This window comes from Mesorhizobium sp. M0991, assembly GCF_040318915.1.
In the GTDB taxonomy this organism is placed as follows: Bacteria; Pseudomonadota; Alphaproteobacteria; order Rhizobiales; family Rhizobiaceae; genus Mesorhizobium.
The window spans coordinates 56715-114385 of record NZ_JAMYNE010000014.1 but is presented as its reverse complement, the minus strand read 5'-3'; the positions used below and the strand labels follow the sequence as shown (position 1 = coordinate 114385).

Genomic DNA, 57671 nt, shown 5'->3' with positions numbered 1-57671 from the left:
GAACTCGCTCACTACCGCATCACGCGGACCGAACCGGCCGCGAGCTGAGGAAACACCCATGGACATGATCGCCGGACTGATCCAGACCTCCATTCTCGCCGGCGGCGTGCTGGCGCTGGCGGCGCTGGGCGAGACGCTCTCCGAGCGCGCCGGCGTCGTCAATCTCGGCGTCGAAGGGCTTATGGCGCTCGGTGCAATCACTGGCATCGCGGTCGTCGTCGCCACGCCGCACCCTATGCTCGGCTTCGTCCTTGCGCTTGCCGTCGGTTTCCTCGTCGGCTGCGTCTTCGCTGTTGGAACCGTCGTCGTCAAGGCGAACCAGGTGTTGTGCGGCCTGGCGCTGACGCTGATGGGCACGGGCATGGCCGCAACGATCGGTCGCGCCTATTCCGGCATGCCGGCGCCGGCGACTTTCGCGCCGATCGCTATTCCCTATCTTAGCGACATCCCGCTGCTCGGTCGCGCGATCTTCACGCAGAACATCCTTGTCTACCTGATCTACATCGTCCTGCCGGTTGTGCTGCATTACATCATGTTCCGCACGCGCCACGGGCTGAACATGCGCGCGGTGGGCGAAAACCCCGCGGCAGCCGACGCCGCCGGCATTTCGGTGCAAAGCATCCGCTTCTGGTATGTCGCCGCGGGTTCGGCGCTGGCGGCCGGCGCCGGCGCTTACCTCACGCTTGCCTTCGTTCCCTCCTGGTCGGAAGGCGTCGTGGCCGGCCGCGGCTGGATTGCCGTCTCTCTCGTCATCTTCGCAGGCTACCGGCCCCTCAACGCCGTGCTGGCCGCTCTGCTGTTCGGTCTCATCACCTCGCTCGGCTTCGTCGGCCAAGCACGCAACTGGCCGATAGCGGCGCCGATCCTGTCGATGCTGCCCTATCTCGGCACGATCGCCCTGATCATCGTGCCGGTGCTTGCCTGGCAGCGCATGCGCCGGGTAATGGCCGCGCCGGCTGCTCTCGGCGAACCCTATTTCCGCGACATGCGTTGAGACGATCATGCCCCGCCTGCTTGTCAAGAACATCGATCTGCTCGCCACCTTCGACGATACGCGCCGCGAGATTTCCGACGGCGCCTTGTTGATCGACGGCAACGTCGTCGAGGCGGTCGGCACCACCGCGGAACTCAGTGCCTCCAGCGCCGACGAGGTGCTCGACCTGTCGGGTCATGTCGTCATGCCGGGCATGGTGAACACGCATCACCATATGTACCAGAACCTCACCCGTGTGATGGCTCAGAACGACGAGCTGCTTGTCTGGCTGAAGACGCTCTATCCGATCTGGGCCGAGCTCGACGACGATGCGATAGGCGTCTCTGCGCGCGTAGCGATGGCCGAGCTCATCCATTCGGGCTGCACGACCAGCTCCGATCACCTCTACATCTTGCCCAACAACTGCACGCTCGACGCGACGATCGGTGCGGCCCGCGATATCGGTCTGCGTTTCCACGCTGCGCGTGGAGCCATGTCGCGCGGCGAAAGCCAGGGCGGCCTGCCGCCGGACCGCTGCGTCGAAAAGGAAGAGGATATCCTGAAGGATGCCGAACGGCTGATCGGCAGCTATCACGACGCGTCGCGGCATTCGATGAGCCGCATCATCCTGGCTCCCTGCTCGCCCTTCTCGGTGACTCCGGAGTTGATGCGCGATGCGGCATCGCTGGCGCGCAGCCACAAGGGCGTGAACCTGCATTCGCACCTTGCCGAAGAGCTTTTCGAGGAGAAGTACTGCCTCGAAATCTATGGCAAGCGGCCGGTCGAGTTCGCCGAATCCGTCGGCTGGCTCGGTGACGACGTCTGGTTCGCCCACTCGATCTTCATGACCAGCGACGAGATCGACCGCTTCGCCGAAACCGGCACCGGGGTCGCCCATTGCCCGTCGGCCAACATGCGCTGCGGCCAGGGCATCGCGAAGATCCGCGAGATGCTCGACAAGGGCGTGAAGGTCGGCCTTGGCGTCGACGGCTCGGCCTCGAACGACACGTCGAACCTGTTCATGGAAGCGCGGCTGGCGCTGATGCTTCAGCGTGTCGCGCCGCACCACTATCTCTCCGAAAAGCCCGGCGGCCGCGGCGGTTTCGGCGGCACGCCGACGGCGCTGTCCGCGCGCGAGGCCCTCGAAATGGCGACGCGCGGCGGCGCTGCCCTGCTCGGCCGCAATGACATCGGCCATCTCGCGCCCGGCATGTGCGCCGACTTCATCGCAGTCAAACGCAGTCAGCTCGGCCTTTCCGGCACCGAGCGCGACCCGCTCGCCGCGCTGGTGCTTTGCGGACCCTTCAAGGTCGACTATTCCTACATCAACGGCCGGCAGATTATCGCGAGAGGCGACTTCGCCTCCTTCGATGTCGAGGCGGCGATGGCCGACCACCGGGCCGTGATGGACCGCATCTATCGGCAGTGAGACAGCACAGGAAGGACGCAACAATGACCATGAAGCGAGCTGCGGAGCAGGCGGCCCTCGATCAATGGTATTGCATTGACGCGCTGAACGAGATTCCGGTTGGCACGATGCCGAACCGGCTTTTGGGCATCGATCTGTTGGTAGCCCGCGATACGGCAGGCGCGGTCAATGTGTCGCGCGCCGGCGACGGCAGCCAAGTCCCGGCCAAGGAACGCTACGGCTATCTATGGATCACGCTCGGCATGCCGGCCGGCGATGTGCTGTCGATCCCGGAGGCCTATGAGGACGACCGCCGGCCTGTCGTTTGCGGCGCGATCGCGGTAAAGGCGTCCGGCCTCCGCATCGTCGAGAATTTCCTCGACATGGCGCATTTCCCCTTTGTCCATACCGACATATTGGGCGCCGAGCCGCACACGGAAGTGCGGCATTACACAACCGAAATCCGCCGCGACGTGGACGAGGTGTGGGCGACCAACTGCGAATTCTTCCAGCCACAGGCAGCACTCTCGGCGACCGGCGGCATCATGACCCAATACATGTATCGGGTCGCCAATCCTTTCGCGGTGATGCTTTACAAGACCTGCCCCAACTCGGCTACCCGCTGGGACGTGATCTGCCTGTTCGTGCAGCCCCTTGATCCGGACCGCTGCCGCGCTCACCCCGTCATGTTCCTGATCGACGACGTGTCGACCACGACCGAACTGGTGCAATTCCAGCAGCTCATCTTCCTGCAGGACCGCATCATCCTGGAGAATCAGCGCCCGCTTCTTTTGCCGCTCGAGCCGCGCACGGAAATCCCGACGCGGGCCGACGGCTCGTCCATCGCCTATCGCCGCTGGCTGAAGGAGAAGGGCATCAGCTACGGCACGACGGCGCAAGCCGCATGAGTGGCAGCCCCTCCGATATTGCTATCGGCATCGACGGGCGGGCATTCGCGAACGCGCTCTGGCGCTGCCCGGCCGCAGTGCTTAGCTGTTCTTCGGCGGAGGACAGGTGAGCAACCTGAACGGCAAGACGCTTCTGGCCAGCGGCTTTCACGCGCCGGAGCGCGGGCTCGTGGAAGAGTTGCGCCATGCCCTGATCGCAGTCGATCAATCAGGCATCATCGCCTCGGTGCTGCATCCGCATGATGCCGGCTATGACGAGGGGGTGGAGGCCGCACGCCGGACCGGCGCGCTGGCGACCTTGCCGGCGCAGAGTTATCTGCTGCCCGGCTTCGTCGATCTTCACGTGCACGCGCCGCAATATCCGCAGCTCGGCCGGGCGCTGGACGTGCCGCTCGAGACCTGGCTTCACAAATACACGTTTCCCCTGGAGGCGCGCTACGCCGATCTCGCCTTCGCGCGGCGCAGCTACGGCCTTCTGGTCGACGACCTGATCGCTGACGGCACGACCACAGCGCTCTACTTCGCAACCATCCATCAGGACGCGACAAGGCTGCTCGTCGACATTTGCCTCGAACGCGGACAACGTGCGCTGGTCGGCAAAGTGGCGATGGACAATCCCGACGAGTGCCCGGCCTATTATCGCGATACCTCGGCGGACGCGGCCATCGATGGCACGCGCGCTGTGATCGACTACGTGCATGGGCATCCGGACAATGCCGCGGGACGGGTAAAGCCGGTCATTACTCCGCGCTTCATCCCCTCCTGTACCGACGCCGCCCTCGAAGGCCTTGGAGCGCTCGCACAGGAATGCGGCTGCCATGTGCAGACGCATTGCTCGGAAAGCGACTGGGCGCATGGCTACGTGCTGCAGCGCCACGGGATCAGCGACACGTCGAGCCTTGATCGCTTCGGCCTGCTGCGCGCCGGCAGCGTGCTCGCGCACGCCAACTTCATTACGCCTGCCGACATGGAGACAATCCGTGTGCGCAAGGCGGCCGTGGCGCACTGCGCCGTTTCCAACGCCTACTTCGCAGGCGCCGTGTTCCCGTTGAGGGCGGCCCTCGAGAAGGGTGTCAAGGTCGGGCTCGGCACCGATATTTCCGGGGGACCGAGCGCCTCGATGTTCGATGCGATGCGCGCGACGGTCATGTCGTCGCGCATGCTGGAAACCGGCACCGACCCGGCGCTAGCGGCCGAGGCGCGCGGCACGGCCGGAACAGCACGCGTCGACTTTCGCGAGGCCTTCCACTTGGCGACGGCAGGCGGCGGCGCGGCACTCGGCTTGCCTGTGGGACGATTCTCGCCTGGCTACCATTTCGATGCGATCCTGGTCGACACCGCCGCGCCCAGAGGCACAATTCACCTGTGGGACGAACTCGACGACGGCGACGGCATCCTTCAGAAGATCGTCTACTCCGCTTCCAGGGCCAACATCGCGTCGGTCTGGGTCAGCGGGAGAGCTGTTCTCGCCTAAGCGGACGGAAGGCTGTGCCGAGAACCCGAAATCTTCCCGTGTTATTCCTTACGGTCGGGGCACGTCATGGACTTGATCAGTATTCGCCGACGTCAATGACAGCCTGGGCAAAGGCTTGCGGGGCTTCTTGAGGCAAGTTGTGGCCGATACCGCCGGTGATGATCCGGTGCGTGTATCTGCCCGAGAATTTCTTGGCGTAGGAACTGCTGTCGGGATGGGGTGCGCCATTGGCATCACCCTCAAGGGTAATGGTCGGCACTGTGATCACGGGAGCTTCGGCCAGCCGGTTTTCCAGAACGTCATATTCCGGCTCGCCATGTGCCAGGCCGAGCCTCCAGCGGTAATTGTGAATGACGATGCTGACGTGATCCGGGTTGTCCAAGGCTGCGGCGCTGCGCTGGAAGATGTCATCGTCGAAATTCCACTGCGGCGAAGCGAGTTGCCAGATGAGTTTGGCGAAATCGCGCGTGTATTTCTCGTAGCCGGCGCGGCCGCGATCCGTGGCGAAGTAATACTGATACCACCATTGAAGCTCAGCCTCCGGTGGCAGCGGCACCATGCCGACCTGCTGATTTCCGATGAGATAGCCGCTCACCGAGACGATCGCCTTGCAACGCTCCGGCCAGAGCGCGGCAACGACATTGGCCGTTCGAGCGCCCCAGTCGCAGCCGGCGATCGTGGCCTTCGCGATCCCCAGCGCATCCATCAGGGCAATCGTATCCGCGGCGAGCGCCGACTGCTGGCCGTTGCGCATCGTGTCGTCCGACAGGAAGCGCGTAGTGCCGTAGCCGCGCAGGTAGGGCACAATCACGCGGTACCCCTTTGCGGCAAGCAGGGGAGCGACGTCGGTGTAGGTGTGAATGTCATAAGGCCAGCCATGAAGCAGGATCACAGGGGCACCTTCGGCGGGCCCCAGTTCCGCATGTCCGACGCTCAGCTTTCCGGCATTGACCTGCCTGAGCGAGCCGAACGCGTTCTGCGTGGCTTGCGTCGCAGATGCCCTCGCCTCGACCATCCAAGTGGCTGCCGGCGCGCTCAAGCCGAGTTCGGTGGCGGCGAACGTCATTGCTGTTGCACCAACAATGCGCCGGCGGCGATGATCGACCGTCTCGGGAGCCTTACTCGCACTCATGATGAAGCCTCTATGATGACCAACAAGCGGGAACGACTAGACCGCCGGCCGCATCGGCCGACAGGAAATATTGCGTTTATTTCGACGGTGACTGCGGCGAATCCAGGATTGTAACCACTCTGCCAGGAGGCCGTGCGGCGAGCTCTGACTGAATGTCGGTAAGGTCCAGCGTTTCCTCGATTTCGCTCCGGAGAAATTCGAGACGTAGGCCATCCCGGCGCTTGGAAGCGGCTGGATGTAGCATCCGCAGAAACGGCAGCATGACAATGACTCCTGACCTTCTGTTGGGGCGAGAGAATATGTTGCGTCTGATCTTGTGCTCGGAGCCACCCCCGGCTTTAGACGAGGCCCTCACGATCCATTGCGATGCGCACAGCCGGTCGGGCAGCCATTCGGGCGCGAAGCGCTTGCAAAGGCGCGGGAACAGGGACGTGGAAGCGCGCCGCCCAAAGCAGCATCACGAAAAGATAAAAATCCGCGACGGTGGGTTTGTCGCCGAACAGATAGTCGGTCTCGAGCCCGTCAGCGAAGAACTCGAGTTGGCTCGTAATCGTCACGCTCGCCTTGGCCTTTTCGGTATCGCTGCTTTGGTGCCACATCGGCTTGAAGCTTCGGTGTATTTCAGTTGAGACGTAGGCCAGCGCTTCGAGAAGGCGGGTACGGCCCAACGGCCCCGCCACTCCCAGTGGCGGGTATTGCGACGCAATCCAGTCGAGGACGGCGATATTTTCCGTCAGCGTTTCGCCGCTATCCAGCATGAGGGCTGGAACGTAGCCCTTGCGCGTGACGGTAGTGAAATCATCCCCGGAGCCTGTTCGTTTGGTCTTGAGGTTCACACTTTCGCGCTCGAAGGAAACACCAGCCTCTTCCAGTGCGATGTGGTCCGCCAGGCTGCAGGCGAGAGGGCTGTAGTAGAGTTTCACCGCTTTTCCCTTTTCTGAACCCGATTGAATCGGCGCAATTGGTCGTCGCCGGGCGGAAAACCTGCCACGCAAGACACCGCTCCAAGAATTCGCACTTGGCGGGGACGACGACTACGACACCGACAGCTAGACGTGCCTATGCCGAGGTATGGTCGGGCTGAAGTTCGGGATCGCCGTGCGCAATGCCGGGGCATATCCCAGCTCAGTGGCCAACGGTTATCTGGAGGAATCCAGAGCCTTCCATGATGACATCATCGACAGCCCGACCAGTCCTTCGCTCAGGAAATCCTAAACGAAAGTATTGGACGCACGTGCCGTTGGCACGATGGCTCACACCCGGCCACGGCCGGCATATTCCGCGCGACATAAGCAGACTGGAAAGGCGAAAGCCGTGGCCTGCTTTTGCTCGATTGCCACCAACGCGATGAAGCAGCTTCCAACAATAGGAGTCGCCATCATGGCCGACCTTTCCGAAACCTCCAAAGCCGAGCACACATTGAGCGTCGAAGCGCCCGCCGCGATCGAGGTCGACGTCTCCTCGCTGACGCCGGGAACGTCGCTGATCGTCGACTGGCACGGCAAGCCGGTGGTCGTGCGCAACCGCACCGAAAAAGAGAGGAAGGACGGCCAGGCAGTCAGTCTCGCCGAGCTCAAGGATCCAATTGCCCGCAACGCCAACCTGCCGGCCGATGCGCCGGCAACCGACGCCAACCGAACTATGCCGGGCAAGGAAGCCTGGGTGGTGATGGTCCAGGTCTGCACCCATCTCGGCTGCATCCCGCATGGCCAGGAAGGCGATTTCGGTGGCTGGCTCTGCCCTTGTCACGGTTCTCAATACGACCCCGCCGGCCGCATCCGAAAGGGGCTGGCGCCCGAGAACATGGCGGTACCGGTGTTCCAGTTCGTTTCCGACACCAAGATCCGCATCGGTTAAGGCAGGGGGCATTTCGATGAGCGGCGACAAACACTCGACCTATACGCCCAAAACCAGAATCGAACGTTGGTTCGACGCCCGCCTGCCGCTGCCGCGGCTGGTGCACGACAGCTTCATCGTCTATCCCGTCCCGCGCAACCTGAACTACGCCTATACGTTCGGCGGCATTCTCACGATCATGCTGGTTTCACAGATCCTGACCGGCATCGTGCTGGCGATGCATTACGCTCCGGATACGGGGCTGGCCTTCAATTCGGTCGAGAAGATCATGCGCGACGTGAATTCGGGCTGGCTGCTGCGCTATCTCCATTCCAACGGCGCGTCGTTCTTCTTCATTGCCGTCTACCTCCACATCTGCCGCGGGCTCTACTATGGTTCGTACAAGGCGCCGCGTGAGCTGCTGTGGGTGCTCGGTTGCACCAATCTCCTGCTGATGATGGCGACGGCCTTCATGGGCTACGTGCTGCCTTGGGGACAGATGTCGTTCTGGGGCGCTACTGTCATCACCAACTTCTTCACGGCCGTCCCACTGATCGGCGACTGGCTCCAGCAGCTTTTGCTCGGCGGCTTCGCGGTCGATAATCCGACGCTGAACCGCTTCTTTGCGCTGCATTACCTGCTGCCATTTGTGCTTGCGGGCGTGGTGACCTTGCATATCTGGGCGCTTCACGTCGTCGGCCAGAACAATCCGACCGGCATAGAGGTCAAATCGAAAACCGATGTCGTGGACTTCACGCCCTATGCCACCGTCAAAGATGCCTTCGGCATCCTCGTGTTCCTGTTCTTCTTCGCCTATTTCGTCTTCTACCTGCCGAACTATCTCGGCCATCCCGACAACAACAGCATCGCCAATCCGCTGAAGACGCCGGCCCACATCGTGCCGGAATGGTACTTCCTGCCGTTTTACGCGATCCTGCGGGCCATCACGTTCAATATCGGGCCGATCGATTCCAAGCTCGGCGGCGTGCTCGCGATGTTCGGCTCGATCGCGGTGCTGTTCCTGGTGCCGTGGCTCGACACCTCGACGGTGCGCTCGGCGGTCTATCGCCCCTGGTACAGGGTGCTCTTCTGGCTGTTCGTTGCCAATGCCCTCTTTCTCGGCTGGCTCGGCTCGCGACCGGCGGAAGGCGCATACGTCGTCATGTCCCAACTGGCGACGCTTTACTATTTTGCGTTCTTCATCATCGCCATGCCTGCGCTCGGGCTGATCGAAAAGCCGCGACGGCTGCCTAATTCGATCACCGAAGCAGTTCTCGAAAAAGACAAGGCCAGCGGCAGAGGCCCGATCGCCGGGCCGGAGACCAAACGTTGAACTGGGCATGGCGGTGATCGTTCATGAACTGGTGGAACTCTCCTCTGGTCTACATCGTGTTGCTCGGCCTCGCCGGGATCGTCGTTTGGACCCTCATCCCCAGACGCTTCGCCAATGCGAAGCTGGTCGTCCAACTCGGCTTTTTCCTCGCGATGTCGGCCATGGTTGTCGACCTGCGCGTCATTCCGTACGAGGCAGCAGGGGACAACGAGACAACCGGAGGAGCGGTCCTCACCGGCTCGGTCAAGCTGCTCTGGTGGGTTCACCTTGCCTGGGCGCTAATCGGATTTGTCCGTATCTATCTCGTCTTTGAGCGAAAGCCGCGCGAGGCACGTCTCCTGCAGGACGTCGTGGTCGGTGTCGTCTACGCTGGAATGTTCCTGTCGATCCTGGCGTTTGTCTTTGCAGTGCCGGTCGGAACGCTCATTGCCACGTCGGGCGTCTTTGCCGTCATCCTGGGACTGGCGCTCCAGAATACGCTTGGTGACGTATTTTCGGGGATCGCGCTTAACCTCGGCCGCCCTTACGTGCTTGGAAACTGGATCATTCTGGGCGACGGAACCGAAGGCCGCGTTGTCGAGACCAATTGGCGGTCGACTCAACTCCTGACCCCGACCCACAATGTCGTCGCACTGCCAAACAGCCTTCTCGCCAAGATCGGGGTAACAAATTTAAGCGGTCCGGACGAGAGCCATGGACTTGCCGTGACCGTCAAGGTGGCGCCAACGAAGACGCCGGCGATCATCATAGATCTCATGCGCACTGTCTTGCTGAGCTGTAATTCAATCCTCCAGGACCCTCCGCCTTCGGTTACCATCAGAAGCCTGGATGCCGCAGCTATCGAGATAGAGTTGTCGTTTCGCGTCGCAAGTATTGACCAGCGAAGTGCCGCTCGGAACGACATCTTCGATCTCATTTATCGCCATTCAAAGTCGACCGGCATACTGCTGGCGCAGCCACTTTCGGCTTCGATTGCCATGACCAACCGGCCGAGCGACGAGACGGCAGCGTCGCAAGGCTTCACCCCAATCGAACTCATTAATTCCATACCGGTATTCTCGGCACTGACGGGTACCGAGCAGGAGTCGCTCGCCAAAGCGGCCTCGGTTCGCAGCTACCACAAGGGCGAGATCGTCGCACGACAGGGAGAGATGCTGCCGTCGCTCATGATCGTACGGACGGGAGTCATCGTCCGGCAAATTGGCGAGGACGATGATCAACTGCAGGAGATCGGCCGGCTTGCACCTGGCGATTTCTTCGGCGAGACCGGCTTGCTCGCCGGCATTGGCGAGATGTCAAGTTTGCGGGCAATGACCCCTGTCACGGTTTACGAGATAGACCAGGAAAGCTTTGCGCCGCTGCTGCACGACCGGCCCGAAATGGCCGAAGATCTTGCCGCGATCCTGTCGATGAGGGTTTCGGCTTTTAACGAAAGCGGCATCGCCGGACAGCACCACGCGAGCTCCAAATTCGCGCTCCTCAATGCCATTCAGACGGTCTTTCGCGCCGCTCCGTTCAAGCGCGTTCGAGCACCTGGCTGACAAGGCATGCAGAAGGACAGAGATCCATGACCACCCGCCAAAGCGATATCACAGGCATCGATACACTCATCCAGCCGGCTGTCCGTGATTTTGCCGACGGACTGAAGATAAGGCGTGTATTGCCCTCCTCGAATCGCCTCATGATCGGGCCCTTCATCCTGTTCGACCATTTCGGCCCCGCCATATTCGACGCAGGTCACGGTTTCGATATGGGACCGCATCCGCATATCGGCGTTGCGGCCGTGACCTACCTGATCGATGGCGAGATCGTCCATCGGGACAATTTCGGTAAAGTGCAGACCATCCGTCCTGGCGAGGTCAACTGGATGACGGCCGGGTCGGGCATCGTCCATTCCGAGCGCACGCCACCGGAAGTCCGGGCCTCGGGAAGCAATCTCTTCGGCGCTCAGGCTTGGATCGCCCTCCCCTCCCGCTATGAAGAAATTGCTGCCGATGTCGCACATTTTGGCGCCCCCGAAATACCGAGGATCTGTGCCGACGGCATCGAGTTTGCGTTGATCGCCGGCGAGTCCGACGGGTTGGTCTCGCCGGTAAGGACGTTCTCCGACATGGTCTATGCCGAAATTGTGCTCACGAGCGGTGCCCGATACCAGGTGAAACCCGAACACCGTGAGCGTGCGATCTACATCGTCGCCGGTGAGGTTGGAATTGTCGGCCAGCTCGGTACGTTTCATGAGGCTGAATTGATAGCTCTGGCGCCCGGCGCTGAGATTGTGCTCCGGGCGCCTGCCTTCCATGCGGCGAGACTAATGCTGATAGGAGGTGAGCCCCTGGCCGAGCCACGTCATATCTATTGGAACTTCGTCTCCACTTCAGCCGAACGGATCGAGCAGGCAAAGGCGGATTGGCGCGAGGGCCGCTTCCCAGGCGTGCCGGGAGAGCACGAGCTCATGCCTCTGCCAGATGGCAGCGTGTGAGGGATAAGGCAGCGGATGGTGACCTCTGCGCCGCGACGGCTTTACGCCGGTGGCGCAGGCAGACCACTAGGACATCAAGTAGAGATCGTTCATCGTTTCCTCATCGAGCAAACCGTCGAACCAGACGTCGAAGATTGTCTCGAGCAGGAACTCGTCGTTGCTTGCTTCGGAAAACAGCGTGAGAGACGCGTGCAACTTCTTCGCATCAACCTCACCGAAGGCTGCGCGAGCGCTTAGGCCGGAGAGCCGCTGCAGGGTGCCAACGCATTCCCGATAACGGCCTCCGAGAATCGGAAATGAGAGATAGGCGCTGGCCTCGTCGAGCGATGCGATTGCATATGGCTCAGGCGCAGTACCGCTTCGCCTGGTGGCCAACCTTGGAAAGATGAACTCCATGTAGGGAGTGCACATCATTCCTTGACGGAGAATAGCCAGCGCGTCGTCGTAGACCGGATCCTGTGCGCTGACGAACCTCTGCAAATCATACTCGTCGTGCATTTGGATGGATCCCTGGGAAACCCTCAACATTCGTGCCCTGACTAGCCGTCGACGACATCCGCGTAGTCCGGGTGCTTGGCGAAAAAACGGCTCATGAAGGGACATTTCAAGATCGCTTTACGGCCGGTTTTGCGGAGCAGTTCGAAGGTCCCTTGGGCCAATCGCGACGCGATCCCTTGTCCGGAAAATTCCGACGGGACTTCGGTGTGTATCAGCGCGACCTTCCCGCCTTCGAGCCGATAATAGGCCGCCGCAAACATATCGCCGGCGATCGGCAGCTCGAAACGGTGCTGTTGGACGTTTTCAACGACTTGTGCATCCATCTTTATCTCTCGATTGTATGTCACGTCTGTCACCGGAGGGAGATTGGCCGGCCGCTATCGCACCGCAGGCAACCGCAGAGTGACGGTCGTGCCTGCCCCAAGCGTGCTCTGAATATCGATGCTTCCGCCTGACTGCTCGGCAAAGCGCTTCACCATCGGCAAACCGACGCCGCCGAGGCCTTCGCTTTTGGTGGTGAAGAACGGATCGAAGGCGCAGACCATTGTCTCGCTGGTCATCCCGATACCGTTGTCCGCGACACGGATATCTACCTGACCGGCGGTAGAGCTTTCAGAGGCCAAGCCGGCATCGATCGAGATGAAACCGCCGTCAGGCATTGCATCGCGGGCGTTGAACAGAAGATTCAGAACCGCATTTTGCAATCCAAAGCGATCGCATCTCACCAAAGGCAGGTCGGACCCAACCCGAAGCTCAAGACCGAAATTGGCATCCAAGGCGCTCCGCACGAGGGTTTCGATCTCAGCCAGGCAAGCACCTACGTTTGTGCATTCGATTTCCGCGCGGCTCTCTCGGGCCAGGCTGATGGTTTGCCGGACAAGGCCCCCAGCCCGTTCCAAAGCCGTTTTGGCGCCGGCAATTACAGGCCCAAGCGCCGGAGCCGCTTGGATGCTCGGATCGCGGGCCAGGTGGTTCAACGCCGACGAGGCGACCTGAATGAGATTGCCCAGGTCATGGACAATGCCGGCGGTCGACATTTGCACGGACATACCACTTCCAGGACCATCGGGCGGGCTGTCGAAGACATCCTCTTTTATGTCCGGACGAAACATTTCATTCCCCCGTTGGCTTAGTCGACACCTATTTGCTTCAATACGCTATAATTTACGGCATTTATTGTCTATTATATCTAAGACGACTCCAACACATCCTTATGTATATTCAATCGCGAGACCATGATCTATTGATAGCCGATCCCGCTGATATAGTTGGCAAGCAGCCGTTCCTGCAGTTCCTCTTGTTTGAAGAGCGCCTTCATCGCATCACGGATATCGAGGACGCCTAGTGGTTTCGAGTCAGCCCCGAGCACCGGCACATTCTGCAGGCCTTGCGCGGCCATGGTCTGCCAGACTGAATGAAGATCATCGTCGGGACCACAGGACACGATGGACCGGCTCATCAATGCCGCAATCGGCGCTTCTGTTGGCCCTGAATTCGCCAGATGGCGGACAAGGTCGGACTTGCTCAGCACGCCTGCCGCCTCCCCACTGCCGTGGCACACCACGACCAGGCCTATTGCGGGCCTGGAAAGTGAGAGTGCTGCACTGCGGAGTGGAGCGTCGACATCGATCACCATGAGACGGGCCGATATTACTGGATGCAGACTGTCAATGCGCATGACGCCCTCCTGAGAGCGCCTCGCGGCCGCGGCCGGGAGGCTGGGATCGGTTCCAGGGTTTGGTCGCCGAGGTCGGCGCCCCTGCCTGGCCGTCAGAATGGCGCCCAAACAAGCGCCATTCTGACCCATTCCAAAGATTAGCTTAGTGCTGCTTTGCTCAGGCCAAACTTCGCATCCCCCGAGCCCGGGACGGGTTTGAAGCCGATGTTCAGACGATTCCAAGAATTGACCGCCATGACAACGAAGGTCAGATCGGAAATCTCCTTCTCGGAAAGCTGCGACCTGACCCGATCGTAGATCTCGTCCGGGACACCCTGCTCGGGCAGCTTGGTCAAGACTTCCGTCCATGCCAAGGCTGCACGCTCGCGAGGAACGAACAAGGTCGAATCCCGCCAGGCTGCCAGGTGGTAAAGGCGCAGTTCGCGCTCGCCATGGATCTTCGCCTGTTTGACGTGCATATCGAGGCAGAAGGTGCACCCGTTTAGCTGCGCGGCTCGGACTGCAACAAGGTCGCGGATCGGCTCTTCGATCGACCCCTCTCGCGTCGCACCAAGAAATTCAATAAATTTCTTCAGAAGTTCTGGCGACTGCTCCGCATAACTCGCGCGTTGGGCGACAGCTTTTCCTTTCGGAGCGACCGGTGACGCTGCAATATTCATTACTTATCTCCTTGAGGTGTTTGCAATCCATTGCAGCATAAGGATGACCGGTGAGCCAAACTGTTGCTATCCTGCCGATGATATGTATTGCCACTCGATTGGTTTGGGGCGCCTAAACCGAAGTATAGTAAGCGGTGGAAATTGGCACCCTGAACGCTGCCCTCGGCAATTCGCTTTGCCGCAGGCATGCGACAGGCGCACAGCGTTTGGGTCATATGAAGGGCTCGGCTGAGCTGGCCGGCCTCGATCGAGAGACCTGGATCGAAACTGCCCTCACTCTTCGAAGGGAGTGTTCATCACAAGATCAACTGCTGAAGGCGCCTTGTAGCCGGAGACAAAGCGCTCGCCGAAGTCCCGGGCAAAGTTGTCGTAGGTGGTTTCGGGCCTGATCTCGGCGATATGGCAAAAGCATCGCGTCATCCGCCGCTTCATCCCGAGGCGCGGAAATTCGCCAACGATCTTTGCAATCTCAGCTGACGAAACGAGGCTGTATTGCAAGCCGACGACATCGAGGCAGATGCCGGCTGTGCACAGCGCCACCTCAGCCTCCTTGTAAAGGCCGATCGATGGCGTCGAGTTGAGGGCGACGCTGTCCCAGATCAATTGGGCGCGCCGCTCGTCGAAGCCGCCTTCCCGAACGAAGGTGCGGGCAAGATCGGCGCCTTCCACTTCGAAGCGGCGCGGCCCGGCGAAGTCCTCATTGAGCGTGACGTCATGCAACAGGGTTGCAACGGCAACAACCTCCGCGTCGTGCTGGATACTCTGAATCTGTCCGATCCGGGCCGCGAAAAGCCAGGATCGGACCACGTGGTTGAACAAGTAGGGTTCACATCGCTGGCGGGCATGTTCGATCGCTCGGCCAACAAGCGGTGTATCGGGGACCGAAATCCCCGCAAGTGTGCGGCTGGCGATCGAATTCATGTCACTGACGTCCCTTCGCATACGCCCCGATGGTCCCGGCGGCTACGATTTCATTTCGCGTTCGTCGTCAGTTCCGTCTCGCTGGTGTCAACGACGAAAATAGCAAGCAGGCGGGCACGTTCGGTCTTGCTGGCGTTTTCGCTGACGGCATGACGATCGCCCGGAAATTCCGAGAAACTTTCGCCGGCGCGATAGGTCGTCACCGGGCCATCGTTGACCTGGCTTCGCATAGCTCCCTCTAGGACCGTCGCGTAAATGAACGCGGAGTTGGGATGGGTGTGGGCCGGCGATGTTCCGCCCGGCTCGTATTCGACCAGCACGGCTTTCATACTCTTGCCGGGCACGTTTGGAAGAGCCTGGTCGTAGACAAGCTTCACGCTTGCGTCATCGGCCATCGCTGCAGTGACAGAAGCGGCGGTGAGCGCCGCCGCGCAGAGAAGTGTTTTGATCATGTCTGGTCTCCTTGTTGAAATACGAATGGTAAGAGAGTGCTGATCTGATGGATCAGAGGATCGGCGTTCGCTTTTGTTTGCTTATTTCGGCGGCGTGTATCGGCTGAGCCAATCATCGAAACGCACGGCGCCGATGCGCGCGTTGTCGCCGGGCATAAGCGTTCGATCGTCGATTGCCACTTGGCCGTAGTAGAGAGCACCAGGATCCGCGACGACTTTACGGGGATCGTTGGTGGCCTTCAGGAAGCGCTCGACAAGTTCGCTCATGCGAACACGCTCCGGACCGGCAATTTCGATCATGCCGTTCAACGGCGCGGCAAGCGCGACGTCCGCCATCGCGTCGGCAACATTATCAGCCGCCATGGGTTGGAAGTAGGCCGGCGACATATGAATGGTATCCCCGACGGCGCCCGTGTTTGCGATGGCGGCGGTGAATTCGAAGAACTGAGTGGCGTGAACGATGGTGTAGGGAATTCCGGACTCCCTGATCAGCTTTTCCTGAAGCAACTTGCCGCGGAAATAGCCCATGCCCTGCAGTCGGTCGGTACCGACGACCGACAGCGCCACGTGATGACGGACGCCGGCGGCCGTTTCGGCCGCAAAAAGATTACGCCCGGATGCCTCGAAGAACTCCAGGGCAGCCTTTTCCTCGAACGACGGCGAGTTCGCGAGGTCGACGACGACCTGCGCACCGGCAAGCGCGGCGGCCAGACCCTGTCCCGTAACGGTGTTGACGCCCGAATTCGGCGACGCCGCAAGCACGTCGTGTCCTTTGTTTCGCAGTCTCTCCACGGTCTTTGAACCGATCAGTCCGGTTCCGCCGATGACGACGATCTTCATGTCTAGTCTCCTGGTGTTGCGTGTCTATTTTCGTTGCTCGATCGGATGCAGGCGCTTCCAGCCTGCTACTGACTGACCGACGCAGAAGCATCCTCGATGAGTGACGTGACCTCGTCGGGATGCGAAACCATGAGCGCGTGGGACGCACCCTCGATGACGACGGTCTTTACCGCGTGCGCACGCTTGGCCATGAAGCTCATGACGGCTGCCGGGATGTTCCGGTCATCCGAGCCGTAGATCATGTAGGACGGCAGCGTCTTCCATGAGGCGACGCCCGAGGCTTCTGCCAGAGCTGCCTGCGCAACAGGGCGTTGAGTGGCAGCCATCAGCAAAGTCTGCTCTTGCGGAACGTCGGCGGCGAACTGGGCGCGGAACTTGGCCGGCTCGATGAAGAGGTCTTGTCCGCCGTCCGGCAACGCGACTGGAGCAAGCGCGCTCCCCAAGGTGCTGCCGGGAAACATGCTGGACAACGTAAGGCTCGATTCGCCGGTATCCGGCGCGAAACCCGCCACGTAGACCAAGGCCTTTACATTGGGATTGCCATTGGCGGCCTCGGTGATGACAGGCCCGCCGTAGGAATGCCCCACCAGCACAACTGGCCCGGAAACCGACCGGACGATGGCTGAGACTGCTTTCGCATCGCTGGCAACGCCGCGGAGCGGATTAGCTGCGGCTATCGCTACATAACCGTCTTTGCTGAGCTTGGTGATGACTGCGTCCCAGCTCGACGATTCCGCGAAGGCGCCGTGCACCAGTACGATCGTCGGCTTGGGCTGAGAATTCGCGGCCTGCGCCATCCCGCCGCCCGACGCGGCAAGCGCCGCGGTGAGCGCCAGGACTCGAGTTATGTTTCGCATTTGCTTTCTCCCGTGTGGCCTGTGGTGACCAATGCTCAGGAGAATGCGCCGACGCGGCCCGCCAACCTATTGTGCGGAAGGGTCTGTCATACAATGCCAAGGTGCAGGGTAGGTCACCAGGGAGATCAGGTGCCCTGCAGCATGATTGAGGGTATCTATGCCGGGTGTGCATTGTCGGCAGTCGCCGGAACAGACACTGAGGGCGCGCGGCCAGAGAGTTGTGTTTGCAAGACGCCGCTGCCGCCGTGGCGAGAACCTGGCGCGGTCGATCCGTTGAGCGCTGGTGAGCCGGCCGGATCGAACATGGCGGCAAAGCCTCCTCTCGCAGACGACATAGTCCCTGGCCTTCGGCCCGCATCGCCCAATGCGTTCGTATGGGTCAAACAGCCGGACCGTCTGATCGTGTCGCTGCGTCACGGCATCTATATTTGTATGGGTGAATACCATCCAAGCTACCAATAGAGTTACTGAAATGAAAATGACAGTCCTTGCTGTCGCCGCGCTTGTTATTACAGCAGGTAGCGCCATTGCCGGAAGCGACCACTATGGATCAAATGGAGCCCAGCAGCCTGCGACTGCGTCTGACAACATGTATACATCCTCGATCCAAAAAATGAACAACGATATCGGGGTGCCGAAAACCGTACGCAAGCCGACTGCTCCCAACGATGAATATGGCCAGGGCATCTGGGGTCACTGATCCCGACCTACAGAAAATTGAAGGACCGGGGCGAGACCTCGGTCCTTCCGCCGTATCGGCGAGCCGACTTCTCTCTTGCGCGTCGATCCCTGCAATGCGACTTGCCGCTTACGTGGCTCAATTTGCACCACGTCGACGGAACGTCTCGCCTCCGACCTATTTGGCGCGACTCGTGCGGCAGCTTCCCGGAAAATTTTCGTGAGGAAGACCGATTGCTTAGGCATTATTCGGCCGTCTATTGGCGCGACGACATCGCAGTCGTGGCTCAGAGCACTGCCATCCCGCCGTCGACCCGCAGATTGATGCCCGTGACGAAACTGCTCGCGTCCGAGGCAAGGAACAGGGCGGCTTTTGCCAGCTCTTCCGGCTGCCCCATCCGGCCCAGGGGTATTGCCTCGGCCATCGCCTTTTCAAACGGCCCGCGCTGCTCAAACGGTATGCCTAGCTTATCGAGAATAGCCGTATCCACCGGACCTGGGCTGAGCACGTTGACCCGGATGCCGCGAGACTTCAGTTCTATCGCCCAACTGCGCGCAAAGGCATTTATGGCCGCCTTCGAGCCCGCGTAAACAGCATGACCGTCCAGAACCTTCTCGCTGGCCAGCGAGCCTGTGAGGATGATTGCGCCGCCGTTCCGCATGATCGGAATCAGCTTCTGGACGCCGAAGAAGACGCCTCGCGTGTTGACGGCAAATTGCGCATCATATTCTGCCTCGGAGACGTCGGCCGAGTGCGTGATGGTGTTTATGCCGGCGTTCGCCATATAGATGTCGAGCGCCCCGAACCTCTGGCGGATCTGCTGCGCTACCTCGTCATGGTGCGACACGTCGGCCACATTTCCCTGAATGCCCAGCGCGCCTGCCCCGATCTGTGCGACCGCTTCCTCGACCGCCTGCCGCCGACGGCCGGTAATGACGACTTGCGCGCCCTCGGCCGCAAAGATTTTTGCAGCCGATAGTCCGATCCCGCTGTTTCCGCCGGTGACCACCGCGATCTTGCCTGATAGTGCGCCCATGTCGTTCCTGCCTTCGAAAATTGTGCCGGTGCTGCTGCGATAGTCGCAACTGCTGGCCAAGAAAATTTCACGCCGAATTGAGACCGCCAAAATGAGCGGCAATCGCAAACGGCTACCGATTGATAAACTCCCGGCGCTTAGCCAGTTTGACGTCTTGGAGAGCGCTTTGGCCTTCAAGGCAGAACAAGCGCGCGGCGGCGACCCCCGACAGCGCGACGTAGTGTCGAACGCCGGTGATCGCCTCCGTGCTGCACAGGCGCAATTGCCCGAATGGCAGCCGTGGCGCAGCATATGTTTCGCGCCTTTGCCAGCGCTCCAACTCGATGGCGCAGTGGTTCGGTTCCACAATCCGGGACATGAGCCGGCAGAACCAGCATTCAGGCCACCGCTCGGCTATGCGAGCGCACAAGGTTTGACCTGGCGCGCCACCCGAAATGCGGTTCAGGGTGCGCGAAACATTGCCAAAGGTGGTCATCGGCGGCTCCAAGGAATTGCGGACAACATGCGGTCGTGACTGAGGGCGTGCTATCCTTTGATGAAGGCGAGCAGGTCAGCATTGACCTGATCCTGGTGCGTGGCCGTGATCCCGTGGGGCGCGCCGGGGTAATAGATATCCTTTGCGCCTTTGATCAATCGGGCCGACTTGACTGCCGAGTCCTTGACGGGGACGATCTGATCGTCCTCGCCATGCAGGACCAGGGTTGGTACGTCGAACTTCTTGAGATCCTCGGTGAAATCGGTCTCGGAGAACGCCTTGACGCTTTCGTACGCATTGACGAGACCCGCCTGCATGCTCCAGAGCCAGAACTGATCCAGAATCCCCTGGGAAACCTTGGCGCCCGGCCTGTTCGCGCCATAAAACAACGGTGCGAGGTCCCGGTAATACTGCGAACGATCCTTGACGAGGCCAGCCCTTATGCCGTCGAATACCTCGATCGGCAGACCTTCCGGATTGGCCGGCGTTTTCACCATGATCGGCGGAACAGCGGCGATAAGAACAGCCTTGGCCACCCGCTTCGTCCCGTGCCGTCCGATATAGCGAGCAACCTCGCCTCCTCCGGTGGAATGGCCGACCAACGTAGCGTCCCGGAGATCCAGCGCCTCGATCACGGCTGCAAGGTCGTCGGCATAGCCGTTCATGTCGTTGCCGGACGTGGCCTGGCTCGATCGGCCATGGCCGCGCCGGTCATGCGCAACCACGCGGAAGCCGTTATGGGCAAGAAAGAGCATCTGGCTGTCCCAGGCGTCGGAATTCAGCGGCCAGCCATGCGAGAACGTGACGACAGGACCCTTGCCCCAATCCTTGTAGTAGATTTCGGTGCCGTCCTTGGTCGTGATGGTGCTCATCGTCTTGGTTCCTTTGATTGAGGGGGAAGAGGAAAGGTTTTGTTTTCGGCTCGCGGCCGAAGCAGCGCGGGGCAGTCCGGCGGCGACAGTGGCGATCAGGCCGGCCAACAAGACATCGCGGCGAGATCCGCCGGCGGAGAAAAGTCCGTCTTTGTTCATCATGTCCATCCATGTGCTGTGAACTCCTGCTCACCATCACGACCGTCGAGTCGGCCTGTGCGGTCGCGTTCGGGGAGGAGCGAGCGAGGAGCGGTGGAAACGCGACGGTCGTGATGGCTTGCGAGGAACAGGATGCACCGATCCGGGCCGCGAACCTATTCTACGGAAGCATCTGTCATACGATGCCAAGGTGCAGGGCAGGCACGCCGAGGTCCTGGAGCTGTCGCCGAGGTGGGGCTAAAATTGCCATGACGTTAGTGTCGTGCGCGACCCGCCGCTCGTGCGGCGGCCGCTACAAACAGAACCTATCAATCCGTATGAGGATCCGCTTCTCAAAACGAGAAGCGGCTGATCACGAGCAAGTCACCGCCCGAACGGACCGCGACAAGATTCGCCAATGTGGTCCTTATATTGAGGAATCAACTCACCGCCGGTTAGAGGCGTATATACTTATGTATACTGCGTGTTAGTATCGGGCCAAAGATCTGCTAGCTTTCGTTTTATAGACATTAAGCGGCATTTGCCGCTCTTGGAGCCCTTTGGACCTCACAATCCCGGAGTGCTTTAATGCGCCTTAGCTTTCTTTCTGGTTTCCTCATTGCGGTCCTTGCTGCTGGACCATCGACTTCTGCCAACGCTTCGCGCTCAGACGTGCCGCTCGGACAATCGACTGACCTGTCGGCACGTATCGTCGACGGCAAGGCCGACGTTAACGGTGTGGTCTACCACTATTTGCTGGCGGTAGGCGGCCCGAAAACTGTTGTGTTGTTGCATGGTTGGGGCACGACCTCATACATGTGGCGCTTTGTAATGCCACAACTGGTGGCGCGCGGTTACACTGTACTTGCGCCCGATTTGCGCGGTTTGGGGGACACTGCCAAGCCTGCGGCCGGCTACGAAAAGGCGTCGATTGCCGAGGATATTCACGCACTCGTCAATCAGTTGAACCTTGGTCCGGTCGTCAATCTTGTCGGCCACGATATGGGTGGCATGGTGGTTTATTCCTATGCGGCGCAGCACCCAGAGGAAGTCGCCACATTGGCCATCCTTGACGTCCCACTGCCAGGCATCGAACCATGGAACGAATTGATCCAAGGCCCTCGCACTTGGCATTTTCGCTTCCATTCCGTACGCGACGTACCGGAAATGCTCATTGCCGGTCGCGAGCTTGAGTATTTAAAGTGGTTTCACAATGCAGAGGGGGTAAATGCTTGCGCGTTCGACAACGAAGCCGACGAAGTCTACGGGCGTTCCTATGCCCAGCCTGGCGCATTGCGCGCAGGCTTCGAGTACTACCGGGCTTTTCCCCGTGACGAAGAGCAGAACAAGGCCTTTGCAAAACACAAGCTAACGATGCCGGTACTCGGAATAAGCGGCTCAGGTGGCTTGGGATCGATGTACGAAGACCATCTCCGCCACGTCGCCGAAAACGTACGCGCCGTAGTAGTCGAGGGCTCAGGTCACTGGGTTCCGGAGGAGCAGCCAGCCGCCGTCACCAAGGCCCTGATCGAGTTCCTGCCGCCAGCATACTAAGCTTCGCTGATGCCTGAAGGCACAGCATTAGCGATAGTCGTCGTGATGGAGATACGGCCGCTCCAAAGCTTTCCCAATGCGTCGCTGCTAGCGGGGGATGCGCGGCAGAAGCTTGGCTGTGCAGCGTCAACATCAGATTACACGCGGCGGTTATCGCTCTAAGCTCTATAAAGGTTTTCCTGAGTCCGGATCGTCCTGGGCAAGCTTTTCTTAGCGAAGAAGCGCCCGCCGCCGGGCGATCCTATCGGACGGAGGCATGGTTCGGCCCTATTCGAAAGTCTTGGCCGCGCCGGCCTCGCGCATCGGCGGGGGCAGCGTTTCCCACGCCCGGATTAGCTCACCGATGGAAGCAGCTTCCATCTTGCGCATGACATTGCCGCGGTGAAGCTTGACGGTCACTTCACTGATGCCGAGGTCGAAGGCGATCTGCTTGTTGAGGCGTCCGCGCGCCACTTCTCGCAGAACCTCGCGCTCGCGCGGCGTCAGCGTCTCGACGCGCTCGATGTTGCGCTTGACGATCACCGCATCCGCCCGCCGCTTGGCGTCCACCGCAATGCCCGCGATCACGGCGTCAAGCAGCGTCTGATCCCGCACCGGTTTGGTCAGAAAGTCCACGGCGCCGGCCTTCATCGCCTGGACAGTCATCGGGATGTCGCCATGCCCGGTCAGGAAGATGATGGGTTTGGGGTTGCCGTTTTTCGCAAGATGGTGCTGCAGATCGAGACCGCTCGTCCCTGGCATGCGCACGTCGAGGATCAAGCAGCCGGGGCTCTCCAACACGTCGGCGTCAAGCAATTCACGGGTCGAGGTAAAGCACACCGGCAGAAAACCCGCCGACAGGATCAATTCAGACAGCGCCTCCCGAACAGAGGCATCATCATCGACAATAATGACCAGCGGCTGCTCGGCTTCAGCCCGCCGCTGCTGTGATGACGGCGTCGATCTCCGTAAGGGCAATTGGTCAACTCTCATGTTTAGCCTCCGTTTCTGGGTTGCGTAAAGCGTCGCCGATCGCCGCAAGCAGTGCCTGGCCATCGAACGGCTTGCGGAAAAGCCTGCCAATGCCCTTGGCGCGGTGCTGATCCACTATCTCGTGGCGGCCGGTGATCAGGAACACAGGCAGATCCGGACGCGCCTTCTTGACCAAGTCGCGAAGTTCAAAGCCGTCCATGCCGGGCATCCCGATGTCGGTGATAAGCATGTCCAATCCAGACAGGCCGCTGACCAGCAACGACCTCGCCGATGAGAAGCTGCGGGCCACATAGCCGGCGGACTCCAGAAGGTCCTCCAGCGACTCGAGCAGTCTTGGGTCATCGTCGACAATCGCCACGACAGGCCTCCGCTTGCCCACGCTCAGCTCCCCCCTGCCCGGCGCGAGTGCGTGATCGGTATTCCCAATCGCTCGGCGATGCGCACGAGGTCGGCGAGCGACGCCGCGACCATCTTCTGCATGACGTTCCTTCTATGAATTTCCAGCGTAACTTCGCTGATCCCCAGTTCAGCGGCCGCCTGCTTGTTGAGCAGGCCGCTGACCACCAGCGGCAGCACCTCACGTTCGCGCGGCGTCAGTTCGAGATAACGTTGCTTCAACACGCCCAGCTCGGCGCGCTCCGATCGCTGTGCCCGATCCAGGGCGATCGCTGCATGGATTGCGGCCATGAGGTCCGCATCACTGAAGGGCTTAGTCAGGAAATCTACGGCGCCGTGCTTGATCGCACGCACGGAGGACGGGATATCGCCATGTCCCGTCAGGAAAACGATCGGCGGATGATCGCCCTCGGCAATCTGCCGCTGCAGATCGAGGCCGTTAATATCCGGCAGCTCGATATCGAGGATGAGGCAGGCGGGGACGTCCGGCTTGTCAGCGCGGATATAATCGCCCGCCGATCCGAACGCTACGGCACGCATGCCGTGCGCAGCCAGCAGCTCACTGAGCGCCTCCCGGATGCGTTCATCGTCATCTACGATGAAGACAATTTGGCCGTCCGTCATCATGACGCTGCTTTCGCTTCAATCGGCAACGTGAAGATAAACGTCGCTCCACGTGGTTCGTTCTTCTCGACCCATAAACGCCCGCTATGCGACTCGATGATCGAACGGCAGATCGCCAGTCCCATGCCCATCCCTTGCTCTTTCGTGGTAAAGAACGGTTCGAATATCCGGTCGGGAAACTCGACGCCCCGGCCGCGATCGCTGACTTCGGTCTGGACAACATCCCCGATATGGCGCACGCGGATGCTGATAGCTCCGTCGTCCGCACCAGAGTCCATCGCCTCCATGCCGTTGCGGATGAGATTGACCAGAACCTGCTGGATTTGGACGCGATCGAACGCGACTAGCGGAATGTCGCTTCCGACATCAACACTGATGCGAACGCCCCGCCGCATCGCTTCCTCGGCCACGAGGTCGCGTGCCTCTGCGATGACACTGCTGAGCGTCGCATTGGTCCTCGTCTCTGTGGATTGCTTGAACAGCGCGCGGATGCGGCCGACGACGTCCGCCGCCGAATTGGCGTCCCGGATTATGCGCTCGGCCGTGATCTTCGCGCGTTCGACGTTCGGCGGGGCGGCGGACAGCCAACGGTGGCATGCATGGGAATTGGCGACGATCGCGGCCAGCGGCTGATTCACCTCGTGCGCGATCGAAGCGGAAAGCTCGGCGAGACTTGCAGCCTGAGTGGCTTGCGCGAGTTTGTCGGAGGCTTGTCGCAGCGCTTCCTGGGCGCGCACCTCTTCGTCGATGTCGAGGGAAACCCCGTACCATTGCACGACCGCCCCGTCCTCATCACGCCGCGGCTCGACCCTGCACTCCGCCCAGCGATAGCCATCTGTTTCGCGCCAGCGAAACCGCATCGCGGAACCGCCGCCTGTTTCGAAACAGGTCAGCAACGTGCGCAGCACCTCGGGAGCATCTTCGGGATGAACCAGTTCTTGCAGCAATTCCTCGATGCGCGGCTCTCCGAGCGTTTCGAAATTGGCGATCACGGAGCGGAAATGGTCCTGGTATCGCTTGTTGAAGTAGACCGGCCCGCCGGTCGGCACCGCGCTCCAGATGCGGACCGGCACAGCGTCGATCATCTGCTGAAGCTGCAATTCGCTCCGCCGCAGCGCCTCTTCGGCTTGCATCTGATCGTCTATGTCGTGACAGAGGCCGTACCACTGGACGATCAGGCCAGCGTGATCGCGCATCGGCTCTGCCCGGCTCGACATCCAGTGATAGACGCCATCGGCGCGGCGCAGGCGATACCTCATGGAGAAGCGCTCACCGGTGGCAAGGCAGTGACTGAGCGTATCGCCGAATGCTGCTGCGTCGTCCGGATGGACGGTGGACGCTATCATCGCCGCCAGCCGGCTGATGCCCTGTTTGTCCAAATCCGTTACGTCGAGGCGGAGAAAGTCGACCATTCGCTTGTTGAAAAAGGTCGGCTCGCCGTCCGGCGTCAGGCGCCAAACGTGGCTCGGAACCATGTCGACAAGCTGCGAGAGCTCCCGCTCCCGGTCGCCCAATGCCTCAAGGCTTTCACGCAAGGTGAGCACCGCCGCCTGATGCTGCCGGGATATGGCGGCCACGACGAGCGCCGAAAATGCCGAGATGGCCAGAAAAAGCTGCAGCATGATCTGGTTGTGCTTCTGGGACTCGGGATCGCCGGCAAATTGGCTGGCGCCGGATATCGTGAATACCGCCGTGATCAGAGCGAGGACGGCCAATGCTACGGCGGCGCCTCTGAACTCAAAGCGCACTGCGGCCCAAAGAAGAGGCGGCATGATGATGTAGGCGAAGGGCAGATAGCCGCTCAAGGAAAGGGCGGCGATACCAAGAAAAATCAGCCCCAGGACGCAAGCTTCCATCCACCGCGCTGCCGAGAGCTGCGCCTTGCCGCGCCAGTTCTGGAACACGACCAGCGCCAGTGGCGCTACGATCAGGACTCCCGTCGCGTCTCCGATCCACCACAGCGGCCAAGCCGTCGCAAAGGTTTGCGATTGTATGCCAAACCACGCAAGCGCCGCACTTCCCACCGTCGCGCTTGCAACTGGCGCAATTCCAGCGGCCAGTACGACGAATGCGAGAACGTCCCGCAACGTTTCCAGCCGAACTGGGCGCTTGCAGGTCTGGTTCACAAGCCATGCGCCGGCCACCGCTTCAAGAGCGTTGCCGGCAAAGATCAGGAAGGCCGCGGGCAGCGGAGTGTGGAACCACAAGAAGTTGCTGAACAGTTCGGCCAGACAGGCCCCCAGCACCCACCACGGCCAGCTATACCTGGAGGCGAAGACAAGTGTAGCGATGAACAGCCCGCTCGGAGGCCAAATGGAAATCCCTGTTCCGGGTATGATTGCGAGCGACTGGGCGAATCCGCAGCCCAGGACATAGGCCGTAATAAAAAGCCCCAGATGCAAGAGTTGGGGACGGTGCGACCAGACGCGCGACAACCTGCCTCTTTCAAGATCGCTGCTCATGTTGCCGCGAATCAGGCCCGGTTCATTCGTCGCGAAAGGTCGGCCACTTCCCGGTCCGGATCGGTCCAAGTCATGCGTTAACGCGCGCGTTGCGTTGGAATCGGTCTCGCCAAGTGAGTTGGGCGCTGTCGTCATCGGGTGCCCCTCACGGACAAACAAACTCTGGAGATTGTCGGCGCTTCGTGTAGCACTTGCTCTTGATAGCTGGACTGGGCTGACGGACTCACGTCGCCACCCTAATCCCGCCACGCCCCAACCGCACCTCATGGAAATCCATGCATTGCACGGGGCGGCGGCGCCCCTTCACCGAGAGCCGAAAAACCAAGCGCTTACTGAGCGCCGCCAGTTATTGCGCAGCTTTCGCTTCAGCCGGGAGGGTGAAGATGAATGTCGCCCCACGCGGCACGCTATTCTCCGCCCAAAGGCGTCCGCCGTGAGACTCGATGATCGAACGGGAGATCGCGAGCCCCATGCCCATTCCGTTCCCTTTCGTCGTAAAGAACGGCTCGAATATCTTGTCAGGATGTTCGACTCCTGGGCCGCGGTCGCTGACATCGATCTGGATTTTGTCCTCTATCCGGCGCACGCGTATCCCAAGAACCTTGTCGCCAGCAATGGCGTCCATCGCGTCCACGCCGTTGCGGATGAGATTGACCAAAACCTGCTGGATCTGGACGCGATCGAACACGACGAGCGGAAGGTTGCTTTCGATGTCGACATCCATGCGAACGCGACGCCGCATGGCTTCCTCAGCCATGAGGTCACGCGCTTCGGCAATGACACTTGGGATCGGCATACTGGTTCTCATTTCAAGGGATGGCCTGAACAAGGCGCGGATGCGGCTGACGACATCCGCCGCCGAGTTAGCATCGCGGATGATGCGCTCGGCCGTGATCTTCGCGCGCTCGAGGTTCGGGGGATCGGCGGCCAGCCAACGATAGCAGGCGTGTGAGTTGGCCACGATCGCTGCCAGTGGCTGGTTCACCTCATGCGCGATAGACGCCGAAAGCTCGGCGAGGCTTGCCGCCTGGCTCGCCCGTGCAAGTCGCTCTTGCGCCAGACGCAGCTCCTCCTGCGCCCGAACCTCACCGTCGATGTCCAGGCAGATAACATTCCACTGCACAATGGCGCCTTCGGCATTGCGCATCGGCGCCGCGCGCGTGTCGACCCAGAGATATTCGCCATCGAAGCGCCGTAGACGGTGCTTCCGCGAGTATGGCTCGCCGGTCGACAACGAATGTGCGTACTGCTCCTTGACTCCCGCGACGTCGTCGGGATGAACGCCGGCGTCGAGTGTGCCGGCCAACCGGGATTTTCCCGCATCATCCAATTCTTCAAGTTCGTAGCCGAGGAATTCGCGGAGCTGCTGGCTGCGATACATCGGCTCGCCGTCCGGCGCAGCGCAATCGATCATTACGGGCAGGGTTTCGACGAGTTGCCAGAGCGAGCGCTCCCTTTCTCGCAGCGCTTCCTGAGAAATTACAAAATCGTGGATGTCGACGTTGGCGCCGTACCACCGGATTGTGCGACCGCTCTCATCGCGGAGCGGATCCGCGCGTCCCTCAGTCCAGCGGTATGCACCGTCCCATCGCCGGTTACGAAACTTCAGCTCGAACGGTTCACCCGTGCTGAAGGAATGGGTTAGAGCTCCCAGCAATACGGCCCTGTCCTCCGGATGGACGATGGTTTCAATGGCGCTCGGCAATCCTGGAGCATCAAAATCTTCCAGCTTCAGGCCGATATAGTCCACCATAGTTTTGTTAATGTATGCTGGCTCGCCGCCTGGCGTTACGCACCAGATCTGCATTGGCACTGTATCTATGAGCTGCTGAAGCTGCCGCTCGCTGCGTCGCAGCGCCTCTTCGACGCGCAGCTGATCATCGACGTCGTGTGAGAGGCCGTACCACTGGACGATGCGTGCGCTCTCATCCCGCAGTGGCTCCGCGCTGCCTTCCACCCAGCGGTAGACGCCATCCGCACGCCGCAGGCGATACTTCTTGGAGAAGCGCTCGCCGGTGACGAGGGAATGGTTGAGCGCTTCCCTAAGGCTGTCCGCATCATCGGGATGGACGGCGGCTTTTATGACGGCTGTCAGCCGGCTCATGCCCTGCTTGTCTGTGTCTGCTATGTCCATGCCGAGAAAATTTATCAGGCGCTTATTGAAGAAGGTCGGCTCGCCCTCTGGGCTCAACCGCCAGAGCAGGCTGGGAACCATATCCACGAGTTGCGAGAGCTCCCGCTCCCGATCGCGCAGCGCTTCCTGTGCGCGCATCTCATCGTCGATGTCGATGGAAACTACGTACCATTGCACAATCGCTTCGCTTTGATCTCGCAGCGGTTCCCCGCGACCATCAACCCAGCGATACGCACCGTCCGCACGACGCATACGATACTTCAAGGAGAAGGGGTCGCCGGTGGCGAAGGAGTGGCGGGCCGTCTCCAGCAAGTTAGCCGCATCATCGGGATGGACGAGGGTCCCTATGACTGCAGCCAGCCGGCTCATGCCCGGCTTGTCCAAAGCCGCTACGTCGTCCAGACCGAAAAAGTCCAGCAAGCGCTTGTTGAAGAAGGTCGGCTCGCCGTCCGGCGTCAGACGCCTGATCTGGACCGGGACCATGTTCACGAGTTGCGAGAGCTCGCGCTCCCGATCGCGCAACGCCTCTTGCGCGCGCACCTCATCATCGATGTCGAGACAGAGGCCATACCATTGGACGATGCGTCCGTCCTGATCCCGTATCGGGTCCGCCCGGCTCGACATCCAGTGATAGACGCCGTCGGCGCGGCGCAGGCGATGTCTCATAGAGAAGGGCTCGCCGGTGGCGAGGCAATGGTGGAGCGCGTTTCGGAACGCTGCTGCGTCGTCTGGATGGATTGTCTCTATGACCACCTCCAGCCGACTCATCCCCGGCTTGTCCGCATCCGCTACGTTCAGGCCGAGGAAATCGACCATGCGCTTGTTGAAGAAAATCGGCTCGCCGTCCGGAGCCAGCCGCCAGATGTGGCTCGGAACCATGTCCACGAGCTGTGAGAGCTCACGCTCCCGATAGCGCAACGCCGCGACGGTTTTCTTGTAAACGTCGATGTCAAGCGCGATGCCAAACCATCCCGTGATACGACTTTGACTGTCGCGCACTGGTCGTGCCGCGGTTCGAGCCCAGACATAGATGCCGGTCGCGCGCCGAAAGCGAAACTCGACATTAAAATGATCGCCGGTCTCCAGGCAGTGACGCCATGCGGCGGCGATCTGGTCATAGTCATCCGGATGAAGCAACCGCTTCCAGCCGGTATGACCCTCCTTCAACGAAGCATTCAGATCCTCCAGCGTCACCCCGAGGGAATTCTGGGCAAACGGGTGCAGGTAGATCCACCTACCGGCCGCATCGAATGCCCATCCGTTGCCGAATATGCTCTCGACGACCCTCGCCGACCGGATTGCTTCGGCTTCGTTTTCGCCCGACGGGTCTGACGCTGTCGTAGTTGGCCGAGGCTCCCTGTCTGTCACCAGATCGTCGATATCGACACTTACACTGTACCCCGGCTCTGAGCGGGTTTCGGTCCAACGATAGTTACCGTCGGCCTTGAGTTGCCGATGTCTTGTGACTTGTGGGACGCCCGTCCAGAAGGCGCGCGCGGCCGCATGAGCCGCCGCAGCCCGGTCGTCCGGATGAATAACCTTCAGCGAATGCGGTACGTCGGGCGCGGCTTTTTCCTCAAGCGCAGCATTGGCGACATCCGCGAATCGCTTACTGACGACGGACGGAACATCGCCGTCGATCACTGCACCGTACCATGCATGGATACGACCTTGGCTGTCGCGCAATGGCTGTCCCGAACTTCGCCCCCAACCGTAAGCACCACTCGGGCGCAAAATGCGGTGCTCGACATTGTAATGCTCACCTGATTGCAGACAGCGACGCCATGTGGCGACGGCGCCGTCATAATCGTCTGGATGGATTATCCGCTTCCAACCAGAACGGCCCTCTTCCGAAGGCGAATTGAGTTCCTCCAACGTCATGCCAAGAAGCGAAAGCGCCGCCGGAGTCACGTAGGTGAATTTGCCGGCGGCGTCGGTCGCCCATGCGTTACCGACCACGTTTTCGATGATCCGCGCCGCTCGCAATGCTTCGGAGTCGGTTTCGTCAAGTGAGTTGGACGCTGCTGTCATGGGCTACTCCTGCCGGACAAAGGAACTGTCAGCGCTTCGTATAGCACTTGTTCCCTATCTGGACAGGCGAACTCACGGCCCCAAGTCTAATACCGCCATGCCCCCGCGTCTCATGGACATCCGTGCATTAAACGGAATGTGGGTGCTGCGGCCGCCTTTACGGAAGCTGGAAAAGGCCGGATGCTCCTGCGCGCGTAACGATCGCCTCGTGCAAGGAGCGACTGGAATGACGCATCAAAGAGTGGCAGCGCCACTCACCGCTGGAAAGCGCGCGCCGGACAGGTAAGACCCTCGCCTGCCTCTCCGTTGGCTGCAGAGCGAAACCGGAAAAACCCCTGCATTCGTCATCCCTATCTCGTCCAGTTGACACGGCTCATGAGATAATCTGGAAGCCTCTCCCGACCAATACATCTGTTCCAAAGTATAGGGCGTGGACGCGGTTTTAGTTCTGCGGAGCGGCTTGGCGGCCGAGCAATTGTTTGGCGACAATGAGACAGGGCGCAGCGACCGCGAACAGCAGGACGAGCGCGAAGAAAGCTTCGTCGAACGAGATCGTGGCGGCCTGCTTCTCAAGCGCGCGCTGCAGCAGCGGCAGGGCGGCCTTGGTCGCCGCAGTGCTGTCGACACTGTTCGCCAGAGCGTTCGCAGCGGCTCTCAAGCGCTGGTCTACGGCTGGATCGCCATTGACGAGGTGGGACGCCAGTATCGTCCGATTGTGGGCATTCTGGTGATCAATATACGTTTGCAAGAGGGCTGTGCCCGTCAGACCGCCCACCTGCTTGCCGAAGTTGAACAGCCCGATGCCGAACGGCAGCGCATTGGCGGCAAGGCGCTGCAGCGTAACCAGCGTCAGTGCCACGAACAGAAGGCCGAGGCCGAATCCTCGCAGCAGCAGAGCAAGGGTCAGGTCCGGTGATCCGCTACCGCTCGTCGAAGCGGACAGCAGCCACATGGCGCCTGCGAAGAGGAGAATACCAAATGGCGCAAGCGTGATCGGGCGGATCCCGGTCCTTTGGATGACGAAGCCGGACAACAGAAGTCCAAGTGCGAGCATGGCTCCGCTGGGCAGCAGAAGCACTCCTGCGCCCGTGGCGGTAAAATCGAGCACGTTGAGGGCAAAAGCCGGAATGAGATAGGCGCTGCCTGAAAGAGCAGAGCCGGCGACGAAGCTGACGAGAAGGCCGAAGCGAAAGTCCGGATTGCCAAGGGGCGAGATGGCCAGCAGTGAGCCTTCTGAACGAAAGCGGGTCTCCCAGACGGCCAGAAGGCCGGCGGCCGTCACACCGGTTGCGGCAAGGAAGGTGATGTCGGTGTCGTCGAACCAGTTGAACCTGCTGCCTTGCAGCAGGACGTATGTCAAAAGCGCGGCGCCGATGCCGAGCAACAATATTTCGACGGCAGGAAACCTGGTTTTCCGCCAAAAGGTCCGATCGCCGTCCGCCGCCAGAAGGAGAAGGGAGACGATGCCGAGCGGAATGATGCTCAGGAATATCCACTCCCAGGTCAGATGGTCGACAAGCCAGCCCTGCAGGGCCGGCGTGACAGTCGTCGGAGCCATGACGGCGCCTACGGCAAAAACCGCCTGAACGACGGGCTGATGCCGGTGCGGGAAGCGAAAGAACAGTAGTGTCTGGCCAGCGACGAGAACTGTGCCGCCGGCCAGCCCTTGCACAATGCGGCAGATGCAAATCCAGGTGAGGTCCACCGACAACGTCAAGGTCGCGGATGCCAGCAGAAGGGCGACAACCCCCGCGCGCAGGCAGGCGGTCGGCCTGGCTGCCGTCACAAGAAGCGGAGCGACAAGGAACGCCGTCAGCTTGGCCGCTATGAAAACAACGTCGATCATCGCCAGTTCGTCCAACGTTGCGTAGGTGTCGCCGAGCATGTCGATCCGGCCGATGGACAGTGCGGTGGATGCGACCGCGTCCATGAAAGCGGCCAGCACGACGCCGGTTGCTATCAAGGAAGCGCGCAGGGTGCCGGGATGGCGCTGCACAGCCGCCGTTTCGGCGAGGTGCATCATTGTGCTGAGCGCCCGTCCGCGGTCCCGCCTGTCTGCATTTCCTGCGCTACTGCCGGAGCATCCCTGGTGCCGACGGTGATGGCAACACGAGCCGAGAGTCCCGGAACCAGGCGGCCGGGCAACGGATTGCGCGTCATCCTGATCTTGACCGGCACGCGTTGGACGACGCGGATGAAGTTGCCGGTAGCATTGTCCGGCGGAAGCAGGCTGAATGCCACGCCGCTGCCGGGAGCGAAGCTGTCGACAAGGCCGTCGATTTGCAGATCGGGATATTCATCAACCATGACGCGGACGCGTTGGCCGATCTCAACCTGCCTCAGCTGTGTTTCCTTGAAGTTGGCGACGATCCAGACATCGTTAACCGGAACGATGTCCAGGGCTGCCGTCCCTGGGGTGACATAGCGGCCGACACCGATCTGGCGATTGCCGACGATGCCGTCGACCGGGGCCCTCACGACGGTGTTGGCCAGGTCGAGCATTGCCAGGTCGAGCGCTGCCTGTGCCTGCGACAGGGCTGCCTGCGCACCGGACAATTGTGCATCCAGGACACCGAGCTTCAACTTTTGAGCCAGCAGATTGGCCTCTGCACCGTCCAGCGATGCCTTTGCCTTGTCATGGCCGGCCTGCGCATCCTGCAGCTTCTGATCGCTTGCGGTCCCGTTCTTCTGCAGCGTGACGTAGCGGTTCAGGTTGGCGCGGGCGAATTGCAGGTCGGCTGCGGCAGATTGCTTCTGCGCCTCAGCCTGCGCGATCAATGCGTCCTGCAGTTCACGAGTTGCCTTGATGTTGGCGATTTCCGCCTGCCGGGCGGCGACGTTGGCTTTCGCCTGCTCCGCCTTGGCCTTGTAGTCGCTGTCGTCGATGCGAAACAGGACAGCACCCTTAGACACACTGGCATTGTCGTCTATGTCGACTTCGACGACGTAACCGGCAAGCTTCGGAGCGATGCTGGTAATGTCTCCGCGGAGATAGGCATTATCGGTCGTTTCCTCGAACCGTCCCCTCGTGAACCATTGCCAGCTCCAAATAGCTGCCATTGGAATCACCATAAGGGCAACGATGGCAATTGCGATCTTGCGGGCTCGGCTCATGATTGCCTCGACACCCGGTCGATGCGCTCGCTATCGAAGGAGGTATCCGTCTTCCGAAGAGCGAGATGTTCGGCAAGGCTGGAAGCCCACGGTGCGCAGTACAGTTTCACGAGAACGTCTCCGTCGAGCTGCGGTTCTGCAACAAAGCAGAACTGCAGAACGATCGCGGATTTCACGGCCTCGCCGCTATCACGCGGACGAACATCCCATCTGCCCTGATCGGTGGTTCGTACTGAACCTCAGCACAGGTCGCATTATCAGTCAGCCGGATTCCTCAGGCGCGCGAACGTGCCGGCGCGAACCTCCGTATTGCCGAAGACCGTGGCAGCAATGATCGCAGAGAGCGCCCTCTTGAAGAGTTCGGTTGTCTTAACGTTCACCTATTTGACAAGCGCGCAACACGCGTTCGCTGTGCGGCAGTTGCGACGGTTCATGAAAGCAACCCGCTATCTTGCCGCCGGCTAACGCGGTGCGACACGCAGCCCGGCGGCATCGAAGAGATGCATGCGCTCCGGCGGCAGAGCGAGGTTGATCGGCGGCCCTTGCGATTCAACGCCCTGCTGCTTGAGAACGGCGATGAGTTTGCTGTCGCCGGCAATGGTGGCGTGGACAACGGTTTCCGGTCCCAACGCCTCGGCCAGCGTTACCCGCGCTTCCACCGATCCCTTGCTGCCATCCGAAAGTTGGATGTCGTGTGGCCGGATGCCAAGCGTCGCGTCGTCTCCCGGTTTCAGCGCGACCCCGTCGGCCGCGACCGAGGCCGACAGCCCGCCCGGACCTTCGACACGCACCTCACCAGCGCTTGCCGAACGCACCTTTACCGGCAGCAGGTTCATCCGCGGCGCGCCGATGAAGCCGGCGACGAACAGGTTGGCCGGCGCGTTGTAGAGATCGAGCGGCCGGCCGACCTGTTCGATCCGCCCCGAGCGCATGACCACGATGCGGTCCGCCAGCGTCATCGCCTCGATCTGGTCATGGGTGACGTAGATCATCGTGGTTGCCAGCCGCCGGTGCAGGCCCGCCAGTTCAGCGCGCATGGTGATGCGCAGTTCGGCATCGAGGTTGGACAGCGGTTCATCGAGTAGAAAGGCGGTCGGATTGCGCACCACCGCACGGCCGATCGCCACGCGCTGCTTCTGGCCGCCCGACAATTGACCGGGCCGGCGGTCGAGATAGGGAGCAATTTCCAGCATGCGCGTCGCTTCCGTGATCCGCGCGTCGATCTCGGCTTTCGGCATACGGATGTTTTCGAGCCCGAAGGCGAGGTTCTGGCGCACGCTCATGTGCGGGTAGAGCGCGTAAGACTGGAACACCATCGCCAGACCGCGCTGTGCGGCCGAAACGTTGGTGACGTCGACCCCGTCGATCTCGATCTTGCCGTCGGTCGGCCGATCGAGTCCGGCAATCAGCCGCAGCAGCGTGGACTTGCCGCAACCCGACGGGCCGACGAGGACCAGCATCTCGCCGTCACCGACGTCGAGATTGATGCCGTGCAAGATCTTCATCTTGCCGTAAGCGCGATCGATGTTGGTCAGCGTTATCCGTCCCATGACATCCTCACTTCAGCCCGGTGCCGGCAATGCCGGAAGTGATGTAACGCTGCAGGAAGACGAAGACGAGGACGACGGGGATCATCGTCACCACGGTCATCGCCAGGATGTAGTGCCACTGCACGTTTAGCTGGCCGGCATAGGTGTTGAGGCCGACCTGGAGTGTGTAGAGTTCCTTGCGCGACAGCACCACCAGCGGCCACAGAAAGTCGTTCCAGCGCCAGACGACCGAGAAGATCGCCAGCACGGCGAGCGCCGGTGCTGCAAGCGGCAATACGATGCGCCAGTAGATCTGCCATTCGGAAGCGTTGTCCATGCGCGCCGCATCGAGCAGCTCGTCGGGGATGGTCAGCATATATTGGCGCAGCAGGAAGACGCCGGTCGGCGTCGCTACCGTCGGCAAGATCACGCCCCACAGCGAATCGAGCAGCCCGACGGCGCCCACCACCGAATAGAGCGGCACCAGGATGACCGACAGCGGCACCATCAGCGTACCGACGATCACAAGCATCGTCAGATCGCGGCCGCGGAACTTGTATTTCGACAGGGCGAAGGCGGCCATCGAATTGGTGAGCAGCGTGATCAGCGTCGCCATTGCCGTCACAAAAACCGAATTGCGCAGATAGCGCAGGAAGTCGAAATGGACGAAGGGCTCGGTGTAGTTCTCCGTCGCGAAGCCGATTTCGCGCACCGGCTGCCGGTCGGCGATGTTGACCTTGACGACATCGTTCGGCGCCTGCGGGTCGACCATCTGCGCCATGATGCCGATGCGCCGCACCTCGGCCAGCACCTTGGTCGAACCATCCGGCAGCTTCACCCTGTAGAGGGCCAGCGGCTTGTCGTAGCCTTCAACCCTCGCCTGTTGGCTGACATAAGGCATTATGGTCGGCGGGAACTCGGCAAGCTGGGCCGGCGTCTTGAATGACGAACCCACCAGCCAGACGGCCGGACCGAACATGATGACAACACCGCCGAGCAGCCACAGCCAGCTCACGATATCCGTCCAATGCCAGCCGCGACCGCCGCGCCGGCGGGTCAGGAATGTCATGACGCCGCTCATTCGCGGGCTCCTTTCCGCTCACCCCGGCGTCCGACCTGCAGCTGAACCAAGGTGAGCACGACCAGCACCAACCCCATCAGAATCGAAGCCGCCGAAGCCAGCCCCGGATTGCGCAGCAGGGAGGCGAAGCCGATCTCATAGATGTACTGCGTGATATAGAGGGTCGAGGTTCCCGGCCCTCCACCCGTCAGCACATAGACTTCGTCGAAGATCTGCACGGCGCGGATCAGCGTCAGTACGATGACGACAAGCAGATTCGGCATCAGCAGCGGCAGCGTGATGCGCCAGAACACCCGCGCCGGCTTCGTGCCGTCCATCTCGGCCGCTTCGTAAAGGTCGCGCGGGATCGCCTGCAATCCGGCAAGCAGGATCAGCGTATAGAAGCCCATATGTGCCCAGACCGAAACGCTGACGGCGGCGGTGAAAGCCCAGAAACGGTCGGTCAGCCAGTTGTGCGGCTCGCCGCCCATATCATGGACGATCAGGTTGAGCAGGCCCTGGCGCTGCAGGATCCAACGCCAGATCAGGCCGGTGACGACGGGCGACAGCAGCACCGGAAAGAAGAACACCGCGCGCCAGAAGCTGCGCCCGACGATCTCGCGGTTGAGGATCAGCGCTGTCGCCATCGACACGACCGTCATCAGCGCCACCTGCACGACGACGAACAGACCGGTATTGTGCACGGCCTTCCAGAAGAGATCCTCGTGGCAAGTGGCAGTGTCCAGATAGTTGCCGCAATCGAGCAGGCGCTGGTATTGCTCGAGCCCCACATAGGTTCGGTCCTGCAGGAAGTAGGCCGTTCCCGACGTGGCCGAATAGAAGAAGTTGATGATCATCGGCACCAGGACGAAAATGCCGAAGATCGCCATGTTTGGGGCGAGGAAGAACGCGGCCATGCCGCCGGTGCCCGTCGCGCGCTGCCAGAACTTCAGCGGCACGTTGACGATCGATGCCAGCCACACGACCGGCGCCGCGAGGGCGGCGCCAATCCATGTCTTCAGTGTCGCGGCGGCGGTCACTTCGCCTCGGCAACCTTGTCGGCGATATCCTGGTCGATCCTGCCCCAGGCATCGTCGAGGCTGAGCTCGCCGGCCATCACCTGGCTGACGCGCGTCACCAGCGCGGCAAAGTAAGCGTTGGCCCACTTCCACGGCGGCATTGCATCGGCCGCCGGCAGGGTTTCGCCCGCCGCCTTGACGAACTTGTCGAGCGCGGGACCGACGTTCTTGTCGGCCGAGACCCATTTCAGCCCGCCCTTGTCTACGACGCCCTTGTGCGCGGGCAGAAACAGCGTGCGCTCGCTGAACTCTTTCACCACGTCTTCACGGGCCAGATAATCCATGACCTTGGCGACGTCCTTGGGATTCTTCGTATATTTGATGGCGACCAGCGCCGCGCCGCCCTTCACGCCCGAACAGCCTGCGGTACCGCAGGGCGAGCCGGTCGCCACCCAGTCGAAACTGTCGCCGATCTTGGTCGACAGATTGGCGACCTGCCAGCTGCCCGAATAGTAGAACGGGATCTGGGCGTTGATGAAGTCGTCGGCGGCCGCGCGATAGGTCGAGCCTGCCGCCGACACCCAGGTATCCTTCAGCATCAGGCCCTTGGCGGTCCAGTCGACGAGCTTGCCGACGAACGCCTTGGTGCCGTCGTCCACTTTCGCCGGCATACCATCGGGGCCGATATAGTTCGCTCCAAAGGAGACATTCGGACCCGAAATGCGGTGACCGGAACGGTCGATGGCGAAGGCAGCCGGAAGCTGCTGGCTCTTCGCCACTTCGGCGGCGGCGTTGATCCAGTCGTCCCAGGTCGCCTTGTCGCCGGGCAGCGGCACGCCGGCCTGTTCGAACAGCGTCTTGTTGGCGAAGCCGCCGGTGAGCGTGAGCTGGGTCATGAAACCCGGGATGGCGTTGGAGCCGTCGGGGCGCATCCAGTCCAGCGTGTCAGCGAAATTGTCCTCCCAATATTTCGGGTCAGCCACCAGTGGCCTGAGATCGAGCCAGTGCTGGGCAAGCTCCTTGATGTTGGTGACGCGGGCGATGTCCGGGCCCTGGCCGGCTTCGAGCTGGATGGGCAGCTGCTCCTGGATCACCTTGTAGGCGACGTTGTCGAGCGTGACGTGGATGTCGGGATTGTCCTTCATGAAGCGGTTCAGAATGTCCTGGATGACATCGCCTTCGACACCGTCCGAATACCACATGATGCGCACGTCGCCGGCAAACGCGCTGGTCGATGCGAGCAGACTGACCGATAGCGCGGCCAGCAAAGTGCGGGACTTATTCATGCTTTCGTCTCCTCCTTTAGCGGGGCGGCGCCCCGATAGTTCAAGCCGCTACGCCCTCTCCTCTTGAGCGTCGCAGCCGATTTCCTCCCTACTCTGTGTGCTTCATGCGCATCGCCTCACCGCGCACGGTCCAGTTGGTCGGATCGAGTGTACGTCCCTCAGCCACGATCCTTGCGTCGGCGAGGAAATGCACCGTGCCGTACTCCGGATCCTCGACGATCAACTCGCCGTCGGGACCCGACCGCACCGACAGGCCGGCAAAGGCGTCCGCCCAGGCGTCGAGCGCCGGCAGATTGGCATTCCGGTCACCGAGGCGAATGATCCACGTCGTCCTGCGTCCCGCCGCCCGCAGCTCGTTGCCGGCGGTCGGGCCGGCCACGACCTGCGTAAGAGGCACATCCGTCTTCAGCATGACGAAGGCGTCGCCGGATTGCGCGAACGCCCGATCGCCACCCACTTGCACGGCATCGAAGGCACGTGCGGGGAACCAGGCGTGCGTGAAGTCGGGCTGTTCATCCGAGCAGGAGAAGCTGACGATGGCGAGGTCGCGATATTGGTGAAGCCGGGGCAAAGTGCCTGAGCCGCCCCAATATGATGGTCTGCCATATCCCGACTGCAGCACTTCGCCGGGGTGGTTGATCCAGATCTGCGCATCCGGATTCTTGCCCAGCCGGGCGTGAATGACGGTCTCCTGATAACCCCATTGATTCCAGCGATAGCCAGCGGCGCTGCCCATCGCATGGTTGCGCGTCTTGTAGTGGTAGAGCCGCGCGAAGCGGTCTTGTCCCTGCGCGAAAGTCCATTCCCACGCCGTATCGTCGGTGAGGGAAGCAATTGGTGCCAACCCGTCCGGAACGCTCAAATCGTGATCCCGCAGGCACAGTGCCAGCTGTGGCAGCGCATGAAAGCGCATGCCGTAATTGCCCTTGCCCCAAAGCATGCGGCAGATGCCGGATAATTCCAGCGAACGCGCGGCGCGCAGCGTGTGCTCGTAGGAGCGGCCCTGCGCCCCGGTGAGGATGCCGCGATGCGCCGAGCGGGCGACGATTTCAAGCAGGCGTATGATTGCCTTGCCGGCACGTTCGGCGATGTCCTTGTCCGGGGCCAGCGCGTAGAGCGCGCACAGGCCCTTGAGGTCGATGGGAAAATAAGGCGCCGAGTTGAACTCGGCCATCTCCCATGCCTCGAAATGGTCGAGCCAGGCCCGCACCCGCGCGGCTCCCACCGCGGACTGTTCGCGGCCAAGGCGGCCCGACCGCACGAACCGCACATCAGGCAACAGGCCCCCAGCAATATAAGCGGCGGTGTGGAAGAGCAACGCGTGGTTCTCGGAGAAGTACCACTGCACATCATTGCCGGGCTCGTCCATCCAGTAGCGATAGCCGAGGATGGCGTTGTCGACGCGCGCGCGCAGGCTCACTTCCAGCCGATCGCCATAGGCCTTGCGGCACCACAGCAGCGGCACCAGGATGAAGTCGGCGCAATCGTGACAATCCTCGATCGCCGGCAGCGTACCGGAGATCATGGCGTCGGTCTCGGCGCCCTGCTGGCCGATCGCCAGGCGCGCCAGTGCGCGCACGGTGTCGGCCTCGGCGTGACCGGCGACCTCACGCAAGGCCTCATTAATACGCGCGGTAAGCGTTTCCGGCGCATCGCCCTGACGGCGCGCGTGGCATATCTCGACGCCGAAGACACGCGATACGGCATGGTCTGCGACCGTCAGCGCCACCTTGAAATGGCGAAAGTCGGCCGGCAGCTGCTCGGTATCGGCGATCGGCAGCCGCGTCTGGCCCGCCGGCAGATCGAAGGCGAAGCGCACCGGCGTCTCGATCGACATGAAATCGCCCTCGATCTCGACCTCGACTTGCGCGTCGCGCGGCAGGGCCACGCCGGTGACAAGCGCCACCTCGCCGCCGTCATAGGCGGGACGCTCGAAATGCATGTCGTCGAGGGCTGCTTCCATCGCATCGGCAACGCCGCTCTCGACTTCGATCGGCAGTGCGACCGAAGCAGCCGGACCGGATAGATAGTCGAGCTGGAAATAGTAGCGGGCGTCGCGCTCTGCGAGATCGTCGAACCATATGCGAATGTCGTTGCGGCCGGCCCTCAGCGCGATCTTGAAGTGCTCGGCACTTTCCAGATTGCGGCCGTAGGGCGCCATCCAGCCGGCTTCCTCACCATTGGCAAAGAGTATGGCGCCGCCGCATGTGCGCAGCCGCACCATCACCTCGCCAGTCGAGGCCGCCTCGATGGTGGTCTCGGCCCAGGTTCCAAGCACCGTCGGCCGGAACCAGAAGCCCGATAGGTCGATGCGCGGCGAGGCGAAGGGCAGCCAAATGCGCTCGGCGCCGAATTCGGCGCTGACCTGTGGTCGCTTGCCGCGTCGTTCCGCTGCGAACTGCGTGCGGCACGGATATTCATGGGGAATGAAATTCTTGTGCTTGGTCAGGAAGAAGAAGGGATCCATCTCGCCTTGCATGGGCTGGTCGGCCACATCGTAGCGTTGCTCGGCGATAGACCCGAGCCGCCAATAGACGATTGGCTGCCCCGCCATGAGCGGCCGGCGCAGCGTAAAGTCCGTCCGAACGCTTTGCGCGGCCTCGCTCATCGCAAATCCTTCACGGCAACTGGATCGACATCGGTGTAGGCCTGGTTCTCGCCGGTCATGCCCCAGACGAAAGCATAGGGGCCGGTGCCGGCACCCATATGGATAGACCAGGCGGGCGACAGGACAACGTCACCGTCGGCGACCATCAGGTGGCGCGTCTTGTCTGGCCGGCCCATCAGATGGATTACACGGTCGGCCTCGGCGAGGTCGAAGTAGCAATAAGCTTCCATGCGCCGCTCGTGCAGATGCGGCGGCATGGTGTTCCACACACTGCCCGGCGCGAGGTCGGTGATCCCCATCAGCAAGAGGCAGGACGGGGCCACTTCGGGATGGATGTACATGCGCAGCGTGCGCCTGTTCGCGCGGGCCTCCTCGCCGAGCACAAGCGGCTTGGCTTCGCTGTTGACGATGAGACGGTGCGCAATATCGGCGCCGGCCGGCACCGAGTTCATGTAGAAGCGTGCCGGCCTCTCCGGATCGTCGCTCTCCAGCGTCACCTCACGCGCTCCGCGTCCGACATAGACGATGTCGCGGTTAGCCGCGGGAAAGCGCCGGCCGTCCACCGCGACCGCACCATTGCCGCCGAGATTGGCGATGCCCATCTCGCGCGCGTCAAAGAAGAGCGGCGTGCCGACTTCGGCCCCGTTGCCGAATGCCAGCGGGTTGGCCAGCGGCACCGCGCCACCGACGATCATGCGGTCGACATGGGTGTAGACGAATTCGATCGCGCCAGGCCGGAACAAGCCGTCGACCAAGAACTCGGCCCTCAGCCGGTCCGTGTCCATACCGGCAATATCGCCCGGCGACGCGCCATAGAGCGTCCGCATCATGCCGCCTCCACCTTCGACTGCAGATGCCGCGCCCCTTCGGTCAGGCACAGAATGGCCAGCGCCTGCCCGTAGCCCGTCGGATGGATCGGTATATCGCGATAGAACTGCAGGTCGGCGCCCATGCGTGTGCCATAGGACACGTTCGCCACCACGCCTTTGTCATCGATGTTCGCCACCACGGCTGCCAACGCGCGGAGGCCGGCGGCACGGCACTCTGTCGAGCCGATTCCGAGCCGCACGGCCTTCATCAACCCGTAGCCGAAGCCGGCCGTGGCGGAAATCTCCTCGTAAGACGTCGGGTCGTCGAGCAGAGTGTGCCATGCGCCCGAACCTGCCTGCACCTCGAGCAGGGCGTTGATCTGCGTCTCCAGCACGCCGAGCAGATAGGCCCGGACCGAGGGGGCAATTTCGGCGAACTCCACCAGTTCGAGGATACCGACGGTAATCCAGGCATTGCCTCTCGCCCAACGCGCACGGGCGAAATTGTGCCGTCCCGCGAAGGTCCAGCCGTGAAACCACAGCCCTGATGCCGGGTCGGCGAGATAACGGGCGTGGACCAGGAATTGCCTTTCTGCTTCTTCGACGAAGCGACGCTGACCGGCAGCCTGGCCGTAGGATGCGAGGAACAGCGCCACCATGAACAGCGTGTCGTCCCACAATTCGTCGTCGTTGACCCGATCCGAAACATCGTGCTGGAAACCGCCCTCCGGCGTCCGCGGCAAGGCGGTGACTACCTGCTCGGCCCATTCGCGCAGGACCGGCTCGAAGCGCGGCTGGCGCCGGCGCCGCCACAATTCACTTAGCGCCAACAGAGGCGCGGTGGTGTTGACGTTCATCGCCGGAAGACCGGCAGCGATGCGTCGGTCGTACCAAGCCTCGATCGTCTGCAGCAGCCGATCGTCACCGGTCTGCGCCCACAGCCGAACCAGCCCGTAGAGCCCGACGCCCTGCGGCCATTCCCAGCTGTCGAAGCTGACATAGTCGCCCGGCGTGCCGTCGAGATTCGGCTCATGGAACCGCCCGTCATGACGCAAGCCGGTCATGCCGGCCACGAGGCTGGCAAGCGCGGAATTCAGGCGTTCGGCCGATAGCGGCATAACTCCTCCCGTTTCTCCCGCTTCATCAGAACTGTTTCACAGCCATTTTTCTTGCGCAATCTGAAAATTTTTTGCATTAATCGGATGACTTTGGCGGAGGTGACGGAGCGCATGAGTATCCAGGGCAAGCGCGGCCGCCCCAGCCGCCGCATTCGACTTGAGGAGATCGCGGCGCGTTGCGGCGTGTCGGTCAGCACCGCCTCTCGTGCGCTGAGCGGAGTCGGCGGCGTGAGGAACGAGCTTCGCACCAGGATCATCGAAACGGCGAAGTCGATGAACTATGCCATTCCCGCCTCGGTTGCCGGCCGCAAGGTCATCCTGGCCGCAAGCAGCGTGGCAATGGTGGACAGTGCCCGCAATCAGTTCACCTACCATGTCCTTGATGGGCTCAACGAGCGCGCCCGGTTGCTGGGCGTCGAACTCGTGACCCGGCCGGTTTCGGCGCCCGAGGACGAAATCGCGCTGCTGCGTGAATCCGAGCGCGATGACAGCGTCGCCGGCTGTCTGTTTCTGACGCTGGACGATGACGATGTGCTGACGCTGACAGCCGGATTCGCCAAGCCGATCGTGCTCGTCAACGGCGACGATCCCTCGATGCGCCATTCGAGCGTGACGCCCTGCAATCGCTCTGCCGCCATGCTTGCCGCGCAGCATCTGATCGGCCTCGGCCACCGCCGCATCCTGTTCCTGATGCGGCGTGGCCGGCGCACGATCGAGCGGCGCTACGAAGGTTGGCGCGACGCGCTGATCACGGCCGGCATTGCCGGCTTCGACGACTTCGTGGTCGAGGTGCAGGACTGGTTGCCGGAACTTGCAAGCAGGGCCGTGACCGAGCGCATCGCGGCCCGCGGCCTCGATTTCACCGCCGTGCTGACGGCTGGCGACAGCTTGGCGTTTGGTGCCATCGCCGGCGTCCAGGAGGCCGGATATTCGGTGCCTGGCGATGTGTCCGTGGTCGGTATGGACGACTTGCCGCTCGCTGCCTTCTGCAACCCGCCGCTGACGGCGATGCACATTCCTATGCGCGAGATCGGATCGGCTGCGCTTAGCCTGCTGCTCGACGACATGGCCCATTCGGGGTCGCCGCCACGTCGCGTCGAACTTGCCTGCAATCTCGTGGTGCGCCAATCGACGGCACCAGCCCGGAGCGGCGCCGGCGGTCATCAACTGGCCTCTTGAGCGCGCGACTTGCCGCCAGCAAAGAGCAGCGGCAAACCCTCTTGCGTCTGCAGTTCAAGGACACGTCCAAGCAGGATCATATGGTCGCCAGCCGGGAAGCGGTCGGCGACGCTGCATTCGAACCGCGCCAATGCGCGCGGCAGCAATGGCACGCCGTGCTCGCTCCACGACAGGTCAAGATCGGCAAAGTCCGTCCCCGACTTCGAAAAACGCCAGCACAGATCGATTTGATCTTCCGCCAGCACGTGAATGGCGTAGTGCGCGGAATTGGCGAAGGCTTCGAACCGGCGCGAGTGGCGGCCGATAGACCACAGCACCAGCGGCGGATTGAGCGACACGGATGAGAAGCTGTTGGCAGTGATTGCGACCGGGCCGTCGGCCGTGCCGGTGGTGACGACCGTGACGCCGGTGGCGAAACGCCCAAAGGCGTTGCGCAAAAGGCGGGGATCACACACAACATGCTCCATCAGCGGCGCTCTCCCGTTCCCAGTGGTGTCGCCGGGATCCGTTCCGGCACACGGCCATAGGCGTGCGGGAGCGAGCATGTCTTGAGCTGAGGCAACACCTTGGTGCCGAAATGACGCGCCTCGTCGAGATGCGGGTAGCCGGAAAAGATGAAGGCGCGGATCCCCATCTTCATATACGCCTCGATTTCCGACAGAACCTGATCGGTCGAGCCCACCAGCGCCGCGCCGCAGCCAGAGCGCGCCCGCCCGACGCCCGTCCACAGATGCGGCTCGACATAACCTTCGGCATCGGCGATCTGGCGGTTCCTGGCCTGGTGCGATACGCCGAGCGATCGGGCGTCGAGCGCGCGCTCGCGGATCGCCCTGCCCTGCTCGTCGTCCAGCCTCGAAACCAGCTCCCGGGCATATTCCTTTGCCTCGGCCTCGGTATCGCGCACGATCATGTGGACGCGCAGGCCGTAATCGAGCGTCCGCCCATGACGCTCGGCGCGCTGGTGGACGGCTCTCATGCGGCCGGCGAGCTCCTCCCTGGTTTCCGGCCACATCAGGTAGACGTCGCACTGTTCGGCGCAAAGCTCGAGCGCGTCGGGCGAATAACCGCCGAAATAGAGCAGCGGGCCGCCATTCTGCTGATAAGGCTTCGCCGGCGCCGTCGAGAGCCCTTTATAGCGATAGACCTCGCCCTCGAAATCGATGCTGTCGCTGGTCCAGGCCTGGCGCAGTATCTGCACCACCTCGCGCGAACGCTGATAGCGGTAGGCGCTGTCGGCTGTCTCGCCCGGAAAGTCCGACGAAATAATGTTCACCGTCAGCCGGCCTTCCAGCATGTGGTCCAGCGTGGCAATCGTGCGCGCCAGCATGATCGGCTGCATCTCGCCGCAGCGCACAGCGGCAAGCAGATTGATCTTCGACGTGATCGGCGCGCAGCCGGCAACGAAGCTCAGCGTGTCCTGGCCGACCTGATAGGACGACGGACACAAGATGTTGCGGAAACCGAGTTCCTCGGACGTTTTCACGATCTCGGAGCAATGCGCCCAGCTTGAGCGCAGCGCGCCGTGCGGCACGCCGAGATACCGATAGTCATCCGAGCAGAGTGCGGCGAACCACGAGACTTCGGCTGCGTCGAGGTCCGGCGAAGTGATTGGGACGATGCTCATTGCCACTCTTCAGAAAAGACGTCCGGGCCACTCTTCAATGACGTCCGGAGCTGCGAATAGGGCTTGCGTAGCATTCGTTTTTGTGTAGATCAATACTGTATCAATTTTTTGCGGCCAAACCCGAAACCGGGATGCGATTGGAGCACCGGATGCATTTGACAAGGGCGGACCCCGGCCACCGGTCCAGCCAGATGCGCGGCCCCTTGCCTGTGCACCTGCAGACCAGCGAAATGCTGATCCGCGAAATCGCGGCCGGACGGCTGGCCGACGGGGCGCGGCTGCCGCCCGAGCGAGAGATGGCCGCGAGCCTGGGGATTGCCGTCGGCACGCTCAGGCGCGCGCTTGCCGATTTGACGGAAAAGGGGCTTCTCGATCGCATCCAGGGCTCGGGCAATTATGTGCGGGCGCGCGGCGAGTTGCTCGGGATCTATGCCTTCTTTCGCCTGGAGCGCATCGGCGGTGGCGGCCTGCCGAGCGCCGACGTGCTATCCATCGAGCGGCTGCCCAAGCCCGCCGACCTGCCGCAATTCGGCAGCGCCGGCGAAGCCCACCGTATACGCCGGCTGCGGCGGCTCGACGGCGAGCCGGCCGCGGTCGAAGAGATCTGGCTCGACGCCAGCCGCGCCGAGCGGCTCAAGCGCGAGGACTTGTCGGAATCCCTCTATCTCCACTACCGGCTCGCGCTCGGCTTTTCGATCGTTCGCGCCGAAGACCATGTCGCCGTCGCGCCCGCGCCGGACTGGGCCCCCCTCGAGTTCAGGCCACCGCCGGGGACGGTTGTGGGTTTCATTGAACGTATCGCCTGGGCTGGCGACGGCGCCAGCGCGGAATATTCCCGCAGCTGGTTCGATCCGGGCGCGGCGCGGTACGTCACGCGTTTCAGATAGGCCGGAGGAAGTCGCAGCGTGACCAGATCATCGATCGGCTACGGCATCATCGGCTGCGGCATGATGGGCCGCGAGCACATCCGCAACATCGCCCTGTTGCCCGACGCGCATGTGGCAGCGATCTTCGAGCCGGACCCCGGCATGTTGGCAGCATCGCTGGCGACGGCGTCGGGCGCGCGATCGGCGGCGTCGATCGCCGAACTGCTGGCCATGGACGAGGTGGACTGCGTCTTGATTGCCAGCCCCAACCACCATCACCTCAGTCAGATGGAGGAGATCGCCGCACTTCGACCGCTGCCGGTGCTGGTGGAAAAACCGCCCTTCACCGAGGCCGCCGACGAGGGGCGGATCGCGGCGTTGAAAGCTCGGCTTCCGCTCGTCTGGGTGGCCATGGAATATCGCTATATGCCTCCCGTCGCCGCATTCGTCGAGCAGGCCCGCCACGCCACCGGCGGCATCCGCATGCTGACGGTCCGCGAGCACCGCTTCCCGTTTCTGACGAAGGTCGGCGACTGGAACCGGTTCAACCGCAACACCGGCGGCACGTTCGTCGAGAAGTGCTGCCACTTCTTCGATCTGATGCGGTTGATACTCGGATCCGACCCCGTCCGCGTGATGGCGAGCGCTGGACAGGCCGTAAACCATCTCGACGAACGCTATGGCGGTGAGAGGCCGGATATCGTTGACCATGGCTATGTGCTGGCTGATTTCGCGAGCGGCGCGCGCGCCATGCTGGAACTGTGCATGTTTGCCCAGGGCAGCCGCTACCAGGAGGAACTCTGCGCTGTCGGCGGCGACGGAAAGATCGAATGTCTGGTGCCCGGACCAGGCCGTTTCTGGCCGACCCACCTTGGCCCTGCGCCAGTGCCCCAGTTGATCGTCAGCCCGCGCAATCCGCCTGGACCACGCCTGCTGGAGATTCCCGTCGACCCCCGGCTGCTCGAGGCAGGCGACCATAATGGTTCGACCTATTTCGAGCACGCCCGCTTCACCGCTGCGGTGCGCGGGCAAGGCAAAGTGGAAGTGACCTTGCAAGACGGCTGGTGGGCCGTCGTCATGGGCCTCGCCGCCGAGAGATCGGCCCGCGAAGGCCGCGCCATCGAACTCGCCGGTGAATTCGCTTTGCCGACCTAGGCCGACCACGCATTCACCGGACCACCGAGTCAGATGCGCCGACCAGTTTCGGCGTCGAACAGATGCGCACATGCGCGGTCGATCTCGATCCGCACCCCTTCGCCTTGCTTCAGCGCAAGCCTTTCTCGGAAAAGGCAGGAGATTTCTTCACCGGAGCAGTCGACCCTGGCGAAGATTTCCGAGCCTGTCGCCTCGAGAAGCGTGACCGTGCCCGGCATACCTTGTCCCGTCGCCCGGATATGTTCCGGGCGAATGCCGTAGACGAGTTCGCGTCCTGCGGCATCCGCCGGCTGGGCGCCTTCCGGCAACGGCAGGACCAACCCGCCGGCGCTGCGAAACACGCCCTCCTCGATGCGGCCGGCAATGAAGTTCATGGCGGGCGAGCCGATAAACCCGGCAACGAAGAGATTGGCCGGATGGTCATAGAGGTCCAGCGGCGCGCCGATCTGCTCGACCAGGCCGTCATGCAGCACGACGATCTTGTCGGCCATCGTCATCGCCTCGATCTGGTCGTGCGTGACATAGATCGTCGTGGTACCCAGCCGCTGGTGCAGGGCCTTGATCTCACCGCGCATCTGGACGCGCAACTTGGCGTCGAGGTTGGAGAGCGGCTCGTCGAACAGGAAAACCTGCGGGTCGCGTACGATCGCGCGACCCATGGCGACGCGCTGGCGCTGGCCGCCCGAAAGCTGGCGCGGATAGCGGTCAAGCAGCTTTTCCAGGCCGAGGATGCCGGCTGCCTTCCTGACCCGGCCAGCGGTATCGGTCGGGTCGGCTTTCTTGATCTTCAGGGCAAAGCCCATATTGTCGGCCACAGTCATGTGCGGATAGAGCGCATAATTCTGGAACACCATGGCGATGTTCCGGTCCCGTGCCCGCAGATTGTTGACCATACGCTCGCCGATGGCGATCTTCCCGCCGGAGATCGTCTCAAGGCCTGCGATCATGCGCAGCAGCGTCGATTTTCCGCATCCCGACGGACCGACCAGGATGACGAACTCGCCGTCGGCGATATCGACGCTGACGTCGTGAATGATCTTGGTGGCCCCGAAGGCCTTCTGCACGTTGTTGATCGTTACCGATGCCATTGGATCTTTCCTGGAAAAGAGTGATGTCAGGGCGCGCCCCTCAGCCGCCCTTGACGGCGCCGGCGGTCAGCCCCGCGACGATCTGCCTTTGCGCGAACATGGTCAGGATCAGCACCGGCAGGGTCACCACCAGCGCCGCCGCGGCGAGCGGCCCCCAGCTCACCTGCTCGTAGGACAGCATGTTGTAGACGGCGACCGGCAGGGTGCGCGTCTCACGGCTGGCGAGCACCACGCCGAAGACGAAATTGTTCCACGAGAAGATCACGGACAGGATGAACGCGACGACGATGCCCGGCTTGGCGATGGGCAGGGCAACCAGCCGGAAAACCTGCCAGGAGCTGGCGCCGTCGATGTTGGCCGCCTCTTCCAGTTCCATCGGCGTGGTCTCGAAATAGCCGATCATCACCCACACCACGATCGGCACCGTCACCACCAGATGGATGATGATCTGCGGCCACAGCGTGCCGAGTATCCCGATCCATTGGAACAGCAGAAACAGCGGGATGAGATAGGATAGCCCAGGCGTCATGCGGGCGATCATGATGACGACCGCCGATCGTTCAGCCTTGAGCCGTGCGATGCCATAGCCGGCCGGTACGCCGATCAGCAGCGCCAGCAAGGTCGCCGTGCCGGTCACCAGAACCGAATTCCAGAGATAGAGCAGGAAATTGTTCTCCTCGAACACCTTTACATAGTTCGACCAGGCGAAACGTTCCGGGATCAGGATCGGCGGATAGGCACCGTTGTCGATCTCGAATTTCAGCGACAGCGAGATCATCCAGAGGAAGAACAGGATCGCCGGCGAGACGAAAACCAGGGCAGCGAAAAACAGACCGATCTGGTTGAGTAGCCGTGAACTCATCTATTTGCCCTCCGTATCGATCCACTGCGAGCGTTGGCGCAGCATCAGCAGCACGAAGGACAGGGCCACGATGACAATGAAGAACACCACGGCCATGGCCGAGCCGTAGCCGATATCGTAGTAGGAGAAGGCGGTGTTGTAGAGATAGATGTTGATGGTCTCCGACGCCGTGCCCGGGCCGCCCTGGGTCATCGCGTAGATGATGTCGAAACTCTTCAAGGCATCGATGGTGCGGATGATGACCGCGATCATCAGGAACGGTGCGATCATCGGCAGAGTGAGATAGCGGAATTGCTGCCAGGCATTGGCGCCGTCGATCTCGGCGCTTTCGAAGGGCTCGCGCGGCACCGAGGCCAGCCCGCCAAGCACGATCAGCATGACCAGCGGCGTCCACTGCCAGGTCTCGACCGCAACAAGCGACGGGATGACCGTGTTGGCGTTGAATATCCATTCCTGAGCCGGGATGCCGACCAGCGACAGCAGGTAGTTGAGCACGCCGAGCTGAGGATGGAACATCATGGTCCAGACCAGTGCCACGGCAACGGGCGTTGCCATCATCGGCATGACGAAGACGCCGCGCAGCAAGCCGCGCAGCGGAAACCTGGCATCGAAGATCAGGGCGGCCAGAGTGCCCAGGAGCATCGGCGCTGCAACCGAGAGGAAGGTGTAGGTCAATGTATGAACAAGGGATTCCCAGAACCGTGGGTCGCTGGCCAGGCGGAGATAGTTTTCCATCCCGGCAAAGCTCCGCGACTGGCCGAGCGTCCAGCGATTGACGCTCATCCACAGGGTGAAAGCCCAGGGGAAAACGATGACGGCGCCGACGACGACGAGTGCGGGGACAACGAAGGGCCAGTAGTTGGGAGCCAGCCGGATCGTCTGGCTCCCGTCGATAACCGGCATCGTCACCCCGGTCTGTTCTGGGGTGGTGGCTGACATCAGCCCTGCTCGCTCCTGTCGAGAACCGGCTGGAACTGCTCAGTGGCCTTCTTCAGCTCCGCGGCGGGATCGGCGCCGGCAATCATGTTGGTCAGCGCCACGCCATAGATGTCGCGGAATTCGGTGACGGGGATGATGACCGGCAGCGCCAGCCGGCTGATATTGCCCGAGCCGACCACGGCATCGAGCCAGCTTGCCGGCATGGTGACGCCTTCGCGCACCTTGGGATCCTCCAGCACGGATTTGCGGAATGGAACGCCGGCGCCGGCCTGCAACAGCCGCGCGCCCATGGCTGGCGATACCGCCCACTGGCAGAACAGATAGGCGGCCTCCTTCTTCTCGCTGGCGGCGGTAACGCCAATCCCGTCGCCGAAGGTACCCGAGGCATGCGCCTTGGGACCCTTGGGCATGACGCCGTAACCGACCTTGCCGACCACTCTCGATTTTTCCGGATTTTCCATCGGCGGGGCAAAGCCCACGCCGTCGAGCCACATGCCGATTTTGCCTTGCAGGAAGGCAGACTGTGCTTCGGCCCAATTGAACCCGGTGACGCCCGGAGGGGCGGACTTGGTCATCAATCTTTGATAGAGCGCGGCAGCCTCGATCGCCTCGGGAGCCTCGGTGCGCAGCTTGCCCTTGTCATCGAGCGGCGTCATGTCGTAGCCGAGCATCAGCGACGTCCACACTGGCGTGTTTGCGTTCTTGAGCCCGCGGGCGACGAAGCCGTATGTATTGGTCGACGGGTCGGTCAGCGCTTCGGCGGCGGCCACCAGTTGCTCGAAGGTCTCGGGGTATTTGAGGCCCTTGGCCTCGAACAGCTCCTTATTCCAATAGAGGATCCAGTAGTCCACCGAGAAGGGTAGTGAGCGCAGCACGCCCTGGCCGTCCTTGGCAAACAGCATGCCGGCTTCGGCGAAGTCGCTTTCGATCAGCGCCGGGTCGGTGAGCGACGGATCGGCGAGATAGCCGGCGATGTCGGCCAGCCAGCCACCCTTCTCGAACTGGCGCTTCTGCACGTGGTAGCTCAGATGCACGACATCGAAGCTCGGCTTGCCCGAGCTCAGCTCGATCACCGTCTTCTGGCGCTGCTGCTGCTCGGGCGTGGCCTCGGCATTGACCTTGATGCCGGTCAGTTCCTCGAACTCGGCGAGATATTTCAGGATGGTGTCGCTGCGCGGGCTTTTCACCAGATTGACGTCAAGCGTCGTCCCGGCAAAGCGTTTCCAGTCGAGGCCTGCGGCAAGGCCGGGGCGAAGCCCCACAAGGCCGGCAGCGGTGAGCGCCGCGGTTCCGGCAAGGAATTGCCTCCTGGTTGGGTTGAACAGATTGGACGACATTTCTTCCTCCCGGTTGCTGTCGTTGTGGATGCGTCGCGAACCGCGGCGCGGCTATATTTCCTCAGATCTGGAGCGCCAGCCGGCGCGCATTGTCGATATGCAGACTGATCGCTTCAACCGCTTTTTGCGGATTGCGGCTCTCCATGGCTTCGATGACCGCCAAATGTTCGCGCATCACCGGCACCACACGTCCGTCGATGCGGAAACGCTCCTGGTGGATCAGCCGGATTTTCACCGAGTTGACCAGATAGGCCTTGGCGATAATCTCGTTGCCGAGCGCATTGATGAAGGTATCGTGCATCGCCCAGTCGATGTTCTGGGCCTTGGCTTCCATTTCCGGCGTCGGCGCCTGTCCCAGAGCTTGCGCCAGCATCTCCTCATGTTCGCGCCGCATGCGGGCAAGTTCGGCGTCAGAAGCGCTGGTCGTGAATAGCGCCACTGCCTCGCGTTCCATGAACAACCGAAACTGAAACGCCTCGCGTATCAGATTGATATCGATATGCGCGATCTGCATGCCGCGCTGCGGGATGGTGGTCAGCAGTCCCTCGGCCTCGAGACGCGGGACGATCTCGCGAATGGCACCCAGCGGCAGTCCGGTGAAAGCGACCAGTTCGCGCTGTGACACGAACTGCCCCGGCCGCAGATCGCGGGCCAGCAAATGCCGCGTGAAGCTAGCATAGGCTTTCTCCCGGAGAGTGATCGGTTCGCTGCCGTCTTCCACTTCAGCTCGCTTCCTTGTCGGTCAGCCCGGCCTTGTCGGTCAGGCCGCCTCTGTCGCAAACAGCCTGTTGTAGGCAGCAGCAAGCTGCCGCTGTCCTTGCGGGCCGATCGCCTCCAGGGGCGGGCGGACCGCCAGCCAGCGCTCGTCGCCGGTCTTGCGCGCGACCATGACCTTCACCGCCGGCGTGACCGGGTATTTGAGCAATTCGAGCACGAAGTCCTCGACGCGTGGGTCGTCGCGGCCGTCTTCGACCATTGCGCCGATTTCGCCGGTAACAAAATTAGCCATGCCGGAAATCGCACCCTGTCCGCCGCGGCGTACGCTTCTCGCCAGATGCCGTTCGTCGCCGATGAGGATCACCAGATCGCCGTGCGCTTCAAGCAGCGCCTCACTGTAGCTCCAGTCCCCGCCGGAATCCTTCACCCCGGCCACTACAGCGGGAAAGGCGGTGCGCAGCCGGCCAATCAGCCCAAGCGGGAGCGGCACCATGGTGACTGAGGGGATGTTATAGAGCAGCACGTCGCGCGCCAGCGGACCGAGTGCGGCGAAAACGGCGGAAAACCATCCGAACAGCCCGTCCTCGCCGACATTCTTGAAGTAGCTCGGCGGAGCGAGCAGAATGTTGCGAACGCCGCGCTGCAAAGCGTGCCGGGCCTGATCGGCGGCATCTTCGGCTGCATCGACCAGCACTGCGGCGACGAGCTGATGTGCCGGAATACCGGCCGCCAGCATGGCCTCGGTGACGATCCGCCGCTCGTCGGTGCCGACCGAGGCTCCTTCGCCGGTGGTGCCGAACAGCGTCGCGCTGCTGCAGCCGGCGCCAAGGCAGGTTCGGGCATGCGCGATCATCGGCGCGAGTGCTATCTGCCCCGACGGATCGAAGGGTGTGGTTAGGGCAACCGAAAGACCAAAGCGGGAAGCCAATGCGATCTCCGTTGAAATCAATGTGCACGTAGCGTTAGCACGCTAACATGTCAGATGTAAACTGGTGATCTTGCCAACTCGGCATCGCCGAACGGCGCTGCCGCGGGAGCGCCATCGCCGATCATTTTCCGCTGCTCGAACATCACGTATGCAGCTGTCCCCGAGCCTCTGCGGGATTGGCTGGACGAGGCAGCCTAAGCTCGATCAGTGGCGACGAGGTGGCCGTCGCCAACATCTTTGAGCTTGAGTTTCCGGGGCTCCTCACCGATGCGCCGCACAGCGCTTGGAATTTCGCTGTCCAAACGGGCGAACCGGGCGCGCCGGCGGCCTGGATCGGGAACCGGAACGGCTTCGATCAGCCGCTTTGTGTAAGGATGGCGCGGGTTGGAGAAGATCTGGTCGCGGGTGCCCATCTCGACGATCTGCCCCAGATACATTACCGCCACGCGATCGGAGATGTTCTCCACCACTGCCATGTCGTGCGAGATGAAGAGATATGCGACGCCGAATTCGCGCTGCAGCTCCTTCAGCAACCTTAACACGCGCGCCTGCACCGACACGTCGAGGGCAGAAACGCTTTCGTCGGCAATGATCAGCTTCGGTCGCAGCGCCAGCGCCCGTGCAATGCAGATTCGCTGGCGCTGCCCGCCGGAGAATTCGTGGGGATAGCGCTCCATCTGGTCAGCGGAGAGGCCGACACGTTCGAACAGTGCGGCGATCTGGGCGTGCCGCTGCTCTCTGTCGCCGATGCCGTGGATCAGCAGAGGCTCGGCGACGAGATCGCCTACTCGCATGCGCGGATCGAGGGACGCGAAGGGATCCTGAAAGATCATCTGCACATTGCGGCGTACAGCCTTGCGCTCCTTTCGACTGAGCGCCGACAGGTCGTGGCCGCCGATTGAAATGCTGCCGGTGTAGGGCACCAGCCCGGCGATCGCCTTGGCCGTCGTCGACTTGCCGCAGCCCGATTCGCCGACCAGCGACAGGGTTTCGTGCGGGGCGATCGAGAAACTGACGCCTTCGACCGCGTGCACCCTGCGGTCAACGCGGCCGAAGAAGCCGCCGTGCAGGTCGAAACGGACGTGAAGATCGCTGACAGATACAAGCTCGGCCGGCATGTTGGCGGCATCTTGTCGGTCTTCGGCCTTCCGTCCGCCGCCGATGCGCGGCACGGCGGCCAGAAGCTCGCGCGTATAGTCGGCCTGCGGGCGGGTGAAGATGTCGGTCGCCCTGCCCTGCTCGACCATCCGGCCATCGCGCATGATGATGACGCGGTCCGCCATTTCGGCGACGACGCCCATGTCGTGCGTGATCAGGATAACGCTGGTGCCGTGCCCGCGCTGCAGGTCGCGCAGCAGCTCCAGCACCTCGCCCTGAACCGTGACGTCGAGGGCGGTCGTCGGTTCATCGGCGATCAGCACATCCGGGTTCAGGGCCAGAGCCATGGCAATCATCACGCGCTGGCGCATGCCGCCTGAGAGTTCGTGCGGATAGTTCTCGAGCCGCCGTTCGGCATCCGGAATTCGTACTGCCTCAGCGCCTCGAGCGCCCTCAGCCGCGAGTAGGAGCGCGACAGCGAGGTGTGTGCCTCGATCGCCTCCGTGAGCTGACGGCCGATGGAAAGAACCGGATTGAGCGATGTCATCGGTTCCTGAAAGATCATGGCAATGCGGTCGCCGCGGATGCGGCGCATACCGCTCTCGCTGAGAGCCGCGAGATCCTGATCGCCGAGCCGGATGGAGCCTGATCTGATGCGTGCCGCCGGCTGCGGCAGCAAGGCCATGATGGCCAGCGCCGTCATCGACTTGCCGGAACCGGACTCGCCGGCGATGCAAAGCGTTTCGCCGCGCATCAGGCCGAATGTGAGGTCGGAAACGACGTCGCGCTCGCCCTCCTCGCCGCGTACGGCGACGCTCAGACCTGAGACGCTGAGTACCGGCCTGACGGAGCCACTCTCCGCAGCGGCCTGCCCGGATCGTTTGATGTCCTCCACCTTCATTCAAAGACGCAGCGGGGGAAGTAGAAAGAAACCACCCAATTGGGCATGTCCACGATCTCGCTGATGCGCAGGTCGCCGCAAACCGACACGAGCATATAGGCGTCTACCGGATCCATGCGGTAGCGGCCGGAGAGCAGGTCGATCATCTGCGAGACGGCGCTCCTGGCGCCGTCCATGAGATCCGGCCCGATACCGGTTGTCACCTCATAGCCCTTGGCGTCGAGATGTCGCGACACCGGACCGGGCGTTGTGAAACGCGGCGTCCGCAGCCGGGCATCCTTGACCAGATCGAGCGTCAGCACGGCGTTCATGGGGCTCTCGATCGCCGTGCCGCAGACCTCGCCGTCTCCTTGCGCGGCGTGCGTGTCGCCGACCGAGAACAACGCTCCCGCGACTTCTACGGGAAGGTAGAGCACCGTGCCGGCAGCAAGATCGCGTATGTCCAGATTGCCGCCCACGCGCCGCGGCGGGACCACCGAATGCAGACCCGGCTCAGCCGGGGCATTGCCGATGGTGCCGGCGAAGGGCTTGAGCGGCACCCGGCCGCTCTTGCCGAACAGCGCCGGTTCGAGCGAGGCGGCGTCGTACTTCCAGATATTCAGTGCCGGTTGAGTGAAGTCATCCGCCAACAGACCGAATCCCGGGATATTCGCCGTCCAACCGAAGCCGGACGGCTTGAACGCCTCGATGGTGATTTTCAGGGCATCGCCCGGCTCTGCCCCGTCGACATAGATTGGCCCAGTAACCGGGTTCACCTTGGCGAAGTCGAGCAAAGCAACATCGTCGACGGTGCTCTCCATCGTCAGCTGCCCGCCGGACGAGTCCAGGCACTGGAACTCGATCGTCGACCCTGGCGCGACCCGTTCGGTCGGGACAAAGGAATTGTCCCAGCCGAAATGATGGTGGCGCCCGTGGATGGTGTAGTCGCAGTTATTGCACATCGGTCACATACACATTGTCGTAGTTGATCGGGATGTGGACCGGGTCGACATAGAGGTTGTCGGCGCCACCCATGCGGGCCGATTTCATGGTGAAACGCTGCTCGTTGAACACCGGTGCCCAGGGCGCGTCTTCCATGATCTTGCCGTAGATCTCGCTCCACATCTTGGCGCGTTCGCCAGCCTTGGCCGGGTCGACGATGGAGTCGGCTTCGGCTGCCTTGGCGTCGAGCTCCTTGTTGCAATACCACGACCAATTCCAGCCGCCTGGGACGGCACCAGCGCAACCGAGGATCGGGCCGTAGAAGTTCGACGGATCGGGGAAGTCGGCGATCCAGGCCATGCCGCCGGACCAGATCATCGGCGCGCCGGACTTGTCGCCGCCGGCGGCGATGACGTTGGCCTGCGCGAGCGACTGGATGCTGGCCTTGATGCCGACCGCCGCCAGATCCTGCTGAATGGCCTGCGCGATGCGCGGGTTGGGATCGGTGTTCATGGCAAACAGCTGCGTGTCAAATCCGTCGAGATGCCCGGCCTCGGCAAGCAAGGCCTTGGCCTTGGCCACGTCATAGGGATAGCCCTTGAATTCCTTGTCATAGCCGGGCATCGACGGCGGCAACGGCTGATTGGCCGGCACCGCACGGTTGTTGATCAACTGGACGATGCGGTCCTTGT

50 protein-coding genes and 4 pseudogenes (2 of these 54 cut by a window edge) are annotated in these 57671 nt (G+C 62.0%); 14 read left to right on the top strand and 40 right to left on the bottom strand.

Translation table 11 applies throughout. The features are described 5' to 3' along the window. The 5 genes from NKH70_RS20880 to guaD form a co-directional block, all read left to right on the top strand. A protein-coding gene (locus NKH70_RS20880) for an ABC transporter permease (RefSeq protein ID WP_502908383.1) crosses the window boundary here: on the top strand, positions 1–48 show its 3' end. 1005 nt of this gene lie to the left of the window's left edge; 48 of the gene's 1053 nt are visible here — the last part of the coding sequence; its start codon lies off the left edge, out of view; it ends in the stop codon at positions 46–48. A gap of 10 nt (positions 49–58) precedes the next feature. Further along, complete coding sequence (locus NKH70_RS20875) at positions 59–994, top strand: ABC transporter permease (RefSeq protein WP_352716548.1); 936 nt, start codon at positions 59–61, stop codon at positions 992–994. A 7-nt stretch (positions 995–1001) separates the two neighbouring features. Further along, complete coding sequence (locus NKH70_RS20870; protein WP_352716546.1) at positions 1002–2402, top strand: 8-oxoguanine deaminase; 1401 nt, start codon at positions 1002–1004, stop codon at positions 2400–2402. Between the two features lie 29 nt (positions 2403–2431). Next, on the top strand, positions 2432–3289 hold the full coding sequence (locus NKH70_RS20865; RefSeq protein WP_352716757.1) for an aromatic ring-hydroxylating dioxygenase subunit alpha: 858 nt from the start codon (positions 2432–2434) through the stop codon (positions 3287–3289). Positions 3290–3395: 106 nt separating this feature from the next. Continuing rightward, positions 3396–4763 (top strand): guanine deaminase, encoded by a 1368-nt coding sequence (gene guaD, locus NKH70_RS20860; RefSeq protein WP_352716544.1) that lies wholly within the window; start codon positions 3396–3398, stop codon positions 4761–4763. A 76-nt stretch (positions 4764–4839) separates the two neighbouring features. Here the strand turns inward: guaD and NKH70_RS20855 are convergent, their stop codons facing one another. Together NKH70_RS20855 and NKH70_RS20850 are read right to left on the bottom strand one after the other, a co-directional pair. Further along, positions 4840–5895 carry an alpha/beta fold hydrolase gene (locus NKH70_RS20855; protein ID WP_352716542.1) on the bottom strand — a complete coding sequence of 352 codons (1056 nt, stop codon included), beginning with the start codon at positions 5893–5895 and terminating at the stop codon, positions 4840–4842. A 338-nt stretch (positions 5896–6233) separates the two neighbouring features. Continuing rightward, a complete protein-coding gene (locus tag NKH70_RS20850; protein WP_352716541.1) occupies positions 6234–6818 on the bottom strand; it encodes a glutathione binding-like protein in 585 nt (194 codons plus the stop codon). Between the two features lie 457 nt (positions 6819–7275). Between NKH70_RS20850 and petA the strand changes: the two genes are divergently transcribed. From petA to NKH70_RS20830, 4 genes are read left to right on the top strand one after another with little or no spacing between them, the layout of a single operon-like run. Further along, positions 7276–7752 (top strand): ubiquinol-cytochrome c reductase iron-sulfur subunit, encoded by a 477-nt coding sequence (petA, locus tag NKH70_RS20845; RefSeq protein ID WP_352716539.1) that lies wholly within the window; start codon positions 7276–7278, stop codon positions 7750–7752. 16 nt (positions 7753–7768) lie between these two features. Beyond that, positions 7769–9064, top strand: a complete 1296-nt coding sequence (locus NKH70_RS20840; protein ID WP_352716537.1) for a cytochrome b — start codon at positions 7769–7771, stop codon at positions 9062–9064. A 23-nt stretch (positions 9065–9087) separates the two neighbouring features. After that, positions 9088–10605: a mechanosensitive ion channel family protein gene (locus tag NKH70_RS20835; protein WP_352912431.1), complete on the top strand. Its 1518-nt coding sequence runs from the start codon at positions 9088–9090 to the stop codon at positions 10603–10605. A gap of 26 nt (positions 10606–10631) precedes the next feature. Beyond that, positions 10632–11543: a pirin family protein gene (locus tag NKH70_RS20830; protein WP_353025904.1), complete on the top strand. Its 912-nt coding sequence runs from the start codon at positions 10632–10634 to the stop codon at positions 11541–11543. Between the two features lie 66 nt (positions 11544–11609). Here the strand turns inward: NKH70_RS20830 and NKH70_RS20825 are convergent, their stop codons facing one another. The 9 genes from NKH70_RS20825 to NKH70_RS20785 all read right to left on the bottom strand — a co-directional run bounded on the left by NKH70_RS20825 (position 11610) and on the right by NKH70_RS20785 (position 17448). Then, a complete protein-coding gene (locus NKH70_RS20825; protein ID WP_352912433.1) occupies positions 11610–12041 on the bottom strand; it encodes a DUF1810 domain-containing protein in 432 nt (143 codons plus the stop codon). Positions 12042–12082: 41 nt separating this feature from the next. After that, on the bottom strand, positions 12083–12364 hold the full coding sequence (locus NKH70_RS20820) for a GNAT family N-acetyltransferase (RefSeq protein ID WP_352716533.1): 282 nt from the start codon (positions 12362–12364) through the stop codon (positions 12083–12085). A gap of 54 nt (positions 12365–12418) precedes the next feature. Beyond that, on the bottom strand, positions 12419–13153 hold the full coding sequence (locus tag NKH70_RS20815) for a sensor histidine kinase (protein ID WP_352912435.1): 735 nt from the start codon (positions 13151–13153) through the stop codon (positions 12419–12421). Between the two features lie 128 nt (positions 13154–13281). Further along, a complete protein-coding gene (locus NKH70_RS20810; RefSeq protein WP_352483844.1) occupies positions 13282–13719 on the bottom strand; it encodes a CBS domain-containing protein in 438 nt (145 codons plus the stop codon). 137 nt (positions 13720–13856) lie between these two features. Then, complete coding sequence (locus NKH70_RS20805) at positions 13857–14378, bottom strand: carboxymuconolactone decarboxylase family protein (protein ID WP_023674208.1); 522 nt, start codon at positions 14376–14378, stop codon at positions 13857–13859. A 273-nt stretch (positions 14379–14651) separates the two neighbouring features. Next, a complete protein-coding gene (locus tag NKH70_RS20800; RefSeq protein WP_352912437.1) occupies positions 14652–15299 on the bottom strand; it encodes an HD domain-containing protein in 648 nt (215 codons plus the stop codon). A 50-nt stretch (positions 15300–15349) separates the two neighbouring features. Beyond that, entirely contained in the window at positions 15350–15751 is a 402-nt protein-coding gene (locus NKH70_RS20795) for a cupin domain-containing protein (protein ID WP_352716527.1), read from the bottom strand. 81 nt (positions 15752–15832) lie between these two features. Then, positions 15833–16591, bottom strand: a complete 759-nt coding sequence (locus NKH70_RS20790; protein WP_352912439.1) for an SDR family oxidoreductase — start codon at positions 16589–16591, stop codon at positions 15833–15835. Between the two features lie 65 nt (positions 16592–16656). After that, a complete protein-coding gene (locus tag NKH70_RS20785) occupies positions 16657–17448 on the bottom strand; it encodes an alpha/beta fold hydrolase (RefSeq protein WP_352912440.1) in 792 nt (263 codons plus the stop codon). A 472-nt stretch (positions 17449–17920) separates the two neighbouring features. Between NKH70_RS20785 and NKH70_RS20780 the strand changes: the two genes are divergently transcribed. Next, the gene (locus tag NKH70_RS20780) at positions 17921–18148 is read left to right on the top strand and encodes a DUF680 domain-containing protein (protein WP_352716522.1); all 228 of its coding nucleotides are present in this window, start codon (positions 17921–17923) and stop codon (positions 18146–18148) included. Positions 18149–18413: 265 nt separating this feature from the next. On the opposite strand, the gene NKH70_RS20775 is transcribed toward NKH70_RS20780, so the two are convergent. The 3 genes from NKH70_RS20775 to NKH70_RS20765 form a co-directional block, all read right to left on the bottom strand. Then, on the bottom strand, positions 18414–19163 hold the full coding sequence (locus NKH70_RS20775) for a glucose 1-dehydrogenase (RefSeq protein WP_352716755.1): 750 nt from the start codon (positions 19161–19163) through the stop codon (positions 18414–18416). A 112-nt stretch (positions 19164–19275) separates the two neighbouring features. Beyond that, positions 19276–19638 (bottom strand): hypothetical protein, encoded by a 363-nt coding sequence (locus NKH70_RS20770; protein WP_353025901.1) that lies wholly within the window; start codon positions 19636–19638, stop codon positions 19276–19278. 50 nt (positions 19639–19688) lie between these two features. Then, complete coding sequence (locus tag NKH70_RS20765) at positions 19689–20669, bottom strand: alpha/beta fold hydrolase (RefSeq protein WP_353025899.1); 981 nt, start codon at positions 20667–20669, stop codon at positions 19689–19691. 567 nt (positions 20670–21236) lie between these two features. On the opposite strand from NKH70_RS20765, the gene NKH70_RS20760 reads away from it, so the two are divergent. Further along, positions 21237–22202, top strand: a complete 966-nt coding sequence (locus tag NKH70_RS20760) for an alpha/beta fold hydrolase (protein ID WP_352716518.1) — start codon at positions 21237–21239, stop codon at positions 22200–22202. A gap of 267 nt (positions 22203–22469) precedes the next feature. Here NKH70_RS20760 and NKH70_RS20755 read toward each other — a convergent pair whose 3' ends face one another. The 15 genes and pseudogenes from NKH70_RS20755 to bglB all read right to left on the bottom strand — a co-directional run bounded on the left by NKH70_RS20755 (position 22470) and on the right by bglB (position 43364). Next, positions 22470–23174 (bottom strand): response regulator transcription factor, encoded by a 705-nt coding sequence (locus NKH70_RS20755; protein ID WP_352716516.1) that lies wholly within the window; start codon positions 23172–23174, stop codon positions 22470–22472. Beyond that, a complete protein-coding gene (locus NKH70_RS20750) occupies positions 23164–23553 on the bottom strand; it encodes a response regulator (RefSeq protein ID WP_352716514.1) in 390 nt (129 codons plus the stop codon). The genes NKH70_RS20755 and NKH70_RS20750 overlap by 11 nt, the downstream gene beginning before the upstream one ends. A gap of 2 nt (positions 23554–23555) precedes the next feature. After that, positions 23556–24197, bottom strand: coding sequence for a response regulator transcription factor (locus NKH70_RS20745; protein WP_352716513.1), 642 nt, complete (start codon positions 24195–24197; stop codon positions 23556–23558). Next, positions 24194–24853: pseudogene (locus NKH70_RS35830) on the bottom strand (sensor histidine kinase); the annotation flags it as partial. The pseudogene NKH70_RS35830 and the gene NKH70_RS20745, both read right to left, overlap by 4 nt. A 30-nt stretch (positions 24854–24883) precedes the next feature. Further along, positions 24884–26629: pseudogene (locus NKH70_RS20740) on the bottom strand (MASE1 domain-containing protein); the annotation flags it as partial. A gap of 373 nt (positions 26630–27002) precedes the next feature. Then, entirely contained in the window at positions 27003–30821 is a 3819-nt protein-coding gene (locus NKH70_RS20735; RefSeq protein WP_352716512.1) for a PAS domain-containing protein, read from the bottom strand. A gap of 442 nt (positions 30822–31263) precedes the next feature. Further along, positions 31264–32844: an MFS transporter gene (locus NKH70_RS20730; RefSeq protein WP_352912442.1), complete on the bottom strand. Its 1581-nt coding sequence runs from the start codon at positions 32842–32844 to the stop codon at positions 31264–31266. Next, complete coding sequence (locus NKH70_RS20725; RefSeq protein ID WP_502908382.1) at positions 32841–33935, bottom strand: HlyD family secretion protein; 1095 nt, start codon at positions 33933–33935, stop codon at positions 32841–32843. Before NKH70_RS20725 ends, NKH70_RS20730 begins: the two co-directional genes overlap by 4 nt. Positions 33936–34396: 461 nt before the next feature. Further along, positions 34397–35485, bottom strand: coding sequence for an ABC transporter ATP-binding protein (locus NKH70_RS20720; RefSeq protein WP_352716507.1), 1089 nt, complete (start codon positions 35483–35485; stop codon positions 34397–34399). Positions 35486–35492: 7 nt separating this feature from the next. Then, on the bottom strand, positions 35493–36545 hold the full coding sequence (locus NKH70_RS20715) for a carbohydrate ABC transporter permease (protein ID WP_352716505.1): 1053 nt from the start codon (positions 36543–36545) through the stop codon (positions 35493–35495). Continuing rightward, entirely contained in the window at positions 36542–37564 is a 1023-nt protein-coding gene (locus tag NKH70_RS20710) for a carbohydrate ABC transporter permease (protein WP_352716504.1), read from the bottom strand. The genes NKH70_RS20715 and NKH70_RS20710 overlap by 4 nt, the downstream gene beginning before the upstream one ends. Then, complete coding sequence (locus NKH70_RS20705; protein ID WP_352716502.1) at positions 37561–38829, bottom strand: ABC transporter substrate-binding protein; 1269 nt, start codon at positions 38827–38829, stop codon at positions 37561–37563. Before NKH70_RS20705 ends, NKH70_RS20710 begins: the two co-directional genes overlap by 4 nt. An 88-nt stretch (positions 38830–38917) precedes the next feature. Continuing rightward, entirely contained in the window at positions 38918–41437 is a 2520-nt protein-coding gene (locus NKH70_RS20700) for a hypothetical protein (RefSeq protein ID WP_502908381.1), read from the bottom strand. Further along, a complete protein-coding gene (gene kduI / locus NKH70_RS20695; protein ID WP_352716500.1) occupies positions 41434–42267 on the bottom strand; it encodes a 5-dehydro-4-deoxy-D-glucuronate isomerase in 834 nt (277 codons plus the stop codon). Before kduI ends, NKH70_RS20700 begins: the two co-directional genes overlap by 4 nt. Beyond that, positions 42264–43364: a beta-galactosidase BglB gene (bglB, locus tag NKH70_RS20690; RefSeq protein ID WP_352716498.1), complete on the bottom strand. Its 1101-nt coding sequence runs from the start codon at positions 43362–43364 to the stop codon at positions 42264–42266. The genes kduI and bglB overlap by 4 nt, the downstream gene beginning before the upstream one ends. 111 nt (positions 43365–43475) lie before the next feature. Here bglB and NKH70_RS20685 point away from each other — a divergent pair, with 111 nt between their 5' ends. After that, entirely contained in the window at positions 43476–44543 is a 1068-nt protein-coding gene (locus tag NKH70_RS20685; protein WP_352516539.1) for a LacI family DNA-binding transcriptional regulator, read from the top strand. On the opposite strand, the gene NKH70_RS20680 is transcribed toward NKH70_RS20685, so the two are convergent. Further along, entirely contained in the window at positions 44528–45010 is a 483-nt protein-coding gene (locus NKH70_RS20680; protein WP_353025896.1) for a flavin reductase family protein, read from the bottom strand. The genes NKH70_RS20685 and NKH70_RS20680 overlap by 16 nt on opposite strands. Beyond that, on the bottom strand, positions 45010–46167 hold the full coding sequence (locus NKH70_RS20675; RefSeq protein ID WP_352716495.1) for an LLM class flavin-dependent oxidoreductase: 1158 nt from the start codon (positions 46165–46167) through the stop codon (positions 45010–45012). The genes NKH70_RS20680 and NKH70_RS20675 overlap by 1 nt, the downstream gene beginning before the upstream one ends. 230 nt (positions 46168–46397) lie before the next feature. Here NKH70_RS20675 and NKH70_RS20670 point away from each other — a divergent pair, with 230 nt between their 5' ends. Together NKH70_RS20670 and NKH70_RS20665 are read left to right on the top strand one after the other, a co-directional pair. Next, on the top strand, positions 46398–47054 hold the full coding sequence (locus NKH70_RS20670) for a GntR family transcriptional regulator (RefSeq protein ID WP_352716494.1): 657 nt from the start codon (positions 46398–46400) through the stop codon (positions 47052–47054). A 60-nt stretch (positions 47055–47114) separates the two neighbouring features. Then, on the top strand, positions 47115–48188 hold the full coding sequence (locus tag NKH70_RS20665) for a Gfo/Idh/MocA family protein (RefSeq protein ID WP_502908387.1): 1074 nt from the start codon (positions 47115–47117) through the stop codon (positions 48186–48188). Between the two features lie 29 nt (positions 48189–48217). Here the strand turns inward: NKH70_RS20665 and NKH70_RS20660 are convergent, their stop codons facing one another. The 9 genes and pseudogenes from NKH70_RS20660 to NKH70_RS20620 all read right to left on the bottom strand — a co-directional run. Then, the gene (locus tag NKH70_RS20660; RefSeq protein WP_352716491.1) at positions 48218–49276 is read right to left on the bottom strand and encodes an ABC transporter ATP-binding protein; all 1059 of its coding nucleotides are present in this window, start codon (positions 49274–49276) and stop codon (positions 48218–48220) included. Positions 49277–49316: 40 nt separating this feature from the next. After that, positions 49317–50138: a carbohydrate ABC transporter permease gene (locus tag NKH70_RS20655; RefSeq protein WP_023674179.1), complete on the bottom strand. Its 822-nt coding sequence runs from the start codon at positions 50136–50138 to the stop codon at positions 49317–49319. Next, positions 50139–51041 carry a carbohydrate ABC transporter permease gene (locus NKH70_RS20650; RefSeq protein WP_245274609.1) on the bottom strand — a complete coding sequence of 301 codons (903 nt, stop codon included), beginning with the start codon at positions 51039–51041 and terminating at the stop codon, positions 50139–50141. It lies immediately after the preceding gene. A 35-nt stretch (positions 51042–51076) separates the two neighbouring features. After that, the gene (locus NKH70_RS20645; protein WP_353016057.1) at positions 51077–52414 is read right to left on the bottom strand and encodes an extracellular solute-binding protein; all 1338 of its coding nucleotides are present in this window, start codon (positions 52412–52414) and stop codon (positions 51077–51079) included. Between the two features lie 61 nt (positions 52415–52475). After that, positions 52476–53135, bottom strand: a complete 660-nt coding sequence (locus NKH70_RS20640) for a GntR family transcriptional regulator (protein ID WP_023674176.1) — start codon at positions 53133–53135, stop codon at positions 52476–52478. 39 nt (positions 53136–53174) lie between these two features. Then, positions 53175–54059: a dihydrodipicolinate synthase family protein gene (locus NKH70_RS20635; protein WP_352716487.1), complete on the bottom strand. Its 885-nt coding sequence runs from the start codon at positions 54057–54059 to the stop codon at positions 53175–53177. Between the two features lie 194 nt (positions 54060–54253). Continuing rightward, positions 54254–56058 (bottom strand): annotated as a pseudogene (locus tag NKH70_RS20630) (ABC transporter ATP-binding protein). Beyond that, positions 56055–56999 carry an acetamidase/formamidase family protein gene (locus NKH70_RS20625; protein WP_352716483.1) on the bottom strand — a complete coding sequence of 315 codons (945 nt, stop codon included), beginning with the start codon at positions 56997–56999 and terminating at the stop codon, positions 56055–56057. Before NKH70_RS20625 ends, NKH70_RS20630 begins: the two are co-directional and overlap by 4 nt. Then, positions 56989–57671 (bottom strand): annotated as a pseudogene (locus NKH70_RS20620) (ABC transporter substrate-binding protein) (it continues 960 nt past the right edge of the window). Before NKH70_RS20620 ends, NKH70_RS20625 begins: the two are co-directional and overlap by 11 nt.

Bases quoted from the DNA above. Each gene is read 5' to 3' on its own strand.
- NKH70_RS20875 (WP_352716548.1), top strand. From the start codon at position 59: ATGGACATGATCGCCGGACTGATCCAGACCTCCATTCTCGCCGGCGGC.
- NKH70_RS20870 (WP_352716546.1), top strand. From the start codon at position 1,002: ATGCCCCGCCTGCTTGTCAAGAACATCGATCTGCTCGCCACCTTCGAC.
- NKH70_RS20865 (WP_352716757.1), top strand. From the start codon at position 2,432: ATGAAGCGAGCTGCGGAGCAGGCGGCCCTCGATCAATGGTATTGCATT.
- NKH70_RS20855 (WP_352716542.1), bottom strand. From the start codon at position 5,895: ATGAGTGCGAGTAAGGCTCCCGAGACGGTCGATCATCGCCGCCGGCGC.
- petA (WP_352716539.1), top strand. From the start codon at position 7,276: ATGGCCGACCTTTCCGAAACCTCCAAAGCCGAGCACACATTGAGCGTC.
- NKH70_RS20840 (WP_352716537.1), top strand. From the start codon at position 7,769: ATGAGCGGCGACAAACACTCGACCTATACGCCCAAAACCAGAATCGAA.
- NKH70_RS20835 (WP_352912431.1), top strand. From the start codon at position 9,088: ATGAACTGGTGGAACTCTCCTCTGGTCTACATCGTGTTGCTCGGCCTC.
- NKH70_RS20830 (WP_353025904.1), top strand. From the start codon at position 10,632: ATGACCACCCGCCAAAGCGATATCACAGGCATCGATACACTCATCCAG.
- NKH70_RS20825 (WP_352912433.1), bottom strand. From the start codon at position 12,041: ATGCACGACGAGTATGATTTGCAGAGGTTCGTCAGCGCACAGGATCCG.
- NKH70_RS20820 (WP_352716533.1), bottom strand. From the start codon at position 12,364: ATGGATGCACAAGTCGTTGAAAACGTCCAACAGCACCGTTTCGAGCTG.
- NKH70_RS20815 (WP_352912435.1), bottom strand. From the start codon at position 13,153: ATGTTTCGTCCGGACATAAAAGAGGATGTCTTCGACAGCCCGCCCGAT.
- NKH70_RS20810 (WP_352483844.1), bottom strand. From the start codon at position 13,719: ATGCGCATTGACAGTCTGCATCCAGTAATATCGGCCCGTCTCATGGTG.
- NKH70_RS20805 (WP_023674208.1), bottom strand. From the start codon at position 14,378: ATGAATATTGCAGCGTCACCGGTCGCTCCGAAAGGAAAAGCTGTCGCC.
- NKH70_RS20800 (WP_352912437.1), bottom strand. From the start codon at position 15,299: ATGAATTCGATCGCCAGCCGCACACTTGCGGGGATTTCGGTCCCCGAT.
- NKH70_RS20795 (WP_352716527.1), bottom strand. From the start codon at position 15,751: ATGATCAAAACACTTCTCTGCGCGGCGGCGCTCACCGCCGCTTCTGTC.
- NKH70_RS20790 (WP_352912439.1), bottom strand. From the start codon at position 16,591: ATGAAGATCGTCGTCATCGGCGGAACCGGACTGATCGGTTCAAAGACC.
- NKH70_RS20785 (WP_352912440.1), bottom strand. From the start codon at position 17,448: ATGCGAAACATAACTCGAGTCCTGGCGCTCACCGCGGCGCTTGCCGCG.
- NKH70_RS20780 (WP_352716522.1), top strand. From the start codon at position 17,921: ATGAAAATGACAGTCCTTGCTGTCGCCGCGCTTGTTATTACAGCAGGT.
- NKH70_RS20775 (WP_352716755.1), bottom strand. From the start codon at position 19,163: ATGGGCGCACTATCAGGCAAGATCGCGGTGGTCACCGGCGGAAACAGC.
- NKH70_RS20770 (WP_353025901.1), bottom strand. From the start codon at position 19,638: ATGACCACCTTTGGCAATGTTTCGCGCACCCTGAACCGCATTTCGGGT.
- NKH70_RS20765 (WP_353025899.1), bottom strand. From the start codon at position 20,669: ATGAACAAAGACGGACTTTTCTCCGCCGGCGGATCTCGCCGCGATGTC.
- NKH70_RS20760 (WP_352716518.1), top strand. From the start codon at position 21,237: ATGCGCCTTAGCTTTCTTTCTGGTTTCCTCATTGCGGTCCTTGCTGCT.
- NKH70_RS20755 (WP_352716516.1), bottom strand. From the start codon at position 23,174: ATGAGAGTTGACCAATTGCCCTTACGGAGATCGACGCCGTCATCACAG.
- NKH70_RS20745 (WP_352716513.1), bottom strand. From the start codon at position 24,197: ATGATGACGGACGGCCAAATTGTCTTCATCGTAGATGACGATGAACGC.
- NKH70_RS20735 (WP_352716512.1), bottom strand. From the start codon at position 30,821: ATGACAGCAGCGTCCAACTCACTTGACGAAACCGACTCCGAAGCATTG.
- NKH70_RS20730 (WP_352912442.1), bottom strand. From the start codon at position 32,844: ATGATGCACCTCGCCGAAACGGCGGCTGTGCAGCGCCATCCCGGCACC.
- NKH70_RS20725 (WP_502908382.1), bottom strand. From the start codon at position 33,935: ATGAGCCGAGCCCGCAAGATCGCAATTGCCATCGTTGCCCTTATGGTG.
- NKH70_RS20720 (WP_352716507.1), bottom strand. From the start codon at position 35,485: ATGGGACGGATAACGCTGACCAACATCGATCGCGCTTACGGCAAGATG.
- NKH70_RS20715 (WP_352716505.1), bottom strand. From the start codon at position 36,545: ATGAGCGGCGTCATGACATTCCTGACCCGCCGGCGCGGCGGTCGCGGC.
- NKH70_RS20705 (WP_352716502.1), bottom strand. From the start codon at position 38,829: ATGAATAAGTCCCGCACTTTGCTGGCCGCGCTATCGGTCAGTCTGCTC.
- NKH70_RS20700 (WP_502908381.1), bottom strand. From the start codon at position 41,437: ATGAGCGAGGCCGCGCAAAGCGTTCGGACGGACTTTACGCTGCGCCGG.
- kduI (WP_352716500.1), bottom strand. From the start codon at position 42,267: ATGATGCGGACGCTCTATGGCGCGTCGCCGGGCGATATTGCCGGTATG.
- bglB (WP_352716498.1), bottom strand. From the start codon at position 43,364: ATGCCGCTATCGGCCGAACGCCTGAATTCCGCGCTTGCCAGCCTCGTG.
- NKH70_RS20685 (WP_352516539.1), top strand. From the start codon at position 43,476: ATGAGTATCCAGGGCAAGCGCGGCCGCCCCAGCCGCCGCATTCGACTT.
- NKH70_RS20680 (WP_353025896.1), bottom strand. From the start codon at position 45,010: ATGGAGCATGTTGTGTGTGATCCCCGCCTTTTGCGCAACGCCTTTGGG.
- NKH70_RS20675 (WP_352716495.1), bottom strand. From the start codon at position 46,167: ATGAGCATCGTCCCAATCACTTCGCCGGACCTCGACGCAGCCGAAGTC.
- NKH70_RS20670 (WP_352716494.1), top strand. From the start codon at position 46,398: ATGCTGATCCGCGAAATCGCGGCCGGACGGCTGGCCGACGGGGCGCGG.
- NKH70_RS20665 (WP_502908387.1), top strand. From the start codon at position 47,115: ATGATGGGCCGCGAGCACATCCGCAACATCGCCCTGTTGCCCGACGCG.
- NKH70_RS20660 (WP_352716491.1), bottom strand. From the start codon at position 49,276: ATGGCATCGGTAACGATCAACAACGTGCAGAAGGCCTTCGGGGCCACC.
- NKH70_RS20655 (WP_023674179.1), bottom strand. From the start codon at position 50,138: ATGAGTTCACGGCTACTCAACCAGATCGGTCTGTTTTTCGCTGCCCTG.
- NKH70_RS20650 (WP_245274609.1), bottom strand. From the start codon at position 51,041: ATGCCGGTTATCGACGGGAGCCAGACGATCCGGCTGGCTCCCAACTAC.
- NKH70_RS20645 (WP_353016057.1), bottom strand. From the start codon at position 52,414: ATGTCGTCCAATCTGTTCAACCCAACCAGGAGGCAATTCCTTGCCGGA.
- NKH70_RS20625 (WP_352716483.1), bottom strand. From the start codon at position 56,999: ATGTGCAATAACTGCGACTACACCATCCACGGGCGCCACCATCATTTC.